The 41697-nt window shown below is 38.5% G+C and carries 39 protein-coding genes and 1 pseudogene; 16 read left to right on the top strand and 24 right to left on the bottom strand.

Annotation, left to right across the window (positions count from 1 at the left end):
- Nucleotides 1-308 precede the first annotated feature (308 nt).
- Nucleotides 309-1541 carry a tyrosine--tRNA ligase gene (tyrS, locus tag ACH63V_RS13375; RefSeq protein ID WP_024438169.1) on the bottom strand — a complete coding sequence of 411 codons (1233 nt, stop codon included), beginning with the start codon at nt 1539-1541 and terminating at the stop codon, nt 309-311.
- Between the two features lie 61 nt (nt 1542-1602).
- Between tyrS and ACH63V_RS13370 the strand changes: the two genes are divergently transcribed.
- Both ACH63V_RS13370 and ACH63V_RS13365 read left to right on the top strand, forming a co-directional pair.
- Entirely contained in the window at nt 1603-2730 is a 1128-nt protein-coding gene (locus ACH63V_RS13370) for an anhydro-N-acetylmuramic acid kinase (protein WP_001274583.1), read from the top strand.
- A gap of 126 nt (nt 2731-2856) precedes the next feature.
- Nucleotides 2857-3702: an alpha/beta fold hydrolase gene (locus tag ACH63V_RS13365; RefSeq protein ID WP_396463771.1), complete on the top strand. Its 846-nt coding sequence runs from the start codon at nt 2857-2859 to the stop codon at nt 3700-3702.
- A gap of 56 nt (nt 3703-3758) precedes the next feature.
- Here the strand turns inward: ACH63V_RS13365 and erpA are convergent, their stop codons facing one another.
- The 4 genes from erpA to ACH63V_RS13345 all read right to left on the bottom strand — a co-directional run bounded on the left by erpA (nt 3759) and on the right by ACH63V_RS13345 (nt 7838).
- Nucleotides 3759-4094, bottom strand: coding sequence for an iron-sulfur cluster insertion protein ErpA (gene erpA, locus ACH63V_RS13360; RefSeq protein ID WP_000993572.1), 336 nt, complete (start codon nt 4092-4094; stop codon nt 3759-3761).
- Nucleotides 4095-4218: 124 nt separating this feature from the next.
- Nucleotides 4219-5223 carry a putative solute-binding protein gene (locus ACH63V_RS13355; RefSeq protein ID WP_024438166.1) on the bottom strand — a complete coding sequence of 335 codons (1005 nt, stop codon included), beginning with the start codon at nt 5221-5223 and terminating at the stop codon, nt 4219-4221.
- Between the two features lie 347 nt (nt 5224-5570).
- Nucleotides 5571-6578 carry a putative solute-binding protein gene (locus tag ACH63V_RS13350; protein ID WP_004698179.1) on the bottom strand — a complete coding sequence of 336 codons (1008 nt, stop codon included), beginning with the start codon at nt 6576-6578 and terminating at the stop codon, nt 5571-5573.
- 255 nt (nt 6579-6833) lie between these two features.
- Nucleotides 6834-7838 carry a putative solute-binding protein gene (locus tag ACH63V_RS13345; RefSeq protein WP_396463770.1) on the bottom strand — a complete coding sequence of 335 codons (1005 nt, stop codon included), beginning with the start codon at nt 7836-7838 and terminating at the stop codon, nt 6834-6836.
- Nucleotides 7839-8090: 252 nt separating this feature from the next.
- Between ACH63V_RS13345 and ACH63V_RS13340 the strand changes: the two genes are divergently transcribed.
- Entirely contained in the window at nt 8091-10022 is a 1932-nt protein-coding gene (locus ACH63V_RS13340; protein ID WP_263612613.1) for an ATP-binding cassette domain-containing protein, read from the top strand.
- A gap of 266 nt (nt 10023-10288) precedes the next feature.
- Nucleotides 10289-10846 carry a VTT domain-containing protein gene (locus ACH63V_RS13335; RefSeq protein WP_002051888.1) on the top strand — a complete coding sequence of 186 codons (558 nt, stop codon included), beginning with the start codon at nt 10289-10291 and terminating at the stop codon, nt 10844-10846.
- An 87-nt stretch (nt 10847-10933) separates the two neighbouring features.
- Here the strand turns inward: ACH63V_RS13335 and cybC are convergent, their stop codons facing one another.
- The 5 genes from cybC to dnaA form a co-directional block, all read right to left on the bottom strand.
- Nucleotides 10934-11329 carry a cytochrome b562 gene (gene cybC, locus ACH63V_RS13330; protein WP_022575180.1) on the bottom strand — a complete coding sequence of 132 codons (396 nt, stop codon included), beginning with the start codon at nt 11327-11329 and terminating at the stop codon, nt 10934-10936.
- A gap of 37 nt (nt 11330-11366) precedes the next feature.
- Nucleotides 11367-13835, bottom strand: a complete 2469-nt coding sequence (gyrB, locus tag ACH63V_RS13325) for a DNA topoisomerase (ATP-hydrolyzing) subunit B (protein ID WP_263612614.1) — start codon at nt 13833-13835, stop codon at nt 11367-11369.
- 52 nt (nt 13836-13887) lie between these two features.
- Entirely contained in the window at nt 13888-14970 is a 1083-nt protein-coding gene (recF, locus tag ACH63V_RS13320) for a DNA replication/repair protein RecF (RefSeq protein ID WP_263612615.1), read from the bottom strand.
- Nucleotides 14971-14984: 14 nt separating this feature from the next.
- Nucleotides 14985-16133: a DNA polymerase III subunit beta gene (gene dnaN / locus ACH63V_RS13315; protein WP_263612616.1), complete on the bottom strand. Its 1149-nt coding sequence runs from the start codon at nt 16131-16133 to the stop codon at nt 14985-14987.
- 97 nt (nt 16134-16230) lie between these two features.
- Nucleotides 16231-17628, bottom strand: coding sequence for a chromosomal replication initiator protein DnaA (gene dnaA / locus ACH63V_RS13310; RefSeq protein ID WP_263612617.1), 1398 nt, complete (start codon nt 17626-17628; stop codon nt 16231-16233).
- A gap of 670 nt (nt 17629-18298) precedes the next feature.
- Between dnaA and rpmH the strand changes: the two genes are divergently transcribed.
- The 5 genes from rpmH (at nt 18299) to mnmE (ending at nt 22401) form a co-directional block, all read left to right on the top strand.
- Nucleotides 18299-18433 (top strand): 50S ribosomal protein L34, encoded by a 135-nt coding sequence (rpmH, locus tag ACH63V_RS13305; protein ID WP_000831329.1) that lies wholly within the window; start codon nt 18299-18301, stop codon nt 18431-18433.
- 30 nt (nt 18434-18463) lie between these two features.
- A complete protein-coding gene (gene rnpA / locus ACH63V_RS13300; protein ID WP_311070331.1) occupies nt 18464-18856 on the top strand; it encodes a ribonuclease P protein component in 393 nt (130 codons plus the stop codon).
- Between the two features lie 10 nt (nt 18857-18866).
- A complete protein-coding gene (yidD, locus tag ACH63V_RS13295; RefSeq protein WP_311087029.1) occupies nt 18867-19187 on the top strand; it encodes a membrane protein insertion efficiency factor YidD in 321 nt (106 codons plus the stop codon).
- A 5-nt stretch (nt 19188-19192) separates the two neighbouring features.
- Nucleotides 19193-20953, top strand: coding sequence for a membrane protein insertase YidC (gene yidC, locus ACH63V_RS13290; protein WP_311087028.1), 1761 nt, complete (start codon nt 19193-19195; stop codon nt 20951-20953).
- Nucleotides 20954-21045: 92 nt separating this feature from the next.
- Complete coding sequence (mnmE, locus tag ACH63V_RS13285) at nt 21046-22401, top strand: tRNA uridine-5-carboxymethylaminomethyl(34) synthesis GTPase MnmE (RefSeq protein ID WP_311070328.1); 1356 nt, start codon at nt 21046-21048, stop codon at nt 22399-22401.
- A gap of 46 nt (nt 22402-22447) precedes the next feature.
- Here the strand turns inward: mnmE and ACH63V_RS13280 are convergent, their stop codons facing one another.
- Entirely contained in the window at nt 22448-22711 is a 264-nt protein-coding gene (locus ACH63V_RS13280) for a metal/formaldehyde-sensitive transcriptional repressor (protein ID WP_100291111.1), read from the bottom strand.
- A gap of 242 nt (nt 22712-22953) precedes the next feature.
- Here ACH63V_RS13280 and ACH63V_RS13275 point away from each other — a divergent pair, with 242 nt between their 5' ends.
- On the top strand, nt 22954-23652 hold the full coding sequence (locus tag ACH63V_RS13275) for a DsbC family protein (RefSeq protein WP_396463768.1): 699 nt from the start codon (nt 22954-22956) through the stop codon (nt 23650-23652).
- 51 nt (nt 23653-23703) lie between these two features.
- On the opposite strand, the gene ACH63V_RS13270 is transcribed toward ACH63V_RS13275, so the two are convergent.
- The 6 genes from ACH63V_RS13270 to ACH63V_RS13245 all read right to left on the bottom strand — a co-directional run bounded on the left by ACH63V_RS13270 (nt 23704) and on the right by ACH63V_RS13245 (nt 29146).
- Nucleotides 23704-23955: a GlsB/YeaQ/YmgE family stress response membrane protein gene (locus tag ACH63V_RS13270; protein ID WP_004884259.1), complete on the bottom strand. Its 252-nt coding sequence runs from the start codon at nt 23953-23955 to the stop codon at nt 23704-23706.
- Nucleotides 23956-24127: 172 nt separating this feature from the next.
- Nucleotides 24128-24655 carry a hypoxanthine phosphoribosyltransferase gene (hpt, locus tag ACH63V_RS13265; RefSeq protein WP_396463767.1) on the bottom strand — a complete coding sequence of 176 codons (528 nt, stop codon included), beginning with the start codon at nt 24653-24655 and terminating at the stop codon, nt 24128-24130.
- 214 nt (nt 24656-24869) lie between these two features.
- Nucleotides 24870-26195 carry a guanine deaminase gene (guaD, locus tag ACH63V_RS13260; protein ID WP_396463766.1) on the bottom strand — a complete coding sequence of 442 codons (1326 nt, stop codon included), beginning with the start codon at nt 26193-26195 and terminating at the stop codon, nt 24870-24872.
- Nucleotides 26196-26251: 56 nt separating this feature from the next.
- The gene (locus ACH63V_RS13255) at nt 26252-27307 is read right to left on the bottom strand and encodes a Rieske 2Fe-2S domain-containing protein (protein WP_396463765.1); all 1056 of its coding nucleotides are present in this window, start codon (nt 27305-27307) and stop codon (nt 26252-26254) included.
- A gap of 291 nt (nt 27308-27598) precedes the next feature.
- Nucleotides 27599-28759, bottom strand: a complete 1161-nt coding sequence (locus tag ACH63V_RS13250; protein WP_396463764.1) for a glutathionylspermidine synthase family protein — start codon at nt 28757-28759, stop codon at nt 27599-27601.
- 21 nt (nt 28760-28780) lie between these two features.
- Nucleotides 28781-29146, bottom strand: a complete 366-nt coding sequence (locus tag ACH63V_RS13245) for a hypothetical protein (RefSeq protein WP_396463763.1) — start codon at nt 29144-29146, stop codon at nt 28781-28783.
- Nucleotides 29147-29282: 136 nt separating this feature from the next.
- Here ACH63V_RS13245 and ACH63V_RS13240 point away from each other — a divergent pair, with 136 nt between their 5' ends.
- Nucleotides 29283-29906, top strand: a complete 624-nt coding sequence (locus tag ACH63V_RS13240) for a nucleotidyltransferase family protein (protein ID WP_396463762.1) — start codon at nt 29283-29285, stop codon at nt 29904-29906.
- Nucleotides 29907-29957: 51 nt separating this feature from the next.
- On the opposite strand, the gene ACH63V_RS13235 is transcribed toward ACH63V_RS13240, so the two are convergent.
- A complete protein-coding gene (locus ACH63V_RS13235) occupies nt 29958-30911 on the bottom strand; it encodes a TerC family protein (protein WP_396463761.1) in 954 nt (317 codons plus the stop codon).
- Between the two features lie 318 nt (nt 30912-31229).
- Nucleotides 31230-31826: an undecaprenyl-diphosphatase gene (locus ACH63V_RS13230; RefSeq protein WP_289736568.1), complete on the bottom strand. Its 597-nt coding sequence runs from the start codon at nt 31824-31826 to the stop codon at nt 31230-31232.
- A gap of 137 nt (nt 31827-31963) precedes the next feature.
- Between ACH63V_RS13230 and ACH63V_RS13225 the strand changes: the two genes are divergently transcribed.
- Nucleotides 31964-33214 carry a low temperature requirement protein A gene (locus ACH63V_RS13225; RefSeq protein WP_233930763.1) on the top strand — a complete coding sequence of 417 codons (1251 nt, stop codon included), beginning with the start codon at nt 31964-31966 and terminating at the stop codon, nt 33212-33214.
- A 70-nt stretch (nt 33215-33284) separates the two neighbouring features.
- Here ACH63V_RS13225 and mpl read toward each other — a convergent pair whose 3' ends face one another.
- Nucleotides 33285-34658, bottom strand: a complete 1374-nt coding sequence (gene mpl / locus ACH63V_RS13220; RefSeq protein ID WP_396463760.1) for a UDP-N-acetylmuramate:L-alanyl-gamma-D-glutamyl-meso-diaminopimelate ligase — start codon at nt 34656-34658, stop codon at nt 33285-33287.
- 241 nt (nt 34659-34899) lie between these two features.
- On the opposite strand from mpl, the gene ACH63V_RS13215 reads away from it, so the two are divergent.
- The gene (locus tag ACH63V_RS13215) at nt 34900-35262 is read left to right on the top strand and encodes a DMT family protein (RefSeq protein WP_004711246.1); all 363 of its coding nucleotides are present in this window, start codon (nt 34900-34902) and stop codon (nt 35260-35262) included.
- Between the two features lie 59 nt (nt 35263-35321).
- Here the strand turns inward: ACH63V_RS13215 and ACH63V_RS13210 are convergent, their stop codons facing one another.
- A complete protein-coding gene (locus ACH63V_RS13210) occupies nt 35322-35780 on the bottom strand; it encodes a hypothetical protein (RefSeq protein WP_311070318.1) in 459 nt (152 codons plus the stop codon).
- Nucleotides 35781-36008: 228 nt separating this feature from the next.
- Between ACH63V_RS13210 and purE the strand changes: the two genes are divergently transcribed.
- From purE to ACH63V_RS13195, 3 genes are all read left to right on the top strand, one after another.
- Nucleotides 36009-36524, top strand: a complete 516-nt coding sequence (gene purE, locus ACH63V_RS13205) for a 5-(carboxyamino)imidazole ribonucleotide mutase (RefSeq protein WP_311070317.1) — start codon at nt 36009-36011, stop codon at nt 36522-36524.
- 9 nt (nt 36525-36533) lie between these two features.
- Entirely contained in the window at nt 36534-37655 is a 1122-nt protein-coding gene (locus ACH63V_RS13200; protein WP_396463759.1) for a 5-(carboxyamino)imidazole ribonucleotide synthase, read from the top strand.
- Nucleotides 37656-38343: 688 nt separating this feature from the next.
- Complete coding sequence (locus tag ACH63V_RS13195) at nt 38344-39642, top strand: lytic murein transglycosylase (protein WP_396463758.1); 1299 nt, start codon at nt 38344-38346, stop codon at nt 39640-39642.
- 65 nt (nt 39643-39707) lie between these two features.
- On the opposite strand, the gene ACH63V_RS13190 is transcribed toward ACH63V_RS13195, so the two are convergent.
- From ACH63V_RS13190 to ACH63V_RS13180, 3 genes and pseudogenes are all read right to left on the bottom strand, one after another.
- Entirely contained in the window at nt 39708-40082 is a 375-nt protein-coding gene (locus tag ACH63V_RS13190; protein ID WP_077164428.1) for a hypothetical protein, read from the bottom strand.
- Between the two features lie 100 nt (nt 40083-40182).
- Nucleotides 40183-41193: pseudogene (locus ACH63V_RS13185) on the bottom strand (matrixin family metalloprotease).
- Between the two features lie 81 nt (nt 41194-41274).
- Nucleotides 41275-41697: matrixin family metalloprotease (locus tag ACH63V_RS13180; protein ID WP_396463757.1), on the bottom strand; the 423-nt coding region annotated here is incomplete at its 5' end.

The raw sequence follows: 41697 nt of genomic DNA, 5'->3' as shown, positions 1-41697 counted from the left end.
ATTCCAAAGATTCCAAAGATTCCAAAGATTCCAAAGATTCCAAAGATTCCAAAGATTCCAAAGATTCCAAAGATTCCAAAGATTCCAAAGATTCCAAAGATTCCAAAGATTCCAAAGATTCCAAAGATTCCAAAGACAGAATAGAGCAAATACTCTAGTTATTGATTAATACTTTTATTATTTCCTTATTCTTTTTTCTACTTATTAAGTTAATTACAAATTGTTCCACGTGGAACGCTTAATTGATTTTGTGATCCAGAAATAAAAAAAAAGCAGGACTACTCCTGCTTTTTTACTATATAACTTTCTTAGTCAGTGAAAGTTACACGTGCAATTGCTTTCTTACCTGACTGAATAATGAAAGTCCCATTTTCTTTTACAGAGAAACCTGCATCAACTACATTCCAGTCAACTTTTACTGCACCACGTGCTACTGCATCTTTTGCAGCTGCTGCATTTGGGTTTAATCCTGCTACACGTAGAATCGTAGCAATGAAGATCTCTCCACCAAACTCACCACGTGAAATAGTCACTTCAGGTGTATCTTCTGGCACCTCACCTTCTGTAATACGGTTACCCGCACTCTTATGAGCATTGGCAGCAGCTTCGGCATCATGGAAGCGTTCAACCAACTCAAGCGCAAGAATACGTTTTACTTCTTGTGGATTACGCCCAGCAGCGATTTCGTCTAATAAAGTTTTGATCTCATCAAGAGATTTGAAGCTTAATAAGTCGAAGTAGCGTTCGATTAAAGAGTCAGGCATTGATAATACTTTTTGGTACATTGCACCTGGAGCATCAAAAACACCAATATAGTTACCTAAAGATTTAGACATTTTATTTACGCCATCTAAACCTTCTAGAATCGGCACAGTGATACACACTTGGGATTCTTGGCCATAACGGCTTTGTAACGTACGACCCATGAGTAAGTTAAAGGTTTGGTCTGTACCGCCTAACTCAACGTCAGCTTCAAGCGCAATTGAGTCATAACCTTGAACTAAAGGATATAAGAACTCATGAATTGCAATTGGCTGATGGTTGCTATAACGCTTAGTAAAGTCATCACGCTCTAACATACGTGATACGGTTTGTTGACTTGCTAACTGAATAAGGTCAGCAGCAGACTTTTGATTAAACCATTCTGAGTTAAAACGTACTTTTGTTTTATTTGGGTCTAAGATTTTAAAAACTTGTTCTTGATAAGTTTTAGCGTTAGCTTCGACTTGTTCACGTGACAACGGCGGACGAGTTGCGCTTTTACCAGTTGGGTCACCGATCATCGCTGTATAGTCACCAATTAAGAAGGTAACTTCATGGCCCAAGTCTTGAAACGTTTTTAGTTTGTTAATAAGAACCGTATGTCCTAAGTGTAAATCTGGTGCCGTAGGGTCAAAACCAGCTTTAATTTTAAGAGGACGATTCTCTTTAAGCTTTTTCAGTAAATCTTCTTCTGAAATAATTTCGTGCGTGCCTCGTTGGATGAGGGCAAGCTGTTCTTCGGCGGGCAAGAAATTTGACATCACAAAACCTAAACACATCAGTTATTCAATTTGTGCGATATACTAACATTTTTTCAGCGTCTTGCAGGGGAAGTTGCATATGAGCGCAATCTATATCGGCGTAATGACTGGCACTAGTATGGATGGTGTAGATATTGTTGCGGCTTCATTTGAGCCACTACAGCTTCATGCCACTCTTACAGTTCCATTCGAACCCGAGTTACGTGATGAGCTTATGGCATTAACTTTACCCGATGACAATGAAATTGACCGTATGGGTAAAGCTGATGTTGCTCTAGCCAAAATGATTGGTCACGGGATTAATAGCTTAATTGAGAAGCATCAATTAGACCGTAGCCAAATTAAAGCGATTGGTTCGCATGGGCAAACTATTCGTCATCGTCCAGAGCATGGCTTTACGTTACAAATTGGCGATCCAAACATTATTACTGAAATTACTCAGATTCCAGTTGTTTCAGATTTCCGTCGTAGAGATATGGCAGCAGGCGGTCAAGGCGCGCCATTAGTCCCAGCTTTTCATCAGGCATTATTTCAACATCCAAGTATTCATCGTGTGATTTTGAATTTGGGAGGCATTGCCAATGTGAGCATGTTGCCGGCCAATAATCCTGACGGTGTATTTGGGTTTGATACGGGACCTGCGAATATTTTGATGGATGCATGGTGTCATCGCCATACAGGTCATCCATATGATGAAAATGGCGATTGGGCTGCTTACGGTCATCCTATTCGTTCGTTACTCGACCGTCTTCATGCTCATGAATATTTTTCTAAAGAGCCACCTAAAAGTACGGGACGTGAAGATTTCAATATTGACTGGTTAGATGATCAGTTAATCGATTGGCGTAATGATTTAACTTACGATGAGTTAGAAGATACACCTGAAAATATTCAAGCCACCTTATTAAAGCTTACTGTACGTGCTATTCAAAAAGCGATTTATCGCTCTGACATGGAAACAGGTGAAGTATATGTATGTGGTGGTGGAGCTTATAACTCTTATTTGTTAGAACAATTACGCTGGCGTTTACGTAAGCACAATTGGTCAGTTCAAACCACAGATGTTTTAGGACTTTCCCCTACTTGGGTCGAGGCTACCGCATTTGCATGGTTAGCTATGCGTTTTGTAAATGGTTTAAGTGGTAATTTACCAGCGGTAACTGGTGCATCTGATTTTAGAATTTTAGGAACAATCACGGCGGTATAAGATTTTTTATCAGTTCTTTTGTCTAGATTCGACCTCATAGCACATTTACTGACCCGAAATGCTGTTATTTAAATGTACATAAAAACTCATGATAAATGCCAACAAAAATAAGTAAGGCATGTTGTTATGGATTTAACCGACCGTATTCATCAATATACTCGTGGGGCTTGGACATTCGATGTGATTGATTCAGGCCCTATAGATGGTCCACTCGTTGTTTTATTGCATGGTTTTCCTGAGACAGCCCATAGTTGGGAGCAAACCTCTGAACTATTGCATCAGCATGGGTTTAGAACGCTTGCGATTCATCAACGTGGGTATAGTTTAAATGCTAGACCACAAAGCCGCTTTGAATATGCTTTAAGTGAGCTAGTCGAAGATGTAGCGAGTTTTATTGAGCAGCTTGGTCAGCCAGTTTATTTAATTGGGCATGATTGGGGTTCTGTAATTGCGTCTAGTGTAGCCATCAAATATCCACAGTATATTCAACACCTCACTTTAGTTTCTGTCCCCCATCAAGCTGCATTTTTAAAAGCTTGTTTAAGCAGCAGACAACTTTTTAAATCTTATTATTTTGCAATTTTTCAGCTTCCTATTCTGCCCGAACTTTTATTTAAAAAGATGCCTAAATTAGGCCGTAACTTTCTTAAGTCATCTGGCATGACCGAGCAGCAAATTGAAATATTCGAGACTGAGTTTATAAAAGAAAATAGGCTAACTACGGCGTTGAATTGGTATCGTGGATTTTTCTGGGATAAACCTCAGAATCCTTTTAAATTAATAGATGTGCCAACTATGTTTATTTGGGGTAAAGATGATATTGCTGTTACTGAAAAAAGCGCCGAGCTAAACTCACGTTATTTTAAAAATAGTTATAAAGCTATTTTCATGAACGCTTCTCATTGGATTCCTTATCAGAATGCCCCCGAACTCGTACAATACTTTTTAGAATCTATAGATGATCGCGGATGATTTCATCAATAAAAAAACCTCTCAAAATAGAGAGGCTTTTTTATTTAAAATTCTTTTTAAATCGAGAATGAAGAACCACAACCACAAGTTGTTGTTGCATTTGGGTTCTGCACAATAAAGCGTGAACCTTCAAGGCCTTCAACATAATCAACCACTGAGCCAACTAAATACTGATAGCTGAGTGAGTCAACAAGCATCTTTACATCGCCATTTACAAATTCTGCATCATCTTCATTTACGCTTTCAGCGAAATTGAAGCCATATGAAAACCCTGAACATCCACCACCTGTTACATATACACGTAACATGAGATCGTCATTCCCTTCACTATCACGGAGTTGGCGTACCTTATTGGCAGCATTATCTGTCAAAACTAGAGCTTGGGCATTCATGATGATTGTTCCTCGGATTTTGCTGTGCCTTTCAAAATAAAAAAGACCCTATATTGAGTATAGCATAATCAATATAGGGTCTGTCTTCGAAGTTTAAAGCGAATCTTGAGTATTTTTATCAAGATTATTTGTAATTCTCATCTTGTAAGCCACATTCGAAGTTTTTCGCATCTTGCTTACAGCGGAATTGCCATAATAGTTTCATCATCCGTTTATCATAAACGCCGCGCTTTGTAAGGTTAATTCGTGATTCACGCATAAGCTTTTGATAGCCCGGTTTATCAGCAGCGGGTACATCCATCCAGTATTTTTGCGGAATATCCGCTTTCATTTTACCTAAGATAGTAAAGGCACGTGGTAACTGGCCTGCCACCCATTCTCTAGACTTCTGACCAAATCCAGCTGGGAATTTATCTGGACGGATAATAATATTTCCAGTCACCTGTAAGATTGGATAGTTCACGATTGCTCCTTTCGTACCTAAGCCTTTTTGTAGTTCTAAAGGTTTAAACGCTGCTGCTGGTGCACCAATAATATCGACCTGATGATTATTAAATTTAGCGCCGAAGTTCGTCACATCTGCACTCACAGCCTGCGCACCGACCTGCTGAACCATAATTTTTTGTGCTTCATCATAGTCAAGAACAGCAATTTTTTTACCCGCAGCTTTGGCTACTGTATTAATACTACGGTCGTTTACTAAAAGGTAAGCATCCCCTACCGGAATAACACCCACGACCTCATAGCGTCCGTTGACCATATATTTACTAAAGGTTTGACTTGCTAAACCTTGCATGACTTTAACAGCAAGTTTGAGATCTGGAATCGCACCAATTGCATCTAATGAACCTGTAAATGAGTTGAATTGACGTCCGCGCATGCCTGATACGCTAATGCCGTCACATTTACCAGCTTTAAAATCTTCAGCAATCACTGCTTCGTTTTGATTTACTTTGAGTTCGATATCAGCTCCCCAGTTTTTCGCTGCAAGCTGATAATCTTTCATTAGTGCATAGACATCACCATTTTTACCAACGAAGTCAAAAACACAAATGGTTTGTTTGGCCTCGGCTGCAAATGAAATTGTTGTGAGTCCCATCGCAAGTAAAAGCGTTTTGGAAAATCGCATATTCTTTTCCTTTCCTTGTAGATTTTTTGTTTTTGGCATCAAGAAATTTCACGCTGGTTGGCATGATTCTCATGAGATATGCTTCATCTAAACTTCACGATTAAGATATTTTTACGAGCAATTATGTTTATATGAGCTCAATTCAAGAAAAATAACTATTTAAATGTCTATAGTAGTTCTTTGATCACTCACATCTTTGTTCCCTTTTAATACCTTCATATATCCAGATGAAGTTTTATCCTCAATTTAGATTAGCGACTTTTTAATTGATCACAATGGCTGAATTGACAGCCTATATAAAGCAAAAAAGCCTAGAATTAAGTCTAGGCTTTTAAGTTCAATATGAATTATTCACCAGCCATTGAACATTCAAAGTTAGCTTTATCTACAGAACAACGTGCTTTTTTCAATACAGACATCATACCTGCATCGTAAATACCACGTTTCGTTAAGTCCATACGACCATCACGTAACATTTTTTGGTACTTAAGTTTGTCTTCAGCACTTAGGTTCATTTTGTATTTACCCGGAATCTGTGCTTCTAGGCGGTTAATCATTGCAAAGTTTTTAGGTAATTGTTTTACGAACCAATCACGAGATTTTTGACCAAAGCCCGCTGGGAATTTATCTGCACGTAATACAAGGTCAGCAGTTACGTGTAAAACTGGGAAGTTCCACATTACACCGTTTGCACCTAAACCTTTGTTTAGTTCTAATGGTTTGTATGCATAAGCAGGCGCACCTACCATATCTACCTGACCATTGTTAAATTTAGCAGCAAAGTTTGAAATATCAGAAAGAACTGCCTGAGCACCGACACGCTGCACCATAATTTTTTGTGCATCGTCATAGCCTAATACGGCGAATTTTTTACCCGCAGCTTTTTCAACAGAGTTGATGTTTTTGTCACGTACGAAAATGAATGCTGAACCTAACGGAGAGATACCAGCAACTTCATATTTTTTACCACCAAGGTTAGTTGTCATTTTTGCAGCATTACGTGCATCTAATACATAGGTAATAGCACGTTGCGCGATTTGGTTATTAGGAACACCACCAAGCGAGTCGATTGATCCTGCGAATTTGTTATATTGGCGTGCACGCATAGCAGTCATTGCTACAGCATCACATTTACCAGCTTTGAAATCATTATCTGCAACAGCCTCGTCCTGACGAGGAACCAAGTTAATTTCAGTACCCCAGCCTTTTGCAGCTAGAGCCCATTCTTCCATCATTTTATATGAGTCGCCTGCTTTTCCTAAGAGGTCGAATACACACACGGTACTCGCTGCTTGCGCTGAAGCAGAAAAACCAACAACAGAAGCGGCAGCCATAGCAAGTACGATTTTTTTCATTTTCTTCATCCTTCCACGGAACAGATTTTTTGTTTGAAGTTTCCTTTCAAACACAGATATTAATCATGTTTTTTAGAAAAAAATAGAGCTTTTACTCAAATATTTTTATCTGATTGGATCATTGTTTGTTCTATTTAAATTATTTATTAGAAGTAAAAATCTCTAATTTTCCGTAAGTTACTTTTTATATTCACAATTTTCATACCCATATTCAGCTTTGAAATATGTGTAGCGATTTTGTGATTAAAAAACAATCTACTCTCCATTGAGCGTACATTCAAAATTTGTGCGTTCAATGGTACATCGTGCACGCTTCAGCACACTCATCATTGTCGCATCGTATACACCTTGCTTTGTTAGACCAAGGCGACCTTCCCGTAATATTTTTTGGTATTTCAATTTATCTTCAGCTGAAAAATTTAATTTAATTTTAGGCGGTACCCCAGCTTCCAACTGTTTCACCATTGCAAAATTTTGCGGTAACTGCTTAATGAACCAGTCACGAGACTTCATTCCAAAATTGGCTGGAAACCGATCACTTCTTGCAATTAAATCCCCTGTAACGTTGACCACTGGAAAAGTAAACATCGCTCCATTTGTTCCAATACCCTTGCCTATTTCTAAGGGTTTATACGCATAAGCAGGTGCGGCAATCGCATCGACTTGGCCACTATTAAACTTTTTCACAAAATCGGTAATTTCTGACGGAATAGGATGTGCACCTACACTTTCCACCATAATTTTTTGAGCTGCGTCATATTGTAAAATAGCAAATTTAGTACCACGTACTTTTTCAATTGAGTTGAGGTTTTTATCTCTTACAAACAAGTAAGCCAAACCAATCTGGACAATTCCCACCACCTCGTAGTTTGTTCCATTTTGTGCTGTTACCATGCGATGTTTATTACGTTGGTCTAAAACATAACTAATTGCCTTTTGAGCAATGGCATTACTGGTCACACCACCAATCGCATCAATCGAACCTGCAAATTTATTGTAATTTCGTGCTCGCATTGAGGTCATATAAGCTGCGTCACATTTGCCCTCACGCAGTCTACGATCTACCAAAGCTTCATCTTGAAATGGAATTAAAGTAATGTCAGCCTGCCAGCTTTTGGCTGCAAGTGCCCACTCTTCCATCAGTTTGTAGGATTCACCTGATTTTCCCAATAAATCGAATACACATACATTTTGCCCGGCATGTGCTGTTCCCATAGCACAGCAAAATACTGTACCAATTATCCCCAATCCTTTTTTCATTTGACTTTCCTTAGTCTAGTTTTATTAGGAGTTCATTTATCAACCAAGTTTTAAATTGTTTTTATTTTAGCCATATTTTTTAAAATGTGGTCTATCTCGTTAAAAATTTAGATATTTTCAGACGAATAGCTTAAATAGAGATAGGTTAAGCCATGCAATCTCAGCATTTATAAACTAAAACTCTGAAAGTTTTGTCTTCACGGTCAGTTCTCTTTAAAATACAGCATCCCTAACTCACCTCGATAAGACAAGATGATTCAATTTGACCAAGTTTCTTTACGCCGCGGTGGACGTGTTCTCTTTCAAAAAGCGTCTATGCAATTACACCCAGGTTGGAAGATTGGTCTGACTGGGGTCAATGGTGCAGGTAAATCAACGTTATTTGCAGCGTTACTGGGCAGCTTAGGCGCAGATGAAGGTACACTTACTCGTCCTTCAGTCTGGACTGTGGCGCATATGGCGCAAGAAGTTAAAGCTCTAGACATGCCTGCCCTCGATTTTGTTCTGTCTGGTGATGAAGAATATTGGGATATTCAAAATAAGCTTGCTCAACCAGATCAACTCACAGATTCAGACTTGGCCAAACTACATGGCCGCTTTGATGAAATTCACGGTTATTCAGCGCCATCTAAAGCTGCCCAACTCATGGCTGGTCTTGGTTTTCTAGAGCATCAATTACGTTTAAATGTTGCTAGTTTTTCTGGTGGATGGCGTATGCGCTTAAACTTGGCGCGTACATTAATGAGTCGTTCTGATTTATTATTACTAGATGAACCAACCAACCACTTAGATTTAGATGCAATTTTGTGGTTAGAAGATTGGCTTAAAGCCTATGAAGGTACTCTCATCCTCATTTCGCATGACCGCGATTTTTTAGATGCAATTACAGATCATATTCTTCACATCGAAAATCAAGAACTCACGCTTTATACGGGTAATTACTCCACATTTGAAACAACTCGAAGTGAACGTTTAGCACAACAACAACAAGCTTTTGAGAAGCAACAAGAAACACGTGCTCACCTACAAAAATTTATTGACCGTTTCAAAGCAAAAGCCACTAAAGCTCGTCAGGCACAAAGTCGTATTAAACAACTTGAGCGTATGCAACAACTCGCACCTGCTCATGTCGATACGCCGTTTACTTTTAGTTTCCGTGAACCGACCAAAATGAGTTCACCCTTGCTGACGTTAGACAATGCCAGCATAGGTTATGGCGATAAGCAAATTGCTGAAAAAATTAAACTTCAAATTACACCGAACTCACGTATTGGTTTACTTGGTATGAACGGTGCAGGTAAATCAACTTTGATTAAGAGCTTGGTCGGTGATTTACCACTTCTAGCAGGTGAACGTAAAGCTTCGGAGTTGCTTAATATTGGCTACTTCGCACAGCACCAAATGGATGCTTTAGATGGCCATGCCAGCCCGATGCTTCAACTTGCTCGTTTGGCAGATAAACAAATTAGTGAAGCCACCTTACGCTCATTCCTTGGTAGTTTTGGGTTTAGTGGTGAACGCATGGATACACCATGTGAAAGCTTTTCTGGCGGTGAGCGTGCTCGTTTGGCTTTGGCACTGATTGTATGGCAGCGTCCAAATGTTTTAATTCTCGATGAGCCAACAAACCATTTAGATCTTGATATGCGTCATGCACTGAGCATGGCTTTACAAGATTTTGAAGGTGCTGTTGTTCTGGTTTCCCACGAACGTCAACTTATTGCCAGTGTGTGTGATGAGCTTCTTTTAGTACACGGCGGCAAATGTACCGAATTTGAAGGTGATTTGCAGGATTATGCTAAATGGTTACGTGAAGCACGTCAGCAGCAAATCAATGCTCAAACTGCTGTAGCAGCAAATAACTCATCATCTGCTGCCCCTGCTCCTACTAAAGTTGATAAAGAAGCACAGCGTAAGGAAGCCGCACGCCGTCGTGAGCAGACTCGACCTATTCGTAAAAATATTGAGAAGGTTGAATCACAAATTGAAAAACTTCAACCGCGACTTGCTGAAATTGAAGAAGCTTTAGCAGATAGCTCATTATATGAAGCGAACCGTAAAGATGATTTGCTGAAATTGATGAATGAACAGACCGAGCTGAAGGCTAAGCTTGAACAACATGAAGAGCAACTTTTAGAACTCATGATGGAACTTGAGGAAATGGAAGCCTCTTTCGAAAACTAAGTTCTTGCCAGTACTGGTATTTTTAAGGACCATTACTGGCTTTTAGTTCAAATCAGAGCTTTATTTGCGCTACTATATAAAAATTTGAATGACTTTTAATAATATTTCATTCAGCTGTTAAATTTTTGAGATAGATTCAAATTTGATAACATATAAGACTTAAGCTACATCTTAAGGGTTGCCATACACAGATAATTTAACTAAATTCTGTAACTTCGTTTTTACCCTTCTTGAGTAGGTATTTAATTCGGGATCAGACAAACTGAATGAATTTTATTGATTTTATTACTAATTTTGAACATTTTTTACCTATTTTAATTCAGGAGTATGGCGCATGGGTCTATGCCATACTCTTTTTGATTATTTTCTCTGAAACAGCTTTTGTATTTATGTTCTTTTTGCCTGGAGATAGTTTACTTCTAACTGTAGGGGCGCTTTGCTCGGTCATCGAAATGATGCATCTGGGTTATATGATTACTTTGCTTACCGTAGCTGCCACCCTAGGCTATATTGTGAACTACTCTATTGGTCGTCATTTTGGTAACCGTATTTTTGAAGCAAAATCACGCTTTATTAAAAAAGAATATTTAAATAAAACCAACCGTTATTTCTTGCAACACGGTGGGAAAACCATTCTTCTGGCACGCTTTATTCCTTTTGCACGTTCTTTTGCACCATTAGCTGCGGGCTCTAGCAATATGAGTTATGGAAAATTTTTAATCTATAATGTCGCTGGAGCTATTTTGTGGATCTGCATTCTATTAACAGCTGGATATTTATTTGGCCACGCGCTCATTCAGGTTACAGACTTAGTAGAAAATTGATCTTTTTAGGTTTAATACACTCAAATAGACCAAAAAATAAAGGGAATGATTCAATCATTCCCTTTATTTATTTAGATCAAAATGAATTTATCTAAATTTTTTGTGGTTTTCATTACGGATATTAACCAGATTAATTGCTTCTGATTTTGCTTGGTCTAATTGACCCTTATCAACCAATACAGTCACTCGATCAATTTCAGCAACTAACTGATCTAAACCCGCTTGATATTGTTTTACCTGTACATTTTCCGGCGGTAAACCTTCCAACTTATGAGGTAAAGATTTTTTTGAAGATACTGCTGCCTGACGCATAATCACAAGCTGCTGTTTTGCGTTATTGAGATCTTTCGCTTCAGCAAAGGCTTTTGTGCTCTTTGCTAAAGTTTTCATGTCAGCTTCCAACAAGTCAGCTGCAAATGCAGAATGACTCACTAAAGCTGCACATGAAATCAGCATACTTGCTATAAACTTTTGACTCATCATCTTCTCTCCTTAGACTGATTTAGAATCTAGCTATCAATTAAGCATCAATATCTGCATTTAATGCATTTTCTTCAATGAAGGCACGACGTGGTTCAACGTCATCACCCATTAAGCACGAGAACATACGATCTGCTTCGATTGCATCATCAATAGTCACCTGTAACATATTACGGTTTTCAGGGTCCATTGTGGTTTCCCAAAGCTGTTCAGCATTCATCTCACCCAGACCTTTATAGCGCTGGATCATCATTCCACGACGCGAATCTTGCAGAATGTGCTGCCATACCTGATGGAAGTTAGCCACTTGAATACGGCGATCACCTTTCTGTAAATATGCACCATCTTCAATTAAATTGAACCAACTCTTAGAGTTCTTCAATAAACGCGCATATTCTGCTGAGTTTAATAAGCCAGCATCAAGCAAGTAAGCATGTGGCAAGTTATGGACATATACAGTCACACGTGGCCAATAATGCGCTGTTTTCTCGCCTTGTGCATTTTCACGTTCGAAGGTTTCAAGCGTAATTTCAGGACGCAAACTTGGCTGTAGTCTTTGTACAGCTTCGCGTACTTGATCTGCCCATTGCTGTACATAAGCCTGATCGTGGTTCTGATCAGCTTTAAACGCCTCTACTTCAAGTAATGCATCAAGTAAGCTTGCTGGATAACGCAACGTTAAACGTTGTAAGCTCTTTTGTGAAACTTGATAGTCTTGAATCACTTTTGCTAATGCTTCGCCTGTAATCGCAGGTGCTTCTGCACTAATATGCAAAGCAAGCTCATCAATTGCATTTGAAATTAAATAAGTTTCCAAGGCATCATTATCTTTAATATATTGCTCTTGCTTACCTTTTTTCAGTTTATATAAAGGTGGCTGTGCAATATAGATATGACCACGCTCCACCAACTCCGGCATTTGACGGAAGAAGAACGTTAATAACAATGTACGGATGTGCGAACCATCGACGTCGGCATCGGTCATAATAATAATTTTATGATAACGAAGCTTGTCAGGGTTATATTCTTCACGGCCAATACCACAGCCAAGTGCTGTAATTAATGTACCGACCTCCTGACTCGAAATCATTTTGTCAAAGCGGGCACGTTCAACGTTCAAGATTTTACCTTTCAAAGGTAAAATAGCCTGCATTTTACGGTTACGACCTTGCTTGGCACTACCACCCGCAGAGTCACCCTCGACAAGATATAATTCAGAAAGCGCTGGATCTTTTTCCTGACAGTCAGCCAATTTACCTGGCAGGCCTGCGATATCTAATGCGCTCTTACGACGTGTCATTTCACGCGCTTTACGTGCAGCATCACGTGCACGAGCAGCATCAATAATCTTACCAGCAATTGATTTTGCAGCTTGTGGGTTTTCAAGTAAGTAAGCAGAGAACTCTTTGTTCATTGCTTGCTCTACTGCTGGTTTTACCTCACTCGATACCAATTTTTCTTTGGTTTGAGAAGAGAATTTTGGATCAGGAACTTTAACCGAAATAATAGCAGTCAAACCTTCACGCGCATCATCACCAGTCACATTCACTTTTTCTTTCTTGAGAATGTTTTCATTTTCAAGATATTGGTTTAAGCCACGTGTTAATGCCGCACGGAAACCTGCTAAGTGCGTACCACCATCTTTTTGTGGAATGTTGTTTGTGAAACAACGAACATTTTCTTGATAGCTATCATTCCATTGCAATGCAACTTCTACAGCAATACCGTTATCTGCATCAGCTGTAAAATGGAAGATTTCATTCAGATGGTTTTTACCTTCGTTAATATATCTAACAAACTCAGATAAACCGCCTTCATAGTCATAAACATGTTCAAGATTAATGCGCTCATCACGTAAAACGATACGTACACCAGCGTTTAAGAAAGAAAGTTCACGTAAGCGGCGTGCTAAAATTTCAACGTTGAAAATGGTTTGACTAAAAGTTTCTGCACTTGGCCAGAAGCGTACAATCGTACCTGTGTTATCCGTTTCACCAATCACACGTAATGGATATTGCGGATCACCATGTTGATATTCTTGTTCATGTACTTGGCCAGCACGATTAATAATTAAATGTAATTTACTAGAAAGTGCGTTTACAACTGAAACACCTACACCGTGCAAACCACCTGAAACTTTATAGCTGTTGTCATCAAACTTACCGCCTGCATGCAGAATAGTAAGAATAACTTCTGCTGCAGAGACACCTTCTTCAGGGTGAATATCAGTTGGAATACCACGACCATTATCTGAAACACTCACAGACTCATCTTCGTGAATCGTGACAATGATTTCATCACAGTGTCCTGCTAAGGCTTCATCGATTGCGTTATCGACAACCTCGAATACCATATGGTGTAAACCGGTACCGTCGTCTGTATCCCCAATATACATGCCCGGACGTTTACGAACTGCATCTAATCCACGTAATACTTTAATACTAGAGGAATCATAAGCCTTTTCATTGGTTTGTTCTGTTTGAGAGGCTGATTGAGACTCTGAACTCATGGTTTCTCCCTAGCAAATATAGGTTTATTCAAAGATGGGTAACATCAAAAAATTATGGTGAAGCAAGACTAACTTGACCGGATTCAACACTGAATAATTGATATGAAATAGACAGATCATGTAAATGTTTTTTTACCGATGCATGATCTAAAGTTGTCATAAAAACCTGGCTACCAAGTTGGCTTAATCGTTCAATTAAACGTTGTTGTGCGGTTAAGTCTAATTCTGCTGTCAGATCATCTAATAATACCACAGTTTCCTTATTACTCGCATGCAACATTGCAATTTGTGACAGTTTTAAGGCAATAATCAAGAGTTTTTTCTGACCTCTTGATAAAACATCATCTGCATGTCCAAAAGGCGTTTTTAAGCGCAAATCAGCTCGATGTGGACCATACTCTGTATAACGTCTTTCAATGTCTTTTTGGTGCTGGTTCAGCAAGTCTTGCATGAGCCCCTGCTCTGTATGAAAACCGGGGCTGTACTCCAGCTCAATCTCTAAATCAGGCAATAACTGACTTAAGTCATTTTGAAAATAAACGTTCCATTGCTCTACGATACTTAAACGCTGTGAGTGTAAAATTTCGCCATAATCACTCAACATTTTGTTCCACGGCTCTAAGTCAGCCAAAGAAAGATTGCGTCTTGTTTTGAGTAAGGTATTTCGCTGTTTTAAAGCTCGAGAGTAATATTGCCAAGCAAAATAAAACTCAGGTTCCACGTGGAACATTAGCCAATCTAAAAGCTGACGTCTTGGCTTAGCGCCATGGTCAATAATATCTGTACTTTGTGGGTCAATATGCTGCAAAGGGAGCAATTTGGCGAGTTGACCTTGAGTCGCAACTGTATCGCCGTTGACTTTCATCAACTGCTCACCGGAAGCGAGTTTCTGCATACCGATTTTTTCAGTTGTTGACTGAGCAAAGACAATCGCGTCGTCAGCTTCATACTGAATATAATTTTTGGGAATATGTGTACGGAATGAACGACCAGTTGCAAGCAAATGAATCGCTTCTAAAATTGATGTTTTACCCGAACCGTTAGCGCCATAAAAAACATTAAACGGTTGCAAACCATGGAGTGCAACCGTTTTTAAATTACGCACGCGTTCTATATTTAAGCGCGTAAGATGCATAGAATTAAACCAGATTAAACACGCATCGGCATAACAACATAAGTCTGGTCAGGATGAGCTGGATCTTGTACCAATACTGACTGGTTTGCTTCAGTCATGCTCATATTTACGTCATCACCATCTAATACACCCAATACATCAAGTAAATATTGAGCATTAAATGACATTTCTAATGGGGTATTTTGATATTGGATTGCTAAATCCTCAATCGCTTCATCTTGTTCAGGGTTATTTGCACGAAGCTGTAAAGAATCCTGATTAAAGTTTAAGAAAACACCACGTAATTTTTCATTACTTAAAATTGCGACACGTTGTAATGATTGTTTAAATACATCATGACCAATCAAAACATGTTTATCACCACCACGTGGAATTACACGGCGGTAATCAGGGAATTTTCCATCAATCAATTTTGTCGTAAAACGAACAGTAATATCACCTTGTTCTTTATCACGGCTTGGCGTATTGATCGTTACATTTAATAATTCACGGCCAATAAGCAAAGTAAGTTGCTCATCTTCAATACTAAGTAAGCGTTGTAATTCACCCACAGCTTTACGCGGCACAATTGCTTGTACTAATTGAGATGAACTAGAAGAAGCCAAAATTTCACAAAGAGCAAGACGGTGACCATCTGTTGTGACTGCACGCAATTGATTTTCATCAATTTCTAACAACGTACCAGTTAAATAAAAACGTACATCTTGTACGGCCATCGCAAAAGCAGTTTTTTCAAATAAACGCTTTAATTCACGTTGGGTCACCTGTACTTGCGTACCTTGGCTATTCTCAGTATTTAACAACGGATAATCTTCTGCTGGTAAAGTACCTAGCACAAAACGGCTATTACCAGACTTTAAAATACATCTTTGATCTTCTGTAATTTGTAAGTCAATCAATGCGGCGGTAGGCAAAGATTTACAAATGTCCATCAATTTACGAGCAGGAACAGTCGTTTCACCTGCTTCGAGGCACGCCCCTTCTGATAAAGCAGTGCTCGCCACCAGTTCAACTTCTAAATCCGAACCAGTAATGGTGAGTGCTTGACCATTAGCCTGAATTTTGACGTTTGAAAGAATATTCAAGGTATGACGACGTTCTACCGCACCGACAACATGTGATAAAACATTGAGTAAACTTTCTTTAGCGATTTTCAAACGCACGATTCATTCCTCTAGCAACTTGGAGCAAACATTTCATTTTTTAGCTGTGTACTATGCTGCACTTATGGAGACTTTGCAACAACGTCTTATGATTTCATTAACTCTGAAGAAGACGTAGTAAATTCTTATAATCTTCGTCAAAGATAGGATCTTCTTCCCTTAAACTGACTACTTTTTCACAAGCATGCATCACGGTACTATGGTCTCGGCCACCAAAAGCCATTCCAATTTCCGGAAAACTATCACCAGTCAACTCACGAGCAAGCCCCATCGCCAATTGGCGTGGTCGCGCATAGATTCGTGTTCGTTTTGGACCTACGAGTTCTTTGAGCGGGATGCGGAAATATTCACTCACCACACGTTGGATATTTTCCACACTAATTGTACGCGCACGGATCGCCAATACATCTTTTAAAGACTCTCGCACAACATCAAGATCGATGGGCGCACCTTTAAAACGTGAAATTGCGACAACTTTATTCAATGCGCCTTCAAGTTCACGTACATTCGCTACTACTTGTTGTGCAATAAATAATGCGCAGTTTCTTGGCAAATCAACGCCACTATTTTCAGCTTTTTTAAGCAGAATCTCGATTCGTGTTTCAATATCTGGTGGTTCAACGCCTACAGATAGTCCCCAAGAAAAACGAGAAACCAATCGAGGATCAAGTTCTGTTAATTCTTTAGGATAGCGATCAGAAGTTAAAATAATTTGTTTAGATTCATCAAGTAAGGCGTTAAATGTATAAAAGAATTCAACTAAGCTAGCTTCTTTACCAGCCAAAAGGTGAATATCATCAACTAATAACAAATCTAAAGAACGACAATTTTTCTTAAACTCTTCAACCTTTCCTTTTTGTAAGGAACTCACAAAATCTTGTACAAAACTTTCTGAGGTCATATACATGACTCTCGCATTCGGCTTAGCTTGAAGTAAAGCATTACCAACTGCTTGCATTAAGTGAGTTTTACCAAGACCCGTTGGGCCATATAAAAACAAGGGGTTATGCTGAGAAGCACCTAATTGTGTTAATACTTTTCTACAAGTTTCCGCTGCCATTTGGTTAGAACGGCCTTCAACAAATAGTGAAAAAGTAAATTGTGGATTTAATAGTTTCTTTTTTGATGTTTTCGGGCTAACTGCAGTGTTGGCAACAGGTTCAGGTTCTCTTTTAACCTTAGTTGGTTGCGATACAGGCGTACTTTGTAAGGCAGCTGTAGTTGTTGCCGGTTGTTCATTAGAAGACAAAATACTACCAGGACGAGAATCGACCAAGATTTCTACCTGACGTACACGTCCTTCTGACAACTGTTCTGCCAATATAGAAATTAACTCTAAATGATTCTCTTGAATATAACGTGTCCAATAAGGGTTAGGAGCATATAGACGTAGTATGCCCTCCACTTCTTCAGCTACTAAAGGGCGAATCCACATCGCAAAGACGTTATCAGAGAGCTCTTGTCGCAAGCGAGTTAAGCAGTCTGTCCAAAGCATGTGTATCCCCTATGTCTGCGTTTTAAATTCAAATCAGTTAAAGATTAACCCTTCCTGATAAGAAGGGGTCGCCATTCTACCCAAGTTATCCACATCTGTCATGACGAATTCGGTTGATTTTGCCTAAAAAGAAATCTCTTGTGAATAAATTTAAATTCAAAACCAATTGTGAATAACTTTTTGCACATCCTGTGGATAAATTATCACATAAACTTATCCACAATCCATAAAGATAATAAAAACAGAGTTATTAACAGTTCAAATATATGTTTTTTAAATTTAAAACCGTGAAATCCACAGAAAAAGTCCACACTAATAAGAATAAATTTAAATTTTAAAATTTGAATTTATTTAATAGGGCTACTTCAAATTGTGGATAACTAAAAAATATGAATTTAAATTCAAATATACCAAAACAAAACTAATTTCACATCTAGGTTTGTTGATAAGTATGTAAATAAGAAGTGTATATCTTAAAAGTCATAATAAAAATAAACAATTACTTTGTGTATAACTTTTAAATGGTAAAAATTGACTTAATATAAAGAGAGGATGAATAAGTAAAAATTTGACTTAAATACAAAACTTTCTCTGTTTATCATTGACAGAGTAAACATTGCACAATAAAATCGCGAACCTTTATAGAAAGATCATTTTTGGGAGTTTCGATATGAAACGTACTTTCCAACCATCTGAATTAAAGCGTAAACGCGTTCATGGTTTCCGTGCTCGTATGGCAACTAAAGCTGGTCGTCAAGTATTAGCTCGTCGTCGTGCAAAAGGTCGTCATAGCTTAACTGTTTAATTACTGTTACGCTGACCAGACTTGGGTGTGATGGCACTTTACAGTTTTAGCACAGATCGTCGTGTGCGCTGTGCTGCAGATTATAAAAGTGTATTTGATGGTGCGCTTTTTAAAGTGCATCAACCCCATTTTTTATTTCTTGCAAAATTAACCGAACAGCCTAATAGCCGTTTGGGTATTGTCGTTGCTAAGAAAAAAGTGCGCCGTGCGCATGAAAGAAATCGAATAAAGCGTCTTGCTCGTGAGAGCTTTCGTCTAAATCAGCCGAAATTTGGGTTAGACATAGATGTTGTTGTAATGCCTAAAGTTGGTATTGAAACGATTACGAACGCTGAGCTATATCAACAATTAGATTTTGCTTGGCAAAAATTACAACGCTTGGCAAAAAAACATTCTAAAGTTGTCCCAACCTCGCAAAATTAAGAGATGACCAATGGTTCGTATTTTGCGTTGGTTCATTCGACTGTATCAAATTGCGATTAGTCCGCTTCTTGGACCCCGTTGTCGTTATATCCCAACTTGTTCCCAATATGCGATAGAAGCATTACAAACTCATGGTGCAATGAAAGGCGTTTGGCTATCTTCTAAACGTATTTGTCGATGTCATCCATGGGGAGGCTCCGGATATGATCCGGTACCGCCAAAAGCAATTCGTTTTATTTCGTTTCATCAAATAGATTCTCAAACGCATCATGTTGCTGTACCCTTTCGTGATCGTTTAATGAAGCAAAATCTCTCTAACCATTTGGGGTAATAGATATGCAACAATGGGCCAGGTTTGCAATTCTCGGGGCCATGTTTGTCACCGCATATTTGCTCATTTTGGCTTGGCAAAAAGATTATGGAAATGCTGCAACTGCACCGCAACAACAAGCGGCGGCTGTAAGTTCACATGAAATATCTGCTGATTTGCCAAATGCTAAAACTGCAACAGTGGCTTCCGATGTGCCACAAGCAAATATTACGCAGTCACAAACCACAGATGCGACAGCACCTGTGAATCAACAGCTTATTTCAGTACAAACTGACCTTTATCATCTTTGGATTAATCCAAAAGGTGGTGATATTGTTCGTATTGAATTACTCTCTCACGACAAAAGTAAAGACAGTAATCAACCATTTGTTATGCTTGAAAATGATGCCAAGCGTACATATGTTGCTCAGTCTGGCTTAATTGGTTTGAATGGACCAGATAGCAGTCGTGGTGGTCGTCCGTTATATGCGGTTGAAAAAACATCATATACTTTGGCTGATGCTAAGGGTGTCCAAGATCAAAAGGGTCAGTCTGAAAAAGTTTTAAACGTGCCAATGGTATTTAAGACACCAGAAGGCGTTGAAATTATTAAAACTTTCACCTTTACCCAAGGTCAATACCCGATTGTTGTAAGTCATCAAGTCATTAACCGTAGCCAACAAAATTGGCAAGGTCAGATGTTTGGACAGTTAAAGCGTGATAACTCTGAGGATCCTGGTAAGTCTTCTCAAGGTATTTTCACTCTAGGAACTTTCTTAGGTGGTGCTTGGGGAACGCCTGATTCACATTATAACAAGCTTAAGTTTGCTAACTTCTCAGAAGAAAAAGTAAATGCTGATGCTAAAGGTGGATGGGTTGCAATGGTTCAGCACTACTTTGTAAGTGCTTGGATTCCTGGAAACCTTAAACTGACTCAAGCGAATGGTCAGCCTTATGTTGCTAAGCTTGAATCTCGTCAGTCTGCGGATCATATGAATATTATTGGCTTTACTTCGCCAGTAATTAATGTTCCAGCTGGCACTTCAATGGAAGTAGATGCGAAGCTTTATTCAGGTCCAAAAGTACAATCTGAATTAAAAGATTTGGCTGTAGGTTTGAACCAGACGGTTGACTATGGTTGGTTATGGCCAATTGCCAAGTTATTGTTCTTAGGTCTTCAATTCTTCCATAGCATTGTAGGCAACTGGGGATGGTCAATCATCTTGCTTACCATTATGGTGAAGATGATTTTGTGGCCTTTATCTTCAAAAAGTTATCGTTCTATGGCGAAAATGCGTGTGATTGCACCAGAAATGCAACGCATGAAAGAAGAGTTCGGTGAAGACCGTATGCGCTTCTCGCAAGAAATGATGGCGCTTTATAAACGTGAACAAGTTAATCCACTATCAGGTTGTTTGCCGCTATTGCTACAAATGCCGATTTTCCTTGCCTTGTACTGGGTGCTCATGGAAAGTGTGGAATTACGTCACGCACCATGGTTAGGCTGGATTCAAGACTTGTCTGCAATGGATCCATGGTTCATCTTGCCGTTAATTATGGGTGCGACAATGTTTGCTCAGCAAATGTTGAACCCGCAACCGGCTGATCCAATGCAAGCGAAAGTATTCCGTATTATGCCGATTATGTTCACGGTATTTATGCTGTTCTTCCCTGCAGGTCTCGTGTTGTACTGGATTGTGAACAACAGTATTACTATTTTACAGCAATGGTTTATTAACAAGAGTGTTGAAAAAAGTCGTCTAAACAAGACTGAATCAGCGTCTTAATCGTTGAACTTTTGCTGAATCAATCCGCTTAAGATGGTAATCTTAGGCGGATTTTTCTTTGGCTGTATTTTAGGTTTTTTTAGGTGAATAATATGCAAAGTCAAACCACAATTGCTGCAATTGCAACGCCGCCAGGGCGTGGTGGAGTGGGCGTGATTCGCTTATCTGGACCTAAGGCCTATGAAATTGCTCAAAAGCTGACGCAAAAAAACTTGCCTGAAGCACGTATGGCTGGTTTTCGTAAGTTTTATGATGCTGATGGAAGCATCATGGATGAAGGGATTGTCTTGTGCTTTCCAAATCCGCATTCGTTTACTGGTGAAGATGTTGTCGAGCTACAGGGGCACGGCGGTCCAGTCATTCAAAATGCTCTCCTTGGCCGTTTATTTGAGCTAGGTGCAATTGCTGCAAAAGCTGGTGAGTTCTCCATGCGAGCTTTTGAAAATGGCAAAATGGACTTGGTACAAGCAGAAGCGATTGCTGACTTGATTGATGCAACCTCTCAAGCTGCGGCACGCTCTGCTGTTCGCTCTTTACAGGGCGCATTTTCAACAAAAATTAATACGGTTTTAGAAAAACTGATCCATTTACGATTACATGTCGAAGCTGCAATTGATTTTCCTGAAGAGGAAATCGATTTCTTAGCAGATGGTAAGATTTTAGCTTTACTGGAAGATGTCCAGCAGTCGGTACATGCGGTTCAAACTTCTGCACGACAAGGGCAACTCTTACGTGAAGGTTTGCAAGTTGTTATTGCGGGTAAACCGAATGCGGGTAAATCGAGCTTATTAAATGCGCTTGCTGGTGTAGAACGCGCTATTGTGACGGACATTGCTGGCACAACTCGCGATGTTTTGCATGAAAAAATTAGCTTAAATGGTCTGCCAATTACCTTAACAGACACCGCTGGCCTTCGTGAAACAGGTGATATTGTTGAAAAAGAAGGGATTCGTAGAGCAATTAAAGAAATTGAACAAGCTGATTTATTATTGTTGGTTTATGATTTAAATCAAGGTGATGACCCCTTAAAACTCGCTCAAGAATATTTCGCTGAACATATTGAACCACGTCGTTTAATGTTAATTGGTAATAAATGCGACTTAACTGGACAGGTAGCTGAAATTACTGATTTTCAAGGGTTCCGTCATATTACAGTTTCTGCAAAACAAGAGATGGGCGTACAAGGCCTCGTAGATGCGATTACAGCTCATGCAGGCTTTCATCCTGAGGAAGATACGTTTATTGCAAGAACACGCCATTTAGACGCAATGAAGCGCACACAGCTCTATCTTTCAGAAGCACGTGAGCAACTTGTTGTATTTAACGCTGGTGAGCTTGTTGCCGAATCATTACGCCTTGCTCAAAATGCTTTAGGTGAGATTACAGGTGACTTTAGTGCTGACGACCTATTAGGCAAAATCTTTGGTTCTTTCTGTATTGGAAAATAATAAAAAAAACTGGATGATGTAGAGGCTATGTCATCCAGTAATTTCCTTAGCCGTATCTCTTTAAAACTTTTAAAAATTCATCTAACTCATTTTGATCGACTTCAGCACCTTGAAGTACATGGTGGTGTAAGTGTTGTTCCATCAATTCACTCATTAAACCGTTTATTGCACCTTTGATCGCTGCAACTTGCTGCAAAATATCAATGCATGATGATTCTGGTTGTTCTATCGCATTTTCAATGCTGTTGATTTGCCCTTTTAGTCGTTTTACACGATTAAGAATTTTTTTATCCTGACCAATGTGACTCATCTGTTTTCTCTTAATAATTCAATATACTGGTAGGGAGTATATTTGGTTTGAATGTTATACACGCCCATAGTGTATCACGTCATCATCAAAATCAGGTTGAAGGACTTTCTAAAAGCGACTTATGTTCCACGTGAAACATAAGCATAATGATGTGGGAGTTTGGTTATAACTCGGTAATCAGTTCTGTTTTCATGAGCTGAACTGATTAAAATGATCTCCTCTCCTACCAATGAGTTGGTTTTATGCTTAAAAAAATAGGAATATTGGCATTATTTAGCTTAACTACAAGTTTGAGTTTCGCTAATGTAGATACTGTTCGGGAAAATATTAAAAAACAATATCCTAATTTGAAAATTAGCAATATTCAGAAAACCGAAATGTCAGGGCTATATAGCGCCAATCTCGATCAACAAATTATTTATCTTGGTGAAGATGGTCAGCATATGTTGGTAGGCTCTATGATTCGCTTAAAGGACCAGAAGAATTTAACCAAAGACTTGGTTTTAGGACAAAACTCAATTGATTGGAAACAATTGCCTTTAAAAGATGCTATTAAAACAGTCAAAGGTAACGGTCAGCATGTTTTAGCGGTATTTTCTGACCCAAATTGTCCTTACTGTAAAAAGCTTGAACCTGAACTCGATAAACTTAAAGACGTAACAATTTACACGTTTATCTATCCTTTAAAACCTCAATCTATTGTCGTTTCCAGACAAGTTTGGTGCGCACCGAACCAATCATATTCTTGGAAAAAGCTAATTGAACAAGGTGTAAAACCAACAGTTGCAAGTTGTGCAAACCCAATTGATCGTAACTTAGAGTTGGGTAAAAAATTAGGTTTTAATGCTACTCCTACCCTAGTTTTTGCAAACGGTTTTAAATTGGTAGGTGCAAGATCTGCTGAAGAAATTCAGGAAGTTTGGAAAGAACTGGGTCTATAAATTAAAAAAAAAAAGCACCTTAAGGTGCTTTTTTTATGAACAAATTAAAGTTTAGCTTTTTCGGACAATCAAGTTGTAAATGAAAAGAATAATGACTGCACCAATCACGGAAGCGATAAAGCCTGCAGCTGAGTTTTCGCCGTAAAGCCCAAGCAAACGACCACCATAAGTGGCTAGAAGTGAACCTGCAATACCAATCAAAGTCGTAACGATGAAACCTGCTTTATCATCACCTGGATGCAAAGCACGAGCAATTAAGCCAGCGAAGAAACCAACCACAATAGCAACAATAAGTGACCACATATTTGTTCTCCAGTTGTTTTTTTGATGAAGTTAATGATTTTGCTTCATATTCTATCGTGCGACAGAGCTGTCTATTTTGTCTGTAGCAGATTGCGACTTTTTGTGTCTTTTTTGTTCAAAGCTAAAACGTTATATAAAAAAATAGCACCTTAAGGTGCTATTTTTATGAAATTTATAGGCCAATTTCACCAATAAAAGGCAGATGACGATATTTTTGATCGTAATCTAAGCCATAACCCACAATAAACCTATCTTCAACTTCGAAGCCTAAAAATTTAACCTCGAGATCAATTTCACGGCGAGATGGTTTGCTCACTAATGTGCATAATTGAATTGAATTTGGTTCGCGAGTTTGCAACATTTCCACAACTTTGCTTAAGGTGTTGCCTGAGTCGATAATGTCTTCAACCACAAGCACATCTTTACCGCGAATTTCACCGTCAAGATCTTTTAAGATTTTAACGTCTCGACTTGAAGTGGTACCACCGCCGTAGCTAGACACTGTCATGAAGTCGAGTTCGTGTGGTTTGGTAATGGTACGGCATAAGTCTGCCATGAAAATAACAGAACCACGAAGTAGACCAATCAGAACCAATTCTTTGTCACTATTTGCATAGTGAGAATTGATTTTCTCGCCGAGCTCTTTGACTTTTGCTTGAATTTCTTCGGTTGAAATCATGATGCTCATTGCAACAGTCATGGCAGATTCCTACAAGATATAAAAGAAAAAATAAAAAAGGTGTTGACCTGCAACACCTCGAAAAACTGAGTTAATGGTAAAATTTTAAAGCAAAATGACGTTTCATGCACCCTTTGATGGCTTTGAAATTTTATCATTTTGCGGATTATGTCGATCACGCTTTAACACAACAGCACATATTCCAAATAATAACAAAAACTTAACAATACCTTTTCTATTTGGCTGTTTCTTTTTGATAAGCACGTTTTCCATAAATATAAGTCGCCTCAATATTACGATCATCACCTAAGGTGAATAATGCAAACAGTGAATCTTCAACGGATTTAGATTTAGACTGGCGAAGTTGCTGGAGTGCGGTTGGTTTTAGGTTGAGTACCACAAAGTCTGCTTCTTTACCGACGTTGAAGTTGCCTAACTGATCTTGCAAATCGAGTGCTTTTGCTCCGCCTAGGGTTGCATGATAAAGCGCTTCATAAGCTGAGAGTTTATCGCCTTGTAATTGCTGAACCTTATAAGCCTCATTAACGGTTTGGAGTAAGCTGAATGATGTACCTGCGCCTATGTCTGTACCTAAGCCTACCTTCACTTGTTTTTCCCATGTTTTTTTCAATGGGAATAAACCACTACCTAAGAACAAGTTTGAAGTCGGACAAAATGCGATAGCCGATTGCATATCATGCAGACATTGCCATTCTTGATCTTCCAAGTGAACGCAATGTGCAAAAACAGAACGCTTACCAGTCAAGCCATAATGTTGATAAACATCTAAGTAGCCTGCTTGTTCCGGAAATAAAGATTTCACCCAAGCGATTTCATCTTTGTTTTCACTTAAATGCGTATGGACATAAACATCCGGAAACTCTTGTTTTAACTGCCCTGCTCTTTCTAATTGTTCAGGTGTAGAAGTAGGTGCAAAACGTGGCGTAATTGCATAGAGAGCACGGCCCTTACCATGCCATTTTTCAATGAGTGCTTTAGTGTCGCTGTAAGCTGTTTCTGGTGTGTCACAAAGCGCTTCAGGAGCATTACGGTCCATGAGTACCTTCCCTGCAATCAAACGCATCTGAACGCGTTCTGCGGCTTCAAATAAGGCATCAACAGACTCGGGATGAACTGTACAGAAAACGAGGGCTGTAGTTGTACCGTGTTTTAAGAGTTCCTGAACAAAGAACTGGGCAATTTCACTTGCGTATGCTTTGTCCTGAAATTGGATTTCGGTTGGGAAAGTATAAGTATTGAGCCAACTTAGAAGTTGTTCGCCGTAAGCTCCTACCATTTCGGTTTGTGGAAAGTGGATATGGGTATCAATAAAGCCAGGTACAATCAATTGTTCTGGGTAATGTTGAACCTCGATCCCAGTAGGAAGATGCTGTTGAGCTTCTTCCCATGCACCAAACCATTTGATTTTTCCATGTTCACTAATCAATACACCATCTTCTAAATAACGCACTTGATTTGGAATATCAGTTGGCTCAGAGACAGTTTGTTGAATATCTAAAAAACGACCACGCACAACGGTGGTATTTGCGATCAATGACATGGAAAGCCTTTATATTTTCACTTTTTTCGATTGATTGTAACCCAGTTAGCTAATATTTAAACGGTATAACGTTTACTTAGTCCCCATTCTGCCAAAATCCGTCGATAAGTCGTTGACGAACGGTCTGCTTCAAAATGTGCTTCCATCATTAAATCAAGTGGCAGGTCTTCCGGCTTTTGTGATTCGACCATATCTTGGTCTTCAGCAAAAATTTGTGCATTAAATGCATATACCTTTTCTAAATCGCCAGTTTGGTCAAAGTTACGGGTGAGTGGAACAAATAAACGGGTTTTATTACTTGAAACAGGACAACAGGCATTTAAGATTTTTAAGACCCCACCTTCTGGAAAATCGACCGTAAGTACAGCTGAAAAAGGTGGATAGACCTCAAAGGTGCGCTTCCACAAAAAGCCTTCTGGTTCGAGATGTTTTAATTCATGCGGATAGTTACTGACATTGCTGATATAGTCTGTTTTTAAGCCGTAGGCGGTCCGTTCAGTGTGGTACTTAGGGACAACGGGATTATCGCGACTGGCAAAGGCATTGTGATGCACCCATGCAAAATGAGCGACATCGATAAATCCTTCGAGTTGACGTCCGCTAGAACCGCCAATATCCACAAAAGGCGGTAAAATTGATTGATGCTCTGCATGGTCCCAAGTATCTAATACAGGAATATTGGCTTGAGTAACATCACGACCATGAATACTGGTCCAAATCAGACCATATCGTTCAACAACAGGAAATTTGGTCAGAGAAAAACGATCAGAAATTTTAGTCAGTTCGGGCTGAGCTGGTATTTGGGTACATTTCCCTTCGCTGTTATAGCGTAGACCATGATAAGGACAGACAATCTCCTCACCATCCACCCAACCTTTGGTTAATGGCACCCCACGATGTGGGCAAATATCTCGAACCAGATGAATTTCCCCACTTTCTGTTTTATACAGGGCCATGTTGACGTCTAGTAGCGTGACGCGTTGAGGCGCTGTAGAGACATCTTGAATACGCGCAACCGGATACCAGTGACTTGATAAAATTTCCCAATCTTTTGCTTCAAAACTGCTGTTACACGGCATGGCAAGTGGCGTTAAAGTTGGAATAGCATTCATGGCATCACTCCTTAAAAAAATCAGGGCTCTCGCGAGCCCTTAAAATCTAGGCTTTTTTCTTTTTAGGAGATGCAAAGAGCTTGCCAATATTAATTTTTAATAAATGAATTAATAAAATATTATTAAAATACATAAACTTATATTATTGTGTTTTTGAATTTTTGTTCTAATTTAACTTTAAAAATGAAAGCTCATTATGCGCTGTTTACTTAAAATGCACTAAATGATCGCAAGTAATACTCAATAAAAAAGCACTTTAAAAGTGCTTTTTTAAATATCTCTAGGCGTTTATTACTCGACAAAATAATGCGCTGTAAAGTGAGCATCATTACCAATAATGTCGTAGCAATCTTCACGAATAGATATGCCTGCACATTGATGTCCAACCATCCATAAACCGAGTGTAGGCAGTTGCCCTGAAAATAATGGGGTATCTACCCATTTCTGTACGACATAACCGTATTTGTCATAGTCATCAAAATAAAAGCTACCAGAAGCCGCGCCTTGGTCATGGCCGTCTTGTAAAACTCGAATATTGGCCCCTTCCCTTGCCAAAATCGGCTTTTTCACCCATTTACCAGACAAAGCTTGTTGCGGGTCATAGGTATGGGTTTCAACCAATAATGGATGGTTTGGATAACGCTTCCAAAGCTCAACCAAAATCGCCTTATTTGAAAGTAACATTTTCCAGCAAGGTTCAATCCACTGTGTTTGTGGATGGATATATTGAGAAAATGCTTCTTCCCAAATCCATTCCCATGGGTAGAGCTTAAATATGTTTTGAATGGGGTGATTATGAAGATCGACAAAATCTTGCCCGTTCCAGCCTATGTTTTCCATAGAAAGCTCGGAAACCTGTAGATGAGCTTGATAAGCGGTATCCATCAAGTACTCTAAATTGCCCCAGTCTTCCCTTCCAGCCTCCTGACAGGCAGCAAAATGCACATGGCTACCACGCGGTAAAATTGTCTTCCAGCGTTTAATCAGGTCTTCATGAATACTATTGAATTGATCTCGGTTTGCAATGCCCGAGACTTGTTCTATCCACAGCCACTGTGCGACAGAGGCTTCGAGTAAGCCGGTCGGTGTGTCTGCGTTATATTCCAGCATTTTGATATTTCGCCCATCGTAAGCGAAATCAAAGCGACCATAGAGCATGGGAGCATTTTGTTTCCATGAATGTTCAATATGGTTTATAGCGACTTCAGGAATTTGAAAATAAGCAGGATAGTTGCCCCGTTGAATGAGGTCTCCTACTACCGATAAACACATCTGATGTAGCTCATTTGCTGCATCTTCAAGTTGTTCAATCTGCTTAAGCGTAAATTCATAAGCAACCCCTTCAGACCAGTAAATTGAGCCATCGAGAGAAGGTAAATTAAAATAATCAAAACCAATATTTTGATGCTCCACTTGCCAGTCTGGACGTGGAGTAAATATTTTTCTTTTCATATTCAGTGAATGCCTGAGAATTTAGCCGCCGAAAGAGAAGCCGCTACGACCAAAACCCCCACGAATTGGGGATGAAGAAGATGCGCTTTTTGCCGTATTTGAAATAATGGGGTGACCTACACTCAAATTGCTGTAGGGATGCAAGGTATTTCCGTGAAAAGAAACTTCCCGATTATTTTGATAATACGCAGGACCTAAATAGCGGCTACCGACATAACTAGAACCATGTCCACTTGAGCTATTTTCTTGTTTACATGTTTCGTTATTCCAGTCGCGAGCACAGTCATATTGGTTGTTATATACATCTTGTACTAAAGGACCATCATTATGGCTACATGCCGTGAGTAATAAAGGGACCACGACAAGATTAATTTTTTTAGAACGCATGAGACTCCACACATTTTAATAAGTATGTTCGGCATAAAATACCGAATAGCTATTATCTATTATGTTTCTGATTAGGAAAGATAAATTTTAAGTTGGCATATGATATTGATCAGCACTTTTAAAGTACAGAGCTTCTATGTACTATTACATGGTGGATGACTTTAGTATTTTTCCAAATATGACAATTATATATAATAATTATCAACAAGATTTTATTGATTTGGTGATGAAATCTCCTTGTTTATTAAAGATATTATCTATCATTTCTCAATTGCATCCAAAAATTTATTTAAGTGCTGGTGCTGTAAGAAACACTGTTTGGTCATATTTACATGGCAAAACTTATGATTTAAATACAAGTGATATGGATGTGATTTATTATAATGCTGATGAATATGATGATAGTTATCAAAAAGAATTGCAAAGTGATTTAAAAAGCAAATTTCCAAATCAAGATTGGGATGTTGTTAATCAGGCTTTAGTACATACATGGTACCGTAAAGATAATGGTGAAAAAATTCAACTATTAACTTCGATTGAGGAAGCATTATCATTATGGTCAGAAACAGCAACAGCTGTAGCAATACGTTTCGACACTTTCGGTAATTTAGAAATAATTGCACCTTTTGGCTTATCAGATTTATTTGAATTGAATCTACGTTGGAATTCAGCTCTAGTTAGTTATCAGACTTTCAAAAATCGTGTAGAAAGCAAAAATTGGTTACAACAATGGCCAAAATTAAAAATAGTCAATTCCTAATTTAAAAAGGGCTTTCTATGAAAGCCCTTTAATATTATGTAAGTAAAGATTCTATGAGATGTGTCGCTTATTATGACGTAAAGAGAGGTAAGCAGTAATTGCTAACACGATTACGATAAAGCTTAACGAGATCCAGATTGGCATGTGGAATACATCAAGCAACAACATTTTCGCGCCAATGAACAATAAGATGATGCCTAAGCCATACGGTAAGTAATGCAATTTAGAAGCAGCGCCAGCAAGCAAGAAGAACATTGCTCGTAAACCTAAAATTGCCATTAAATTCGCCGTTAAAACAATAAACGGATCGCTAGTAACAGCGAAAATAGCAGGAATAGAATCTACCGCGAAAATTACATCTGAAGCTTCAACCAAAATCAACACTAGAAATAACGGCGTTGCCCACAATAAACCATTTTGGCGTACAAAGAATTTGTCACCATCAAGCTGTGGGGTAATACGCATGTGCTTACGTAGCCATTTTAGAGCTTTGATATCTTCAATATTGGTTTCTTCTTCTTGGCCTTTTAAGAACTTAAAGCCTGTATAAACCAAGAACGCACCGAAAATATAAAGCACCCAAGAGAACTCTTGTACGAACCATGCACCAATAAAAATAAAAAGGGTACGCAGTACGATTGCGCCTAATACTCCGTAGAGCAAAATTTTACGTTGTAATGCAGCTGGAATAGCAAACGCTGCGAAAATCATTAACCAGACGAAAACGTTGTCAATTGCGAGGGACTTTTCGAGTAAGTAACCTGCAAAGTATTCCATGGTTTTTTGGTTTGCTAAGGTCACCCCAACCGTTTGTTGTAGGTAGAGCCATAAACCACCACCAAATAAGGCTGCAACGCTTACCCACGCCACGCTCCAGTAAGCAGCTTGCTTAATTGAGACATCTTGACCTTGTTTTTGCTTAAAGCCCAAGAAGTCAATCAGAAGCATGACAATGACTATGCCAAAGAATGCTACGTACAGCCATAAATTGCCGATTGTTTCCATAAATCTTCCATACATCCGGCAACTGGGCATAAAAAAACCTCGACCAGTTGCCAGATGAATTAAACATCTGTATCAACATGATCAAGGTCTTGCCTACATCATGAATTTCACGATGCTCAGATACCGACTTTTTAATAAAAGTGTATTGACGATATCTGACACATAACATTGCTGTTATGTTTGGAGGAGGCTACTCCCCTTGTCAAACTAAATTCTGTATTGGATAAAACCTATCCAATTTTACATAGAATGGCAGATTTTTTTGTATTACGCAACTGAACTTAAGAGGGTGCTTTTAATCCCAAAAAGATCTACGCATTATTTAATCAAACCGCGGTCTAAAAGCGGTTTGCATATAATCTGGTAAAGGTGAATAAAGAATGCGGTCAAACTTGTACCGTAAGCATTCCAGAAGTAATAACCTGCTGTGTTGACCAGAAGCGCGACAATAAAAGCCCCCAACATGTCTAAAGGGAAATGCACACCTAAATAAATACGTGACCACGCCACCACAAATGACAAAAATAACAGAATCATTCCAATCATTTTGCGCTGAGCAAACAAATAAGACAACGCGATGGTGCTGAAAATCAGCATATGATTACTTGGAAAAGACGCTGTTGGTGCATGTTCAATAAAGGTGGTGCCCACACCCATTACAAATGGTCTTGGATGGTGATAAAACAAAGAAATAACATAACCCACTAAAAGTGATATGCAGGTTAAAAAGACAGATTTAATGACCCTATTTTTTAAATCTTGATCGCCATAAAACCATAAAAATGTAAGGATGAATAACAGGATATACAGGAGATCATTAGCAAAAAAGATAGCAAGACGAATGATAAATTGACTCGCATCCTGAGCACCATTTATGACATGGAATAAGCTAAGGTTGAGTGTTTCTAAAGACATTCATATTCCAAACAAGAACAAAAAAACGTGAGCTATGATAAAGAATTAAACCTATTGTCTTGATAAAGAATTGTCACAAAAATGAAATATAGTTTATTGATGAGTAAAGATTAATCAGCAGACCTAAATAATTTTTAATGCGTGATCTGGTGGTTAATATTAAAGTGTTAACGTGTTGGCACTTTATTCGAGAACGTTATTTTATGACTACTCAAGAAAAACAGAAAAAATTAAGTTTGAGGCCTTTATCTCCAAGAGATCCTAAACAGCCGCATAGAGCAGCAACTCCCCTCGAATTATTGTTCGATTTAATTTTTGTGGTCGCGATTGCAACAGCAGGTCAGCAGTTACACCACGCAATTATTGAAAATCATCTCTGGCATGCTCTGCCAAGCTACCTAATGGTGTTTTTTGCGCTGTGGTGGGCATGGATGAATTTTTCATGGTTCGCTTCAGCTTACGATAATGATGATGCATTGTATCGATGCCTTACTTTTGTACAGATTGTAGGTTCATTGGTGATGGCCGCAGGTATTCCTGATGTGTTTCGTAGTCAGGATTTTGACATCATTATTGTGGGCTATGTGATTATGCGCTTGGCTTTAGTCACCCAGTGGCTCCGAGCAGCAAAACATGATCCTGAACGGCGAGTTACGGCTTACCGCTATGCGATCGGTATAGTCTTGGTACAAATTGGTTGGCTTGTAGCTAACTTTGCTCATGTCCTTTCTATACCTCTATTTTTATGTCTAGTTGTGTTCGAGTTATTCGTTCCCATCTATGCAGAAAAACATTCGCCTACGCCGTGGCACCCTCATCATATTGTAGAGCGCTATGCTCTCCTCACCATTATTGTTTTGGGCGAATCAATTGTAGGTAGTTTTAATGCCATACGTGATGCGCTTGCGGCTCAATCTATCAATATTCCGGCTGTTTTTTTAATGATTGGCGGATTAATGTTGATGTTTGCAATGTGGTGGGCTTACTTTGATCGCAGTGAACAACATCATCATTTTAAAGGTGTGCGTCCATTTGTATGGGGTTATGGCCATTATTTTGTTTTTGTGAGTATTGCTGCCGTAGGTGCTGCGCTTGCCGCCGCCGTGGATGTTACTACCCATCATGCACATATCTCTGATTTATATATGGGTGTAATTGTCGCAGTAAGTGTAGTGCTTTATACCACTTGTATATGGATGTTATACGAGTTTGAATGTTTAGCTGGAATTTCTAAATGGTTTTATCCTATTACCGCGCTTATTATTTTATGTATTCCGTTCATTTGTAATAACGTGGGATATAGCGTGTTTGCGATGGGTATTGTCTATACGTTACGTTTATTCATCTCGAATAAATTTATAGAAGATATAGAGCCAAAGCAGGTTTAAAAACCATTAAAATAAAAAAACGGGTTTCAAACTGAAACCCATTTTTTTATTAAATCATCTAGAGAGAAAGTTAAGCAGCTTTTGCTTTTAATGCACTCAAAAGTTTTTGATGTAAGCCACCAAAGCCACCGTTAGACATAATCACCACAGCATCGCCCTCACCTGCTTCATTGACAATACGGTCAATAATTTCATCAAGTGAACGGCTGACTTGAGCACGGTTTGATGCAGCTTCAATTACAGGTTGTAAATCCCAGTCTAAACCTTCTGGCTGGTACCAGATAACGTCATCTGCTAATCGTGCTGAATGCGCTAAGCCATCCTTATGACTGCCCATACGCATGGTATTTGAGCGCGGTTCAATAATGGCCCATAAACGGCGCTCACCTAAGCGTTTGCGTGCGCCATCTAAAGTTGTATCAATTGCTGTTGGATGGTGAGCAAAGTCATCATAAACCTCAATACCATTGACTGTACCGAGTAACTCCATACGGCGTTTCACACCGCCAAAGTTAGATAAAGCTTCACAAGCTGTTGCAAGTGCAACGCCCACATGTTGAGCGGCTGCAATGGTTGCCAAAGCATTAGCTACGCTATGTTGCCCTGTCATGCTCCATTTCACTTCACCAACGGCATTGCCATTTTCGAGTACTTTAAAATGGCTGCCATCAATTGAAATTAATTCGGCAGATAAAGCAGCTTTTTCATTCGCTTCTAAACTTGTACGAATCACTGGCGTCCAGCAACCCATTTCAAGCACTTCATCAATATGCGTTTCAGTAATTGGCGCAATAATACGGCCTTCACTTGGAATGGTACGAACAAGATGATGGAACTGTTTTTGAATCGCTGCTAGGTCATCAAAAATATCGGCATGGTCAAATTCAAGGTTATTTAAAATCGCCGTTTTTGGATGATAATGAACAAACTTAGAACGTTTATCAAAGAAAGCTGAGTCATATTCGTCGGCTTCAACGCAGAAGTATTTACCACCGCCTAAACGAGCGCTTTCACTAAAACCCAGTGGTACACCACCAATTAAAAAGCCTGGGTTTAAACCAGCCTGATCAAGTACCCAAGCGAGCATAGTCGTAGTAGTTGTTTTTCCATGAGTACCCGCCACACCAAGCACATGTTTGCCTTGTAAAACATGATCGGCAAGGAACTGTGGACCAGAAATATATGGCAGGCCTTCATTGAGCATATATTCCACGGCATCAATACCACGTTTCATGGCGTTGCCGACAATAACCAAGTCCGGATGAGGCTGTAAATGGCTATGGTCATAGCCTTGCATGAGTTCAATACCTGCATTTTCTAACTGGGTAGACATTGGCGGGTAAACGTTTGAATCAGAACCTGTTACCTTATGTCCTAAATCACGAGCTAAAAGTGCTAAAGAGCCCATAAAAGTGCCACAAATACCCAAGATATGCAGATGCATTGCTCGCCTTCTCCACTGCTTTTGTACACAGTATTAATGTGAATTACTGTGTTTTCATTATTGATAAATTTGCCAGCAACGATAGCAAGGCTCAACTGGAAAAGATAGTCAAAATTCGTTGTTGTTCTATGTGTTTGAGGCACTCATAAAAGTACAGCTTTATTTTTTAGATTTAAGCTGAATTATAGTTTTATCTTTTATAATGTTTTTGATCCATATTAATACTTAAATCATCGTGACGATGAAGGATGTGCCTTTGAGCCCAACAGTTTTAGCTTTTGTGCTATTAATTATTTCGAACTGTTTTATGACACTTGCATGGTATGGGCATCTTAAGTTTTTGCACCATGCTCCATTCTGGCAAGCGATTTTATTCGGTTGGATTATTGCTCTACTGGAATATAGTTTTATGATTCCAGCAACTCGAATCTTGAGTGATCAAAACTGGACCTTGGGTGAAATGAAAATTACCCAAGAAGTAGTCACGCTTATTGTATTTGTGCCATTTATGGTGTTGCTATTTAAGCAGCCGTTTAAATTAGACTATGTTTGGGCCATGTTATGCCTGTTTGGCTGCGTCTATTTTGTATTTAGAAGCCAGTAATCAGCAATAGCTTGTATTGAATAACTGACTTTACAAGCTATTACTTTTCAAATACCTGATTATTTAGCAGAATATTTACACGCTTTTTTTAGAATTTTAGAAAATTGTTTATCTCTTGGCGTTGGGTCTTCATAGTCAAAAGCATAATTACTATCTAATGTAGTTGTACTCAAAGCGCCGTCCGGTTCAAAATTAGACATAGCATAACTATAGGTCTGATCGTCACAGTAAATACGATATTCGGTAATTGAATATACATTTCCTACCTCAGTTGCACCAAGATAATAACCAGTCATCAGAACTGGCTCTCTCTCATCAGTAGCAGATTTTCCAGTGACAATAAATTTCTCTTGTACCTTACCAGTTAATGCTCCACTTTTGATTTCTCCGTTATAACCCTTTTCTTTATTTAAAGTTTTAATGGTTTTTTGAAATTCGCTGATATTTAAATTTACTAAGGCCGCGTAACTCGTTGTTGTGCAAAGTGTGAGTGTTAAGACTCCAAGAAATTTTTTCATTATTAAGCTCTTATGAATTTGATTAAGCGCGTTATATTAATAAAATTTGAGAATGTGTCACTGTTAAAGCATGACATTTTTTTATGAGATTAAAAATATTTACAGAGCTGGTGAGTTAAATTTTCGTGAGATGAAAAATCAGTCTATAATAATGGGCTTCCGAACTATTTAAAACTTGGCTCTCGTCGAGATTTATCTTCTTTTACTTTTGTCTTTGGAACATTAGCAATGAATGCGGCCGCAGCACAAGACGCTCAACCTCTCGTTGGAATTATTATGGGTTCTCAATCTGATTGGGCAACTCTCGAAAACACTGCCAATATGCTTAAACAGCTTGGTGTCCCATTTGAAGCGGAAGTGGTATCTGCTCACCGTACGCCAGACCGTTTATTTGAATATGCAGAAACTGCACGTGATCGCGGTATTCAAGTGATTATTGCTGGTGCTGGTGGTGCTGCACATCTACCAGGTATGTGTGCTGCAAAAACTGACTTACCTGTGTTGGGTGTGCCAGTTAAATCATCAATTTTAAATGGCGTAGATTCATTGCTTTCAATCGTACAAATGCCAGCAGGTATCGCAGTCGGTACTTTGGCAATTGGTCCAGCTGGCGCGACCAATGCTGCGATTATGGCTGCTCAAATCTTAGGTTTAACTCGTCCTGAAATCGCAAAAAATGTTGCAGATTTCCGTGCTGCACAAACTGATAAAGTTGCAAGCAACAATATTCCGGGACAGGTTTAAGAGGCTGAAATGGATAAAACTATCGGTATTTTTGGTGGTGGACAATTGGGCCGTATGATGGCGCAAGCAGCTTTACCATTAAATATTCAATGTACTTTTTTTGAAGCAAATACAGATTGTCCAGCAGGTGTTTTAGGTCAAGTTTTTTCTAGCCAAGATGAACAAGGTTTAAAGCAGTTTATTGAAAGCGCTGATGTTTTCAGCCTTGAGTTTGAAAATACGCCTGTTGCGGACGTAGATGTTTTAACACAAACCAAAACATTGCACCCTCCCCGTGTTGCTTTAGCGACTGCGCAAAATCGTTTGTCAGAAAAAGCATTGTTTGATGAACTTGAGATTCCTGTTGCGCCGTATCGTGCTGTAGATAGCATGGAAAGCTTGAAAAAAGCTGTTGCTGAGCTTGGTTTGCCGATTGTACTCAAGACGGCAACTGGCGGATATGATGGCAAAGGTCAGTTTGTACTTCGTTCAGAAGACCAAATTGATACAGCTTGGGCTGAACTTGGTCCTGCAAAAAGTTTAGTTGCTGAAAGTTTTGTGAAATTTTCTCGCGAAGTTTCGATTATTGCAGTACGCGGTCAAAATGGTGAAGTAAAAACTTGGCCATTAGCTGAAAATCACCATCACAACGGTATTTTGTCGCACTCAATCGTACCTGCACCGAACAGTGAAGCTCTACAACCTGTAGCTCAAGACTACATTACTCGTTTGTTAAATCATCTCAACTATGTTGGTGTCCTGACTCTCGAGCTATTTGTGACAGAACAAGGCTTATGTGCAAATGAGATGGCACCACGTGTGCATAACTCTGGCCACTGGTCAATTGAAGGCGCCGTATGTTCACAGTTTGAAAACCATATTCGAGCTGTTGCAGGACTACCATTGGGTTCAACAGACGTTGTTCGACCAACGGTTATGATCAATATTATTGGTCAGCATCCTAAAACTGAAGATGTTTTGGCACTAAATGGCGCTCATCTGCACCTTTATAACAAATCAGAACGTGCTGGCCGTAAGTTGGGCCACATTACATTAATCCCTGTGGATAGTAATGAATTGACGAATTTATGCCGTCAATTAGCGAAAATTTTGCCAGAACCACTCGCATTGACAGCTGATATGACCATTTAATTAAGTTAAAATTTCTAAAAAGCGATCTTCGGATCGCTTTTTTTTGTCTTTTAAATTTAAAAAATTTAAGAAACCTAATGTTGTTCTGCTGTGGATAACTTTTATTAAGCTTTTTGAATTTAAATAAAGGTTCTAATTTTGAATTTAAAAAATCAAATAAGTCGTTTTGGTGATTTTGAATTTAAAATAAGTTATCCCCAATGCTTAAAGTTTGAATTTAAATCTGGTGCTCCAGCTTGTGTTTGTTTTGAATTTAAAAAGAGGTATGTTGTCTGGGTGGTGTTTTGAATTCAAAACTACATCTAACTTTTAAATTTAAAACATGTATTCATGAGTAGCTAAGGCCTTATAATTCGTAAGGATGATGAAAAGTATAAAGAATATAGTGTGTAAGGTAGTTTAGGTGTGGGTTTTATAAGTTATCCACAGGTGGATTGGGTTTAGGTTTTTAAATTTAAAGTGATATTTTGAATTTAAACTACAGGAGAGATTTTTGAATTTAAAAACCAATTAATCTTGTGTAAGAAGTTTTAAATTCAAAACTAGATGTAAAATTTGAATTTAAAACTTTGGAAATGAATTTAAAGAAGTAATTATGAATTCAAATTTACGATTTCTCTCTGAAAATTTTGAGTCCATAATGGTATGGTACAGACAAATTTAAATTTAAAAATTGAACTAGGATAATATGCGACGTTTTTCTTGTATTGTTGGGTCTATATTTTTGGCAATGACTCAGGCTCAAGCAGAGCTGGTAATAAATGGTTCTACTTCTACAATATCTAGTAATGCGACTGTTCCAGTAACGAATAGCAATACTTATACGCCTAATAATAATTTCCAGAGTTGTTTAGCAAATTTACGTTCACAGGCAATTGCTGCTGGAGTTTCAGGTAGCACTTATGACCGCTATACGCAAAATTTAACGCCAGACTACTCAGTAATTGATAAGTTAAATTATCAGCCAGAATTTTCTACACCGATTTGGGACTATTTATCTGGTCTTGTAGATGAAGAGCGTGTTGAGCTGGGGAAACAAAAATTAGCGCAATATCGAGATGTTTTAAATCGTGCATCTCAAGCTTATGGCGTACCAGCTGAAACAATTGTAGCAGTATGGGGTGTTGAAAGTAATTTTGGAGATATTTCTGGAAAATATCCTTTATTGCAAGCACTTGGAACATTAAGTTGTGAAGGGCGCCGACAAAGTTATTTCCGTACAGAATTTTTTGCCACTATGCGTATTTTACAACGTGGCGATTTAACCGAAGATCAACTTAAAGGCTCATGGGCTGGTGCATTTGGACATACACAGTTTATGCCATCAACTTATGAACGCTTAGCTGTTGATTTTGATGGTGATGGTCGCCGAGATTTAGTGTCGAGTACGGCAGATGCATTGGCATCGACGGCTAATTTCTTAAATAAAGCGGGTTGGCAAACGGGAATGCCTTGGGGTTTTGAAGTCAAAATTCCGTCAGGTATGTCAATTGATGGAGAAGGACGCCGCTCTAAAAAATCATTGAGTAGCTGGAGTGCACGTGGAGTAACCCGAATTGATGGTACACCTTTAATTCAAGGTGCTTTGTCGGATAGTACGTCTGCCGGTTTAATGGCACCAGCAGGAGCAAATGGCCCAGTGTTTTTAGTATTTAAAAATTTTGATGCCATTTATAGCTATAACGCAGCCGAAAGTTATGGACTTGCGATTGCACATTTATCTGATCGCTTAAAAGGTGGCAAGCCATTCGTTGCTTCTTGGCCAACAGATGACCCAGGTACTTCACGTGCAGAGCGTCGAGAGATTCAGCAATTTCTGATTAATCGTGGCTATGATATTGGTGCTGTAGATGGCTTAATTGGTGATAAAACACGTATTGCTATCCGTCAAGAGCAGACTCGTTTAGGTTTAAATCCAACTGGACGGGCAGGGCAGCAAATTTTAAGAGCATTCCGTCAGGAACAAGCCCGAAAAATGATGCAATAAGGCATGCATTAAATAAAAAAGGTCTGCATATGCAGACCTTTTTTATTTAGCAGTTAAACTATGGATTAATCTAGCTTTACAGCTTCCAAAATGTCCAAAATAACTGAAGTGACATCTTGGCTTAAATCACGATCATTAAAGATTTCATAAGCAGTAATAGTGACATCGGTGTCACTTGGTAACTGCTTCTGTTCTTCTTCGATTAGATGTTCGATGGGTAGTAATGTCTGCTTAACTTCAAGATGTAAAATATCTTTATATTCAATATTTTCATCTTCAAGTTCAATTTCTTGCTCATTAAAATAAGGCAGTAAAATAGAATGAAGGTACGGTTTAAGTTCAATAATATCAAATAGTTCGATATCTCGAGTTTGTTCAATCGTACTAATGTGGTCATTTACTTCAATCAGGATATGATAATAACTCATCTTGATCTCCATTCTATTTTAGACGGCTCTTACAACCACAATAACATGACTTTGACATGAATTTCGATGTATCTATTTATAAAATAGATACATCATTATGTCTCATATCTAATTATTGAGGTAAAGCGTTTAATAGATCACGATCAGCGTCAGTTAAAATATCACTTTTTTTATCGCTGTCTTTGCGAACTGAGTACATTAACGCGCCTGGTTGATCAGAGTGTTTTAAGCCAAGTGCATGACCTAATTCATGAGCAATCGTTAAACGTAAATCATCAATAGAGCTATACTCATAGATTGTGATTTGTTTACCGTTATAAAGACCTTTCTTAAATACATCAGCTTGTGCATTTTGCTTAAACTGATTTAATGATTGATTGAACTGGTCATTAATCTGGTTAAAGTGATTAACCTTTTTGTTTAAGCCCGCAGCTTGCTGATTGTAAGCAGCAATATCTTTCTTTAAAGCAACTGTCTGTTTCTGTAAATCTTTCTGAGTTTTCGCAAGAGATTTTGCCGTGTATTCAGGTGCTAATTTACCTTCGTTAAATTGCATCATTTGTTGATCAAAATTCTTCAATTTCTCATTTAAGATCTGTTTTTTGTTTTCAAGATCAGATTGAGTTTGACTTAAATTTTGCTTCAACTGCTTAATTTGCTGTTGTTCATCAACTACGCGTTGTTGATCTTGTTTAAATTGAGCAGAGATTTTTTGACGCTGTTCTGAACGATTTTTGCTGTCATCGTATACAAGACGAATTTCTAACTTTGCATTTGGATCATAAGTAAAGTAATTTTTACCCGTACCTTCTTTCCAAATATCAGCAGCTTGCTGAGTAATCTGAATCAATTGATCTTGACTTAAACCAAAACGAGGATCGACTTCAGCAATTTTATATGTCAAATGTTGAGCATTTTTTTGCTGAACTTGAGTGTTTACAGGAGTTGCAAGGTGAGCATTGGCCTGAAAATTAGAAAAAGCAAAAGCCAAGCCTAATAACAAAGATGTTAAGCGCATAGTCGTCAGGGGGAGATTTTAAAAAAAACGTATTATAAGAAGATAAAATGAAAAATCAATCAAAAAATATACAATTTTGATAAATAAATGAGACTTTAGTCTCATTATTTTTTACCGTTTGCCAAATTATTTGTTAGTAAAATTTGAACAGTTTTAATTTTATTTAGTTTATTTAATCAGTTAGTTTTAATGATTTTCGTTATTAGAACTATAAAATGAACTCAGTAAGTCTAAATCTGAATGTGTTAATTTGAAGTTATGAATATCTTGCTCTTTTAAACGAGGATACATTAAAGATTTAGGGTCAGTAGTGTGTTTTAGTCCCAGTGCATGTCCAAATTCATGGGCAAGTGTTAGACGCAAATCATCAAATGAATTAAAACCATAAATTTGAATCTGGTTTTGGCTAAACAAGCCTTTATGGAAAGTCTCTGGACTAGCCGTTGTACTTAAATTAAATTGTTTAATAGATTGACCAAGCAGACTTTGCTGTTGATTTATTTGCTTAATTTGTGCATTAAAATTTTCTATTTTATTGTTATGTTGAGAAAATTTTGTTTTTAACTTTAATGATAATTCGGTTAGCTCAGCTTGACGTTTAATTAAATC

The organism is Acinetobacter sp. ABJ-A23_2, assembly GCF_044538765.1.
Taxonomy (GTDB): domain Bacteria; phylum Pseudomonadota; class Gammaproteobacteria; order Pseudomonadales; family Moraxellaceae; genus Acinetobacter; species Acinetobacter nosocomialis_A.
This window is presented reverse-complemented; position numbering and strand designations above follow the sequence as displayed.

Coding starts and splice junctions, on each gene's coding strand:
- tyrS (WP_024438169.1), bottom strand. CDS start 1,541: ATGTGTTTAGGTTTTGTGATGTCAAATTTCTTGCCCGCCGAAGAACAG.
- ACH63V_RS13370 (WP_001274583.1), top strand. CDS start 1,603: ATGAGCGCAATCTATATCGGCGTAATGACTGGCACTAGTATGGATGGT.
- ACH63V_RS13365 (WP_396463771.1), top strand. CDS start 2,857: ATGGATTTAACCGACCGTATTCATCAATATACTCGTGGGGCTTGGACA.
- erpA (WP_000993572.1), bottom strand. CDS start 4,094: ATGAATGCCCAAGCTCTAGTTTTGACAGATAATGCTGCCAATAAGGTA.
- ACH63V_RS13355 (WP_024438166.1), bottom strand. CDS start 5,223: ATGCGATTTTCCAAAACGCTTTTACTTGCGATGGGACTCACAACAATT.
- ACH63V_RS13350 (WP_004698179.1), bottom strand. CDS start 6,578: ATGAAAAAAATCGTACTTGCTATGGCTGCCGCTTCTGTTGTTGGTTTT.
- ACH63V_RS13345 (WP_396463770.1), bottom strand. CDS start 7,838: ATGAAAAAAGGATTGGGGATAATTGGTACAGTATTTTGCTGTGCTATG.
- ACH63V_RS13340 (WP_263612613.1), top strand. CDS start 8,091: ATGATTCAATTTGACCAAGTTTCTTTACGCCGCGGTGGACGTGTTCTC.
- ACH63V_RS13335 (WP_002051888.1), top strand. CDS start 10,289: ATGAATTTTATTGATTTTATTACTAATTTTGAACATTTTTTACCTATT.
- cybC (WP_022575180.1), bottom strand. CDS start 11,329: ATGATGAGTCAAAAGTTTATAGCAAGTATGCTGATTTCATGTGCAGCT.
- gyrB (WP_263612614.1), bottom strand. CDS start 13,835: ATGAGTTCAGAGTCTCAATCAGCCTCTCAAACAGAACAAACCAATGAA.
- recF (WP_263612615.1), bottom strand. CDS start 14,970: ATGCATCTTACGCGCTTAAATATAGAACGCGTGCGTAATTTAAAAACG.
- dnaA (WP_263612617.1), bottom strand. CDS start 17,628: ATGCTTTGGACAGACTGCTTAACTCGCTTGCGACAAGAGCTCTCTGAT.
- rpmH (WP_000831329.1), top strand. CDS start 18,299: ATGAAACGTACTTTCCAACCATCTGAATTAAAGCGTAAACGCGTTCAT.
- rnpA (WP_311070331.1), top strand. CDS start 18,464: ATGGCACTTTACAGTTTTAGCACAGATCGTCGTGTGCGCTGTGCTGCA.
- yidD (WP_311087029.1), top strand. CDS start 18,867: ATGGTTCGTATTTTGCGTTGGTTCATTCGACTGTATCAAATTGCGATT.
- yidC (WP_311087028.1), top strand. CDS start 19,193: ATGCAACAATGGGCCAGGTTTGCAATTCTCGGGGCCATGTTTGTCACC.
- mnmE (WP_311070328.1), top strand. CDS start 21,046: ATGCAAAGTCAAACCACAATTGCTGCAATTGCAACGCCGCCAGGGCGT.
- ACH63V_RS13280 (WP_100291111.1), bottom strand. CDS start 22,711: ATGAGTCACATTGGTCAGGATAAAAAAATTCTTAATCGTGTAAAACGA.
- ACH63V_RS13275 (WP_396463768.1), top strand. CDS start 22,954: ATGCTTAAAAAAATAGGAATATTGGCATTATTTAGCTTAACTACAAGT.
- ACH63V_RS13270 (WP_004884259.1), bottom strand. CDS start 23,955: ATGTGGTCACTTATTGTTGCTATTGTGGTTGGTTTCTTCGCTGGCTTA.
- hpt (WP_396463767.1), bottom strand. CDS start 24,655: ATGACTGTTGCAATGAGCATCATGATTTCAACCGAAGAAATTCAAGCA.
- guaD (WP_396463766.1), bottom strand. CDS start 26,195: ATGTCATTGATCGCAAATACCACCGTTGTGCGTGGTCGTTTTTTAGAT.
- ACH63V_RS13255 (WP_396463765.1), bottom strand. CDS start 27,307: ATGAATGCTATTCCAACTTTAACGCCACTTGCCATGCCGTGTAACAGC.
- ACH63V_RS13250 (WP_396463764.1), bottom strand. CDS start 28,759: ATGAAAAGAAAAATATTTACTCCACGTCCAGACTGGCAAGTGGAGCAT.
- ACH63V_RS13245 (WP_396463763.1), bottom strand. CDS start 29,146: ATGCGTTCTAAAAAAATTAATCTTGTCGTGGTCCCTTTATTACTCACG.
- ACH63V_RS13240 (WP_396463762.1), top strand. CDS start 29,283: ATGTACTATTACATGGTGGATGACTTTAGTATTTTTCCAAATATGACA.
- ACH63V_RS13235 (WP_396463761.1), bottom strand. CDS start 30,911: ATGGAAACAATCGGCAATTTATGGCTGTACGTAGCATTCTTTGGCATA.
- ACH63V_RS13230 (WP_289736568.1), bottom strand. CDS start 31,826: ATGTCTTTAGAAACACTCAACCTTAGCTTATTCCATGTCATAAATGGT.
- ACH63V_RS13225 (WP_233930763.1), top strand. CDS start 31,964: ATGCGTGATCTGGTGGTTAATATTAAAGTGTTAACGTGTTGGCACTTT.
- mpl (WP_396463760.1), bottom strand. CDS start 34,658: ATGCATCTGCATATCTTGGGTATTTGTGGCACTTTTATGGGCTCTTTA.
- ACH63V_RS13215 (WP_004711246.1), top strand. CDS start 34,900: ATGAAGGATGTGCCTTTGAGCCCAACAGTTTTAGCTTTTGTGCTATTA.
- ACH63V_RS13210 (WP_311070318.1), bottom strand. CDS start 35,780: ATGAAAAAATTTCTTGGAGTCTTAACACTCACACTTTGCACAACAACG.
- purE (WP_311070317.1), top strand. CDS start 36,009: ATGAATGCGGCCGCAGCACAAGACGCTCAACCTCTCGTTGGAATTATT.
- ACH63V_RS13200 (WP_396463759.1), top strand. CDS start 36,534: ATGGATAAAACTATCGGTATTTTTGGTGGTGGACAATTGGGCCGTATG.
- ACH63V_RS13195 (WP_396463758.1), top strand. CDS start 38,344: ATGCGACGTTTTTCTTGTATTGTTGGGTCTATATTTTTGGCAATGACT.
- ACH63V_RS13190 (WP_077164428.1), bottom strand. CDS start 40,082: ATGGAGATCAAGATGAGTTATTATCATATCCTGATTGAAGTAAATGAC.